This is a genomic window from Shimwellia blattae DSM 4481 = NBRC 105725, from assembly GCF_000262305.1.
GTDB classification, from domain to species: Bacteria; Pseudomonadota; Gammaproteobacteria; order Enterobacterales; family Enterobacteriaceae; genus Shimwellia; species Shimwellia blattae.
On the sequence record NC_017910.1, the window covers coordinates 2,992,406 to 3,050,076 of the forward strand.

The window sequence follows — 57,671 nt, forward strand, 5'->3', positions numbered from 1 at the left end:
AAAAAGGCCCCACCGCCGTGCGCTACCCGCGCGGTAATGTGTCCGGCGTGGCGTTGCAGCCGCTGGCCGCGTTACCCATCGGTAAAGGGGTGATTAAACGGGAAGGGAAAAAACTGGCGATCCTCAACTTCGGCACCCTGATTGATGAGGCCCGGAAAGTGGCCGATACGCTGGATGCCACCCTGGTTGATATGCGTTTTGTAAAACCCCTCGACGAGGCGCTGATCCTTGAGATGGCCGCCCGCCACGAGGCGCTGATAACCCTTGAAGAGAACGCCATTATGGGCGGTGCCGGTAGCGGCGTAAACGAAGTACTGATGGCTCACCGTCGCCCGGTGCCGGTGCTCAACCTGGGCCTGCCGGACCACTTCATTCCCCAGGGAACCCAGGACGAAGCCCGGGCCGATGCGGGCCTGCAAAGCGACGCCATCCTGAGCCGGATTAACAGCTGGCTTTCCTGAGACAGCTCCCCGCAGATGCCCGGCATCTGCGGGGGTTTTACCTTGTGCCGTCAGCCGTAATAGTGGCCTGCCAGAAAGATAATCCCGGCAGAGATGATCCCGGCTACAATATCATCCACCATAATGCCAAGCCCGCCGTGAACATTGCGGTCAAACCAGCGCACCGGCCAGGGTTTCCACATATCCAGCACGCGAAACACCACAAAGCCTGCCAGCACCCACTGCCAGTTATAGAGCGGCAAGGCTGCCAGGGTTATCCACATCCCGACAAACTCGTCCCAGACGATACTGCCGTGGTCGTGAACCCCCATATCCCGGGCGGTAACGTGGCACAGATAGATACCGATACCGGCCGCAACCAGCACCACCAGCCAGTACATCGGCCAGGGCAGCATAATCAGCAGGCACCAGAACGGGATAGACGCCAGCGAGCCCATGGTGCCCGGCACCACCGGGCTCAGGCCACTGCCGAAGCCGGTAGCCAGTAAATGCCAGGGGTTGGCTAAATTCAGGCGTTGTTTCGCCAGTTGTTTATCGCGCTGCGAAATGGTCATAACCTTTTTCATCCACAGTTACCGGCTCACCGTGACGGGTATAGACCAGCCCGTCCGATGGCGCACACATTTGCCCGATACAGGTAAACGCCACCCCAAGATGGCCCAGCGCCACATCCAGCGCCCCGCGGTTGAGCTCCGGTACGGTGAAGCACAACTCATAATCTTCCCCGCCGCTCAGCGCCCAGCCGAGTGCCTGGGCGGGCGGGACAGATTCACGCAGCGCCGCCGAGAGCGGCAGCGCCTCAAGATCAATGCGCGCGCCGCACTGGCTGGCCGTAAGAATATGGCCCAGATCAGAGGCCAGACCGTCCGAGAGGTCAATGGCGCTGCTGGCCAGATCCCGCAGCCCCTGCCCCTGCAAAATACGCGGTGTTGGCCGTAAATGGCGCTGCACCAGATAGTCGCGGGCCGCCTTATCATTTACCGTAAGCCGCTGCTGCAATACCGCAAGCCCGGCGGCGCTGTCCCCCAGGGTGCCGGTCACGTAGATCCAGTCACCGGGTTTTGCCCCGCTGCGGGTCAGCGCCCGCCCGGCCGGTATCAGCCCGTGGATCCCGAGCGTCATAGAAAGCGGGCCACGGGTGGTATCGCCACCAATAAGCTGCATATCGTAATAGTTGAGCAGTTCAAACAGGCTGTCGCTGAAGGCTTCCAGCCAGGGCTCATCGACCCCGGGCAGGGTCAGCGCCAGGGTCAGCCAGGCAGGATCGGCACCCATTGCCGCCAGATCGCTTAAGTTCACCGCCAGGGCTTTGTAGCCCAGGTCTGCCGGGTCAATATCGGCAAGAAAATGAATGCCGGAGACCAGCGTATCGGTACTGATAGCCAGCTGTTGCTTATCCGGGACGGTGAGCAGTGCGCAATCATCGCCAATGCCGGTATCGACATCTGCACGGGCACGGCGTACCCGGTCAAAATAACGGGCAATCAGGGAAAACTCGCCACAAGCCATGGGTTTTTCCTCGGGAAGAAAAGAAGGCCGGAAACCCGGCCTCAGGGATTACTTTCTGTGGGGGCGGATCTGCGGAGCGGCTTTATCCAGCACGCCATTGACGAATTTATGGCTGTCTTCGGCGCCGAAGGTTTTAGCCAGCTCAATCGCTTCGTTGATGGCCACTTTGTACGGCACATCCTCGCGTTTTGACAGCTCAAACAGCGCAATACGCAGAATGGCTTTTTCCACCTGTCCCAGCTCTTCCAGCTGACGGGACAGCCAGGGCTTCATCAGGCCATCCAGGTACGCGCTATTGGTTGCCACACCGGCCAGCAGTTCGCGGAAATACAACACGTCCACATCTTTTACGTCCTGTTCAGCCAGGAACTGATATTCAACATCAGCAATGTCGTTATGGGACAACTGCCAGGAGTAAAGCGCCTGTACGGCACACTCACGGGCGCGGTGACGAGCAGCAGGTTTCACAGAATTCCCCTTACTAAATTTCTCAAGCCTTGATGGCTTTCAATATATTAATCATTTCCAGCGCGGTCAGTGCCGCTTCGGCACCTTTGTTGCCGGCTTTAATCCCCGCGCGATCCATGGCCTGTTCAATGGTTTCGGTCGTCAGGACACCAAACGCCACCGGGATTTCACTTTCCTGAGCGACATGCGCCAGACCATTGCTGGCCCCACCGGCAACATATTCAAAATGCGCAGTACCACCACGAATGACCGTGCCTAACGCAACTATCGCGTCATATTTGCCGGACTTCGCCAGGGCACCTGTTGTCAGCGGCAGCTCATACGCACCCGGAACCCAGACCACGGTGATGTTTTCATCTTTCACCTGGCCAATACGTTTTAACGCATCAAGGGCACCCTGCAGCAGGCTGTCGTTGATAAAGTGGTTAAAACGGGCAATGGTGATGGCAACACGAGCATCTGGCGCAGATACGTTAGCTTCAATAATGTTCATATTCTTCCTTAACGGGTTCAGGTGCCCCTGAGGGGGGCGGATTTTATCATAATCTTTTCGTTGCTGCTTACGTTTTACATGGCAACTCAGGCCACGGACAAATGCAGACACAGATCCGGCCCGACACGGCGGATCTGGCTAAAACTGAACGCCGGGGCATCCGCCAGTGCGGTCAGCCCCGGTAACTGGCACAGCCCCCGGGCATCACTGCCCAGCAGTTTCGGCGCCACATATAAAATCAGCTCATCGACCACCCCGGCCTGCAACAGCGCCCCCGCCAGCTGCGGGCCTGCTTCAACCCAGACACTGTTAATCTGGCGCTTGCCCAGCTGCATCAGCAGCAGGACCAGATCAATATGCCCCTGGTGCTGCGGAATAATCAGCTGCTCCACAGACTCCGGCCAGCTGAGCGCATCTGCCTGCGGGCGCACCAGCCAGGTATTGCCCGGCTGCGTTACCAGCCGGTGGGCAGGTGTGACCCGGCTCTGGCCGTCGATCACCACCCGCACGGGCTGGCGGACATCTTCCCGGGGATAGATGGCCCGGGTCTCGTCGTCCAGCTCGTCCCAGCGGACCGTCAGTGACGGATCATCGGCCAGCACGGTGGCGCTACTGGTAAGAATAGCCGCACTGCGGGCTCTTAGCCGCTGCACATCCCGGCGGGACTGGGGGGAAGTAATCCACTGGCTCTCGCCTGAGGCCATGGCCGTGCGCCCGTCCAGCGAGGCCCCCAGCTTCACCTGTACCCAGGGGAAACCGGTGCGCATACGCTTAAAAAAACCGCGGTTCAGCGCTTCTGCTTCGTGCCTCATCAGCCCGTGGCTGACCTCAACACCGGCCTGCTTCAGGCGATGCAGCCCGCGCCCGGCCACTTGCGGGTTGGGATCCTGCATAGCGGCAACCACCCGGCTGACCCCCGCTTCGATAAGCGCATCGCAGCACGGGGGGGTGCGGCCGTGGTGACTACAGGGCTCAAGGGTGACATACGCGGTGGCGCCGCGGGCTTTCTCACCCGCCATACGCAGGGCGTGAACCTCCGCGTGGGGCTCACCGGCCCGGTAGTGAAACCCTTCACCGACAATCTCCCCGTCGCGCACGATAACGCAGCCCACATTGGGGTTGGGCGCGGTGGTAAAGCACCCACGGCCCGCAAGCTGTAGCGCCCGGGCCATGTAAAATTCATCACGCATGGCGTTAGTCCTGTAAACGGGCGATCTCTTCGCCAAACTCACGGATATCTTCAAAACTGCGGTATACCGAAGCAAAACGGATATACGCCACCTTGTCGAGTTTTTTCAGCTGTTCCATCACCAGATTGCCGATAAATTTGCTGGGGACTTCCCGCTCCCCGGTGCCGCGCAACTGGGATTTAATATGGTTTATGGCGTTTTCGACGTCATCGGCACTGACCGGCCGCTTTTCCAGCGCCCGCAGCATGCCGCTGCGTAATTTTTCTTCGTTAAAGGGTTCGCGCACGTCGTTGCTTTTTATCACCCGCGGCATGACCAGCTCGGCAACTTCAAAGGTGGTAAAACGTTCGTGGCAGACCAGACACTGGCGACGGCGGCGAACCGATGCCCCTTCCCCTACCAGGCGGGAATCGATCACTTTCGTGTCCACGGCAAAACAGAATGGGCAATGCATAGTGCTTCCTGAGTAACGATAATGGGGAAAATACCCCTTAGTTTACCCCGACTCCCCCCGGGACAAAAGCAAGAGCACGCTTTGGGACAAATACCACCTGATTTTCCCGTGCCAGACGACTACCATAAAGAGAGAGCAAATCACCGGGAAATGACCCATGAGACCAGGACGTTATCTTAAAATAGTGGCACCTGTACTGTGCCTGACCCTAACCGCCTGCGCCCCGCGCAGTGAAGTGCGGCAAATTCGCCAGGAAGTGACCAGTCTCAACAATCAAATGGATCAGCTAAGCGATCAGAGTATCGCCCTGAGCCGCCAGAACGCACTGAATGCTGCCTCTGAACAGGGGGCCTACTTACTGCCCGAGGCCAACGGCCCGGCTAAGCTCTACAGCCAGCTCGGCACACTGGTTATCACCCTCGATCCGGCCCAGAACATTAACGGCCGGATGCAGACCGTGATGCATATTCATACCCAGTCCGGCCGGGCCCTGCCCGCGTTCAGCGCCCAGGTGGTGTGGGGCCAGCTGACCGGCACCGTCGGCCACCCGGTAGAAACAGAAACCCGCCACAAAACCGTGCGCTTCCCGGCAGCCCTGGCCCGCACCCAAATTGATCAGTCCGTTGAACTGCCGGGCCTGATTAACGACGAGAACACGTTTATCCGCGTTCATAATATCCAGCCGCTGGCGCAGTAATCGCCGCCACAGATGCCGGGTGGCGCAGCACTTGCCCGGCATCCACACCACCGCTACCGCCCCCGTCCCGGGTAAATCGCCAGTCCCTGGCGTGCAATCCTTATAAATGTGAGAGCAATCGATTACGTATGCGGTATAATTGTGAAACAAAACATATTTTTGTGAGCAATGATTTTTATAATAGAGCCCGGAACAAGCCAGAGCAAAAACTGGTCATTCTGCACAGGCGCGACCCCCGTCCCGCAGGTCTCACCAACAAATTACAGTGGCAAAAAAATGAAAAACACGCTTTTAGCGGCCGGCACCGTGCTGGCACTTTCCGGCACATCCGGCGCCCTGGCAGCCGACAATCAGAATGAATACCTCTCAGACTGGTGGCACCAGAGCGTTAACGTGGTCAGCAGCTACCACACCCGCTTCGGGCCCCAGTTACGCAATGACACCTACCTCGAATACGAAGCCTTTGCCAAAAAGGACTGGTTTGATTTCTACGGGTATGTGGATGCCCCGCGTTTCTTCGGCGGCGACGGTAACTCAACCGGGATCTGGAACCACGGCTCACCGCTGTTTATGGAAATCGAACCGCGTTTTTCCATCGATAAGCTCACCGGGCTGGATCTGAGCTTCGGGCCGTTTAAAGAGTGGTATTTTGCCAACAACTATATTTACGACATGGGCCGCAATAAAGACGGCCGCCAGAGCACCTGGTATATGGGTCTCGGGACCGATATCGAAACCGGCCTGCCCATCGGGCTGTCGCTGAATATTTATGCCAAGTACCAGTGGCAAAACTACGGTGCCGCGAACGAAAACGAATGGGACGGCTACCGCTTTAAGGTGAAATATTTTGTGCCAATCACCAGCCTGTGGGGCGGTAATCTGACCTATATCGGGTTTACCAACATTGACTGGGATTCCGAGCTGGATAAAACCGGCGGCAGCGATCTGAACGGCGGGAAAATGCGCACCAGTAATTCTGTCGCCTCCAGCCATATTCTCGCCCTGAATTACGATCACTGGCACTATTCTGTGGTTGCCCGTTACTTCCATAATGGCGGCCAGTGGAATGACAATGCAGAGCTGAACTTCGGGAACGGTAATTTTAATGTGCGCTCAACCGGCTGGGGTGGTTACCTGGTGGTGGGTTACAACTTCTGATCCGGCAATATCCCCGCTTATCTGGCCGCTATCTGCGGCCTTTTTTATTCGGGATAATGACGCCACAGGCTAAATAACCACCGGTAATAATCCGGTCGCGGCGGATAATTATATTTCAGGCTGCCGGAAATGCGCCCGGCAAAAAAAAACTCCGGACCATCAGGCCCGGAGTTTTCAGACTGCGTATGCATCAGCATGCATCAGAAATCGTAGTATACGGTAAACCAGGTGGTATCCGGCTCGTTGTCTGACGTGCTCGCAATGGTGCGTTCCAGATAGAAGGAGAAGCCATAACCAATGGTGGTCCAGACACCCAGATAGGTGTGGTTCGCATGGTAATTTTCAGAGCCCTTCAGCTGTAACGTATCCTGAGCCACATACGGCATGATGGAGTCGAGATACGGCTGGTTGATTTTGAAGGTATACCCGGCAAAACCTTCCAGACCATAGCCATCACCGGCAAAGTAGTGGCTGGCATCGGCGGTGTCGCGTTTGCTCGGCACATAGTGATCGTAATAGGTCGCGGTGGTCACCAGATACCAGTTATCCGGCTGCCAGGTTAACGCCATACCGGAGAACTGCTGGCGGTATTTACGGCTCTGCCCGCCGGCATAATCGTCTTTCACGGTCGCGTTGGTCTGGTTCCAGGCGGCGCTGACAGTCAGATCGTCCTGGATTGCGTATTCAACACCCAGCCCCATACCGCTGTTACGGCGGTAGCGCATAGAGTCGGCAACGTAGGTTTCATCTTCCGGCAGCAGGTAGTCTGCGCGTACGGTCCACTTACCGAATGTATTGCTGTATTTGATGGTGTTTTTCGGGCGTTCGCCGCCGTCGTAGTCCCCACCAAAACCAATCCAGTTAGCGCTCGCGTGACCGTCGTTATCCCAGACGTCGCTCTTTACGCCGACTGTATCGTAATACACACCATACTGGTGACCGAAGGTCAGTGTACCCCAGGTGTCGTCTTTAATACCGCCATATAACTGGCGCTGAGTATTGCTCGGGCTGTCATGATCGTAATGGGCATCCCATTTCAGCACATGACCCAGGTCCACACCCCACTCGTAATAACCGATTAATGACGTGTGATCCGTCAGCGCATAATCACCCGTAAAGCGGAAACGCGTACCCGTATCATAACCATTTTTGTAGTACCCAGGTTCGTCGCCCGCATTCCAGGCAAATCCCGGACGGATACTACCACCAACCTGAATACTTAACGGATCGAGCAGAGAGTTACCATCTTTATGCTTATCAAGAATAGTGATCTCTGCATGCGCGGGCAGTGTCAGCATTGCCAGTGCCAGGCCACCTGTCGCGCTAAGAATACGAATTGAAGCTGCTTTAGAAAATTGCACTTCAGTCTCCGGTATAACAGTGAGGAAATATTATGGCGATAAGAAATATCAATACTGGAGCTTATTAGAATAAGTTGAATAATTTATCGCCTGCCACGAGTTTTCGGATTATACAGAAAGTTCCCGACAAATTAATTGCATTCCATTTTAAGTGCACAGAATGTTAATTTTTACAGTTGTAAAATTTTGTGTATCCGTTCCTGAAGTCAGCTATTTTTCCTAATGGATATATCATCATTGTCATTTCTGAATGACGATTTTGCTGATAAAAAAATGATTAATAGTAAAACCACATTAAATACAGGTAATTAGGAAAGGATTTAAGAATTAAAATATGTGCGCTAACGTCAGAAACTATAACTTAGCGTAACCACTCTGTCCAGGACAGGGGGTAAATAATCCCCCGCTATTATTTTCCCGTCACGGTCGGGAAATTACCGCTATAATTTCAGGTTCACCACAAAACCGGCATAGTTTATTACCGGTAATAACATCCATAATATTATCAGGGACGATAACCACCTGCCCGCCCGGGCAATTCACCGGCCAGCGCGCAAAAAAAAACCGCAGCCAATACTGGCTGCGGTGTTGTTCTGCCTGACGGGCAGTTACGGCAGAATGGACGGCTGATCCGCCCCTTCTTTTTCTACTTTCTGCTGCAGCATATGTTCACGCTTCATCCCCAGTTTCAGGGCCAGCGCAGAGGCAACATAAATAGAGGAAGCCGTACCGATAGACACCCCGATGAGCATGGTCAGCGCAAAGCCCTGCAACAGTGCCCCACCGAAGATATACAGCATCAGGATAACCATTAAGGTGGTCCCGGAGGTAATCAACGTACGGTGCAGTGTCTGGGTCAGCGAAACGTTAAAGATCTCATAGGGCGTGCCGCGGCGGATCTTACGGAAGTTTTCGCGAATACGGTCAGATACCACGATACTGTCGTTCAGCGAGTAGCCGATAACCGACATCAGAGACGCCACGATGGTCATATCAATTTCGATATGAAACAGCGAGAGGATCCCAAGGGTAATGACCACGTCGTGGGCCAGGGAGATAACCACCCCGGCCGCCAGACGCCACTCAAAACGGAAACCCACGTAAACCAGGATACTGATCAGCGCCACCAGCAGCGCCATCGCACCGGTTTGCGCCAGATCAGCCCCCACGCTCGGCCCGACAAACTCAATCCGCTTCACGGTAGCGTGCTGATCGGTAGACTGGTTCACCACGCTCAGCACTTTACTGCCCAGCTCCTGGTTGCCATTCTCGCCAGAGGCTGGCGGCATACGCACCATAATGTCGCGGCTGCTGCCAAAGTTCTGAACCAGAGGGTCTTTAAAACCCGCCTCTTCCAGAGAGGTACGCATGGTGTCGAGATCTGCCGGTTTTTCCAGCGTGATCTCAATAACCGTACCGCCGGTAAAATCCAGCCCCCAGTTAAAGCTCTTCATGCCAATGATTATCACCGAGGCGATAAGCAAGATGCCCGAGAGCGCAAAGGCCACATAGTCCCAGCGCATAAAGTCATAGACTTTACGCCCGTGGTTCAGTTGTTCAATCGTATATTCCTGTGCCACAACGCACTCCTCAAATAGACAGCTTGTTGATGCGTTTGCCGCCATACAACAGGTTTACGATGGCACGAGTACCAACGATTGCGGTAAACATTGACGTGGCAACACCAATACCGGTGGTAATAGCAAAGCCTTTAATTGCCCCGACACCCACTGCATACAGGATGATAACCTTAATCAGCGTGGTGATGTTGGCATCAAAGATTGAGCTAAATGCCCCTCTGTAGCCTTCGTCAATGGCCTGCTGCACTGTACGACCGTTACTAAGCTCTTCCTTAATACGCTCGTTAATCAGTACGTTCGCATCCACCGCCACCGCAAGGGTCAGCACGATACCGGCAATCCCCGGCATGGTGAGCGTGGCCCCTGGCAGCAGGGACATGATCCCGACAATCAGCACCAGGTTTGCTATCAGCGCGGTGGTCGCGATCAGACCAAATTTCTTATAGAAAAGAATCATAAACGCAATGGAGATCAGCAGGCCCCACAGGCAGGCTTCAAGCCCCTGCGTGATGTTCTGCATCCCGAGGGTTGGCCCGATGGTGCGCTCTTCGACAATCTGAATCGGCGCAATCAGCGCACCGGCACGCAGCAGCAAGGAGAGCTGGCGGGCTTCATTCGGGTTGTCTATCCCGGTAATACGGAAGCTATTGCCCAGGCGAGACTGAATATTCGCCACGTTAATCACTTCTTCGTCTTTTACCAGAACCGCACGGCCGGTGCTGTCCTTCTTACCGCTGTCTTTATACTCCACAAACAGCGTCGCCATCGGCTTACCGATATTGTCCTTGGTGAAGTTAGACATAATGTTACCGCCAGCGCTGTCCAGGGAGATATTAACCTGGGGCTGGTTGTACTCATCGGTGCTGGAGGTGGAGTCGGTAATATGGTCACCGGTCAGGATCACCCGCTTGTACAGCACAACCGGACGCCCGTCACGGGTCGGCTTCACTTCGGAATCGCCCGGTACACGGCCGGAAGCCGCTGCCGTCTGATCCACGTTGGTATTCACCAGGCGGAATTCGAGGGTGGCCGTTGCGCCCAGAATCTCTTTAGCGCGCGCCGTATCCTGAATCCCCGGCAGTTCAACCACAATACGGTCAGAACCCTGGCGCTGTACCAGCGGCTCGGCAACCCCTAACTGGTTAACGCGGTTACGCAGGATGTTGATGTTCTGCTGCACGGCATATTCGCGGGATTCACGCAGACGATCGTCGCTCATTACCGCACGCAGGCCGGTTGCGCCCTGTGAGCTGATCACCAGATCGCGGTGGCGCGGCTGCAGCCAGGAAATGGCGTTATCGCGGGACTGACCATCACGGAAGGTAATATCCAGACCATAGTTATCCGCTTTGCGAACGTTGGTCCAGGTGATGCCTTTTTCGCGCAGATCGCTGCGCAGGCTATCCATATTCTGTTCCTGGAGCTTGCTAAGTGCGGTATCCATGTCAACTTCCATCAGGAAGTGCACACCGCCGCGCAGGTCAAGACCCAGCTTCATTGGCTCCGCATTGATCATTCTTAACCACATCGGCGTTGCCGGTGCCAGGTTAAGGGCCACAACATACTGGTCGCCCATTACGCCCATCAGCGCTTCCCGGGCGCGCAACTGAGTATCGGTGGAATCAAAACGCGCAAGAATGGCACCGTTTTCCAGCGCCACAGACTTCGTCGAAATATTATCTTGTTTTAAGGTGTTCTGGACCTGGATCAGCGTTTTTTCACTGGCGGCGACGCCGCGCGCGCCAGTGATCTGAACAGCCGGATCCTCACCATACAGGTTGGGGAGCGCATACAGCAGGCCGACGATAATCACGACGACCAGCATAATGTACTTCCACAAAGGATAACGGTTTAACACGGCAGTTCCCTTTGGGAAATCAGAAGATTACAGCGCCTTCATAGTGCCTTTCGGCAGAACGGCTGCGACAAAATCACGCTTGATAACCACTTCGTTGGTTTCATTAAGCGCAATAGCGATATAACCATTGTCTGCCACTTTCGTGACGCGACCTACCAGGCCACCATTGGTCAGCACTTCGTCGCCTTTCGCGATGGAGTCCATCAGCTTCTTGTGTTCTTTGGTGCGTTTTTGCTGCGGACGCAGGATCATAAAGTAGAAAATCAGACCGAAAACCACCAGCATCAGAATCAGTGATACCGGGCTGCCCTGCGCTGGAGCACCCGTGGCGGCTACCGCATCAGAAATGAAAAAGCTCATGAAAATTCCCTCATTTATTAATTAACATTCAAAGGTGGAACCGGTTTACCTGTACGCGTGTAAAAATCCGCGACAAAGTGCTCTAATTTACCCTCTTCAATGGCCTTACGTAAACCAGCCATTAAACGCTGATAATAGCGCAGGTTATGGATAGTGTTCAGCCGGGCACCCAGTATTTCGTTGCAACGGTCCAGATGATGCAAGTAGGCGCGCGAATAATTGCGACACGTATAGCAATCACACGCCTCATCCAGGGCAGAGGTGTCGTCTTTATACTTCGCATTGCGGATTTTTACGACACCATCAGTAACGAACAAATGCCCGTTACGCGCGTTGCGGGTTGGCATGACGCAGTCAAACATATCGATACCGCGCCGTACCCCTTCGACCAGATCTTCCGGTTTCCCGACCCCCATCAGATAACGGGGTTTATCCGCCGGGATCTGCGGGCAAACATGCTCAAGGATACGGTGCATATCTGGCTTAGGCTCACCAACCGCCAGACCGCCGACAGCGTAGCCATCAAAGCCGATATTCACCAGACCTTTTACTGAGATATCGCGTAAATCTTCGTAAACACTGCCCTGAATAATGCCAAACAGGGCATTTTTATTGCCCAGTGAATCAAAGCGCTCGCGGCTGCGTTTTGCCCAGCGCAGGGACATTTCCATGGAGCGTTTGGCGTAATCCCAGTCGGCCGGGTACGGGGTGCACTCGTCGAAAATCATCACAATGTCGGAACCCAGGTCATACTGGATTTCCATGGATTTTTCCGGGCTCAGGAAGATAGGGTCGCCGTTAATCGGGTTGCGAAAGTGCACGCCCTCTTCGGTTATCTTGCGGATATCCCCAAGGCTAAACACCTGAAAACCGCCGGAATCCGTCAGGATCGGCCCTTTCCACTGCATAAAATCGTGCAGATCCCCGTGCAGCTTCATGATCTCCTGGCCCGGGCGCAGCCACAGGTGGAAAGTATTGCCGAGAATGATTTGCGCACCGGTGGCTTCCACTTCTTCCGGGGTCATCCCTTTTACCGTGCCGTAGGTGCCCACCGGCATAAATGCCGGGGTTTCTACCACACCGCGCTCAAAGATCAGGCGCCCGCGACGCGCGCGACCGTCTGTCGTATCCAGTTCAAATTTCACATTTCCTCCTGCATCAGAGAAACAGTCTGATGGTTAATCAATACTGCGGGCTACCCCCGCAGTCAGTGGTGATCCTGGCTGCCTGTATCAGAAGGCATCAGTTTGAAAATTGCCAGAAGCCCCGGCTCGGGGCATGGCCAGAACAGGCGCCGGGCGGTTAATCCTGCCCGGGGCGCTCATTAATGGCTTGCGGATTGTACGTGATATACATGGCATCGCCATAGCTGAAGAACCGATATTCGGCTTTTACCGCCTCATGATAGGCGTGCAGCGTGTGCTGATAACCGGCAAATGCCGAAACCAGCATAATCAGCGTGGATTCCGGCAGGTGGAAGTTGGTCACCAGGGCATCAATCACCTGGTACTGATAGCCCGGGTAGATAAAGATTTGGGTATCGCCAAAAAACGGCGCGATCAGGGCGTCTTTTGCCGCCTGCGCCGCGCTCTCCAGGGAGCGTACCGACGTGGTCCCCACGGCTATCACGCGATTGCCCCGGGCCTTACAGGCCAGCACCGCGTCAACCACCTCCTGGGGCACTTCCGCATATTCGGAGTGCATCACGTGCTCTTCAATGCTCTCAACCCGCACCGGCTGGAACGTACCGGCCCCCACATGCAGGGTCACGAACGCCAGCTCCACCCCTTTGGCGCGCAGCGCCGCCAGCAGCGGCTCGTCAAAGTGCAGCCCGGCGGTAGGGGCAGCCACGGCACCCGGGCGTTTACTGTATACTGTCTGGTACAGTTCGCGATCTGCGTCTTCATCCGGGCGGTCAATATAGGGCGGCAGCGGCATGTGGCCAATCTGGTTGAGGATATCCAGCACGCTGCGCTGATCATCAAAGCGCACTTCAAACAGGGCATCATGGCGCGCGACCATGGTCGCTTTGATGCTTTCGTCGTCCCCCAGCAGCAGCTCAGCGCCGGGTTTTGGCGACTTGGAAGCGCGGATATGGGCCAGAACCCGGTGGTCGTCCAGCATGCGTTCAACCAGCAGCTCGATTTTCCCGCCGCTGGCTTTGCGGCCAAACAGCCGGGCCGGAATAACCCGGGTATTGTTAAACACCAGCAGGTCGCCCGGGTTAAGTTTATCCAGCAGATCGGTAAACACACCATGCGTCAGTGCCCCGGTTGGCCCGTCCAGCGACAGTAAGCGGCAGGCACTACGCTGCGCCTGGGGATAATGGGCAATCAGGGACTCGGGTAATTCAAAAGAAAAATCGCTAAGGCGCATGGTGGTACACTCAGACAGAAAAAACAGGCGGCTTAGTCTAGTGCCGGGGCGCGCTCCCTGCAACCGATAAGCTATTTTTTGACCCCCGGCGGCGAATAAACAGGCGATCCACTGGCGATGAACTTTCTTGCACACCTGCACCTTGCGAGCCTTGCAAACAGCTCACTACTGGGAAACATTCTGGCGGACTTTGTGCGCGGCAACCCGGAAACCCACTGGCAGCCCGATGTGGTGTCCGGTATTTATCTGCACCGGCGCATTGACGTGCTGACCGACAACCTGCCCGAAGTGCGCACCGCCCGGGCGTTGTTTCGCCCGGATACCCGGCGAGTGGCCCCGATAACCCTGGATGTGATGTGGGACCATTTTATCTCCCGCCACTGGCAGCAGCTCTCAGCACAGCAGAGCCTGGCAGATTTTGTGCGCCAGGCCCGGGCTGAGATAGTCCCGGCCCTGCCCGGCACGCCCCCCTCTTTTATTCAGCTCAATAATGCCATGTGGTCTGAACACTGGCTGGAGCGCTACCGGGATATGGATTTTATTGCCCGGGCGCTGAACGGCATGGCCAGCCGCCGCCCGCGCCTGGCGGCGTTAAGTGACTCCTGGCAGGATCTGGATAACCACTACAGCGAGCTGGAGCATTTATTCTGGGATTTCTACCCGCAGATGATGGCCCGGGCCGGCAAACAGCAGCTGTAATCACCAGAGCGGCTGGCGGGGGCGGGCGTTCACCACTACCCTGAATAACGGACCCGGTGACACAACGCCACCGGGCGTCGCCAACTCCAGCCAGGGCCCCTTCTATGAGCGAAGTTAAGATCGTTGCCACACTGACCCCATTTCCGGAACATATCGACACTATCCGTACCGCCGCCCGGGCGATGGTCAACCCGACCCACCATGAGCCCGGATGCCTGCAATACGATCTCCATGAAAGCCGCGCAATTGCGGATGTGCGGGATCTGGCAAACACGGGGGCGGTCTCATTTGTGTTTATTGAGCGCTGGAAATCCGAAGAAGATTTGAAAAAACATGTGGCCATGCCCTACCACGACGATTTTCTCGCCATCCTTGAGGGCAAACTGGAAAGCCTGAGCGTGCAGCGCCTGACCGTTCTGGCCTGATCTGACACCGGCGGGCTCGCTGCCCGCCGGTTTCCTTCGCATTTTATCCGCTTACCTTTTTTGTTGAGGGTGCATTTGTCGTGGCCTGCGTATAACCGGCATTCCGCCACCAGACAGGAGCACGACCATGAAACCTTCATTACGGCTGGTTATACCGCTACTTGCCGGTTGTGTCGTTCAGGCACAGGCAGCCCCTCCTGAAGTGCATGCCACCACCCCTGAATCTTTCAGCGAGGTTTTTACCCGCACCATTAACAGCGGCAACATTGACGCGCTGCTGGGGCTCTACCACGATGACGCCGTCGTGGTGACCGACGGTGTCACCTGGCGCGGGAAAGCGAAAATTAAAGAAAATCTGCAGGGCTTTATGCAACTGGGTGGCAAGCTGACCACCGAAGATGTGTATGTGCTGCAATACAATGATACCGCGCTGGTCCGGGTGAAATGGCGGATCAACGACCGTAAAGACAGCGCCCGCATTCTGGCTCAGGGCGAAAGTACCGAGGTCCTGCAAAAACAGCCGCAAGGCCACTGGGTCTATATTATTGATCACCCCTTCGGGGCCAGTTGACGCCACCTGCCTTATCTTCACCAGGCCTGCCTGGCCTGGTGAAGATTACCCTCAAATTAAAACGAGAAGCACGAACAGCCCAGCGCCCCCCAGAAGGCATTATCATCCGACACCGGGATCCCGGCGCGGCGCGCAATCTCATGCTGATGCCCGTGAACATGGCAGCTACCGCAGCACTGGTGCACCCGGGCCTGCATCCCTGCTCTGGCGGCCGGGGGCGCCGGGCGATAGTGGCCGGGCACCTTCACCACCGGGGACCATTCCGGCACTACCGGGATCGGCGGCGGCGCCAGTGGGCTGAAATGACCGGCGGCATACACCACTTTGCCGTCCACCAGCGTCATAACCGACTCAATCCCCTTAATGGCCTCTTCCTCCACACTGAAATAGTCCTGAGACAGCACCACCAGATCCGCCAGTTGCCCGGCCTGGATACGGCCTTTTTTCCCCTGTTCGCTGGAGAACCAGGCACTGCCCGCACTCCACAACTCCAGCGCCACCTCCCGGGGCAGCCGGTTATCGTCGTCATACATTTTCAGCCCGCCCACGGTCCGGCCAGAGACCAGCCAGTAGAGGGCAGTCCACGGGTTGTAGCTGGCCACCCGGGTGGCATCGGTCCCCAGGCCTACCGGCACCTCCATGCTGAGCATTTTCGCCACCGGCGGCGTCTGTTTCACCGCATCGGCCCCGTAGCGATCGACAAAATACTCCCCCTGGAACGCCATGCGGTGCTGCACGGCTATCCCGCCGCCCAGCGCTTTCACCCGCTCAATATTGCGCTCGGTGATGGTCTCTGCGTGGTCGAAGAACCAGTGCAGCCCGTTAAACGTATGGGTAATGACCAGGGTTACTGGCCGTTTTTGTGCCGCGTCAGACATGCTGTGTATCCTGAATCAGAGAGGGCCAGACAGTGTGGTTCCCCACCCGGCAATATAGTTATCAGGCTTTATGTTGCGAAGGTCAGAGCGTTGAATCTCTTCCCGGCTTTTGCCAGCGCAACGGTATTATTTTCCGGCGTTTACCGAACAGTATTCGCCACGCAGAATGGCATCTGTGGCCGATGGTCGATAAATATCACAACAAAATTTTGTGGCTCAATCAGTTCCCGCACGGTCATATAACACCTTATTTATCAAATGGTTGTTAATATAAGAAACGGTGACATAGCAGCACTATTGATACTAGTTCGGCCATCACAAGCAGTATAGTTGGAAAATTTAAACAAGTTGTTTAACGGTATAGTTCAACAAATTAATAGACTAAACCAGTCAAAAATCTGAAATTAAATGGCAGTACACCTCTATGATAGGGTAGGTGACGTAAATCATGGATAATAGTCGTCTGATAATTATCTGGCATATCTATTGCTTATTTTAATAATTAGCGTCAACACCATGTATTAATAGGGAAAATTACTCAGGCAGGGTTGATATTATGCGCGTAAATCTTGATGTGTTGCTTATTCTTGATGCTCTTGATAAATACGGCAGCTTTGCTGCTGCTGCCGGTTCGCTATATAAAACGCCAGCAGCATTAAGCTATATGGTTCAAAAACTTGAGCATGAACTTGATATTTTAATTCTCGATCGTACAGGGCACCGGGCTAAATTTACCGACACCGGTAAAATGGTTCTTGAGCAGGGCCGCGCATTACTGAATGCAGCAAAAACACTGGAAAAGAATGCAATACAGATGTCATCCGGCTGGGAAAAAGAGCTGAATATTGCGCTGGATAGTTCATTTCCATTCACATTATTATTACCGATTATTAATGATTTTTACCAGTATGCCCCACAGACCCGTTTGCAATTCAGCCAGCAAACGCTGGCGGGTGCCTGGGAAGCACTGACCCAGGATAATGCCGATATTATTATCGGCGCAATTAACGAGCCCCCGGCCTCTGCCGCTTATGCATACCGGGAAATGGGGCGGATTGAAAATATCTTTGTGGTGGCCCCCGGGCATCCGCTGGCCGGGGAGACGGAGCCGCTCAGCAACGGGCTTATTACCCGGCACCGGGGGATTGTGGTCAGCGACAGCGCCCGCCACTCCCCGCGCCTGAATATTAACCTGCTGGAAGAGCAGCAGCGGGTGGTGGTAGACAGTTTTGCCTCTAAAATTCCGCTTCTGCTGGCCGGTACTGGCTGTGGTTTCCTGCCGCGCCACCTTGCCCGCCCTTATCTTGAAGCCGGCACCCTGGTGGAAAAACAGGTTGAGTCCTGGCGCCGCTATGACCATGTGTTTCTGGCCTGGCGCACCAGCAGTAACGGGCTGGCCAATCGCTGGTGGCGTGAGCGGCTACTGAGCGATCCGACCATCGCCCACGCCTGGGATTAACCCCCGGGCCACTATACGGGCCAAAAAAATGGCACCCTCCGGGGTGCCATTTTCACAACCATCACCTGAATCAGGCGGCCGCGCGGCGGCATTTAATCCGCCAGCCTATCAGCAGCAGCACTATCCAGCCGACCCCCACATACAGGGAGATACGGGTCTCCGGGTGGTAGCCAATCAGCGCGATAATAAAGCCCAGGAAAATCAGGCCGGTGATGGTAGTCACCACCCCGCCCGGGACCGGGAACTTCAGCGCTTTGACCTCGTCGCCGGAGAGGCGGCGGCGAAACGCTATCTGGGATAACAGGATCATTATCCACACCCACACGGTGGCAAAGGTCGCCAGAGAGGCAATCACCAGGAATACGCTTTCCGGCATAATGTAATTCAGGTACACCGCAAACAGCAGCGCGATAGTCATCACCACCACCGTTACCCAGGGCACGCCCCGGCGGGAGGTTTTGGCAAACACCTGCGGGGCATCCCCCTGCCCGGCCATGCCGTGCAGCATCCGCCCTACACCGAAAATATCGCTATTGATCGCCGACAGAGAGGCGGTCAGCACCACAAAGTTCAGGATACTGGCGGCAAAGGTGATCCCCATATGCTGGAAGGTCAGCACAAACGGGCTGCCGTTGGTTCCCACCATATTCCACGGGTAAATCGACATAATCACAAACAGCGTACCCACATAAAACACCAGAATACGCAGCGGCACGGAGTTGATAGCCCGGGGAATCGATTTTTCCGGATCCTGGGCCTCCCCGGCGGTGATACCGATAATTTCGATACCGCCGTAGGCAAACATCACCATCTGCAGGGACATCACCATGCCCAGCCAGCCATTACTGAAGAAGCCGCCATTGCTCCACAGATTATGAATGCCGGTAGGCTGCCCGCCGTTACCAATCCCCCAGATGATGATGCCAAACCCGGCAACGATCATCAGAATAATGGTGGCCACTTTGAAAAACGAAAACCAGAACTCCAGCTCGCCAAAGACTTTAACGCTCATCAGGTTAATGGCGCAGATAATCAGCACCACGCTCAGCACCCAGACCCAGTGCGGCACCGCCGGAAACCAGACCCCCATATAGATACCGAACGCGGTCACATCCGCGATTGCCACTATCAGGATCTCAAAGCAGTAGGTCCAGCCGGTGATATACCCGGCCAGCGGGCCGAGGTTTTCCTGAGCATAACGGGAGAATGAGCTGGCTGAAGGGTTATGAACCGACATCTCCCCCAGGGCGCGCATAATAATATAGGCGGCGACCCCGCCAATGATATAGGCCAGCAGCACGCTGGGCCCCGCCATTTTTATCGCATCCGCCGAACCATAAAAAAGCCCGGTGCCAATCGCAGATCCCAGCGCCATAAAGCGGATGTGCCGGGTGCTTAAACCACGTTTAAGCGCGTTTTTTTCCATCAGGTTTATCCATTCTTCACAACGAGACAAAATAAAAAAACCACGGGGAGGCCCCGTGGCTTAAAAAAGGAATCACCGCTTAGTGGGCGACAGATGTTACCGTACGACCGGCTACCTTGTCCCAGATAATTGAAATAATAAGCACGAGAACCGTCGGCGGTACCCAGGCCAGCCCCTGCTCTGCCAGCGGCAGATGGGTGCTCCAGGCCGGTAAAATATCACTGATTGCCGAGGCTTTAACCCCGTCGATCACCCCGAAGATAAAGCTCACCAGCATGGCCGGGGCAATAATCCGCGACGAGTTATTCCACAGCGGGCGGGTAAAACTCAGCACCACCAGCACGATACACGGCGGGTAGATGGCCGTCAGAATCGGTACCGAAATCTGGATAAGGTGGCTCAGCCCCAGGTTTGAGATAACCATCGAGAACAGGCCGAGAATGAAGACCAGCGTCCGGTAAGAGAGCGGCAGATACTGCTCAAAGAACTCCGCACAGGCACAGGTCAGCCCGACCGCCGTTACCATACAGGCCAGGAAGATAAGCGCCGCCAGCAGCATGCTGCCCGCACCGCCAAAGGTATGCTGAACATAAGCATGCAGAATGGCCGCGCCGTTGGCGTTCTGATCCACAAGTGAAGCGCTGTCAGAGCCGAGGCGGAACAGAGCCAGATACAGCAGCGCCAGGCCCACACCGGCAATCAGGCCCGCCCAGATGGTGTAGCGGGTCAGCAGGCGAGCCTCGGTCACCCCACGGGAGCGCGCCGCATTAACAATCACAATCCCGAATACCAGAGCGCCCAGGGTGTCCATGGTCAGGTAACCATTAACAAAACCGTTAGAAAACGCCGCATTCTGGTAGGCTTCAGTCGCGCTGCTGATCCCGCCAGCAGGCCAGATGATCGCCGCCACCGACAGAATAATCAGCGCGATAATTTTGATCGGCGCCAGGAAATGGCCCACCGTATCCAGCAGTTTACCGGGATACAGCGACACCCCGATAACCAGCGCGAAGTAGATAAGGCTGTAGATAAACAGCGGCATCGCCCCGTCGCCGGTCAGCGGGGCAATCCCCACTTCAAAAGAGACGGTAGCAGTACGCGGGGCGGCAAACAGCGGCCCCACAGCCAGATAGCACACGGTAGCCAGCAAAAGGCCCGCCGTGCGGCCAATCGGGGAGCTCAGCAAATCCATGCCGCCGCCCACCCGTGCCAGAGAGACAACGGTAAGCACCGGCAAACCCACTGCCGTAACCAGGAAACCAATAGCTGCCCACCAGACATGTTCACCGGCCTGCAGGCCAACCATGGGGGGGAAGATGATATTACCTGCACCAACAAACAGCGCAAAGGTCATAAAGCCCAGAGCGATGATGTCGCGCGATCTTAAGTGACGGGTCATAAATAATTACAGCCTGTGGATGTGTGGTGTTGAAAAATGTTAAGCAATTGTTCACAGAACACGGTAATAACATGGCAATGACGGAAATAATCAGCGGAAAATGCTTACTTTTCGTGGTCAGTAAAGAATAGTTATTCGAAATAGCAAACGATTCTGGTTAGTCCGGCATCGACATGGGGCTCATTAAAACGCTTATATCGTTTGAAGGCAATAACCGATCCAAAAACCAGAGCTATCCACTGGTTATTCAAACCATACCAGTTTAATTATCCATTTATAAGCAAATGTCATGGCTCATAATGTGGTTAAAAAAGCAACAAAACAAAAATCACACCTCCTGAAGAAATGTGATCTTTAGCAACTATTACTTAAAAAGCGTTTCCGGAAAGTTAAGTTTCCGCCCGGGGCAGCAACTCCCCCGGGGGGCCTCAGGGGGCGATAAAACGCGCCGCCAGAACGAAAGAGAAACGGCTCCCTTTACCGGGGGTGCTGGTGATCGAAAGCTGCGAATCGTGGTGACCAAGGGCGTGCTTCACAATCGCCAGCCCCAGGCCACTGCCGCCACTGGTGCGCGAGCGGGCTTTATCTACCCGGTAGAAACGCTCGGTCAGCCGGGGAATATGCTCCGGCAATATTCCCGGGCCATCATCAGTAACGGCGAATTCAGCCCCCTCTCCCAGGCGGTGCCAGAGCACCTGAATATGGCTGCCCGGGGGGGTATGGTTCACCGCGTTGTACACCAGGTTCGACATAGCGCTATGCAGCTGCTCTTCACTGCCCAGCAGGCGCAGCGAAGGATCTACCTCAAAGTGAAGGGTGTGCCTGCCCTGGCTCAGGGTGCGGGCCTCCCGCTCCAGCAGAAGCAGCATACCGGGCACATCCACCGGCTCGCTGAGCGCCACCTGCGGTGCGGCCTCAATGCGCGAAAGTGTCAGCAGCTGTTTTACCAGCCCCTCCATCCGCCGGGCCTGCTCCCCCATGGTATGGAGCGCTTTTTCCCGCACCGCACCGGTCAGGGTCTGCTCTTCCATCATCTCCAGATACCCCTGGAGCACCGTAAGCGGGGTGCGCAGCTCGTGGCTGACATTGGCAAAAAAGTTGCGCCGCGCCCCTTCAAGCTGGTGCATCTGGGTCACGTCGCGGGCCACCATCAGCAACTGGTGAGCGCTGTAGGGCATCATGCGGATTTCAATATGCCGCCCGTTATTGAGCACCAGATTCAGCGGCCGGGAAAAATCCCGCTCACCGAGGTACTGGCTGAAGGCCGGGTTACGCACTAAGTTGAGGATATTCTGGCCGTTATCGTCCGGCCAGCGCAGGTTCAGCAGGCGCTGGGCCAGGCCATTGCACCAGAAAATCACCCCCTCTTCGGTGGTCATCACCACCGCGTCAGGCAGGGATTCCGCTCCGCTGCGAAAGCGCCGGATCAGGCTTCCCAGCTCTTTGCGGCGCTTTTTATTACGCACCTGCATCAGGTGCAGGCCGTATAGCAGCGGCTCCCAGCTGCCGCGCCCCGGAGGGGGCGTCATGCTGCGATCCACCCACAGCCACCAGGACAGGCGCAGCAGATTATGAAAGTGCCAGATAAGCAAACCGGTGACCGACGCCAGCAAAAACCACGGCAGGTAACCAAAAATCGCGCCCAGCACCAGTGCCGGCAGGCAGCACAACACCAGTTCCAGTACCAGTCTTTTCCATGACAACCGTTCCAGCACGGGTCACACTCCTGTCAGAATCGGGCAGAAAAACGGTAGCCGGTGCCCCGTACTGTCTGCACCATACGATCGTGCCCGCTGTGCTCCAGCACTTTACGTAACCGGCGAATATGCACATCCACGGTGCGATCTTCCACGTACACATTGGTTCCCCAGACGTGATTAAGCAGCTGTTCCCGGCTGTAAACCCGCTCCGGGTGGGTCATAAAAAAGTGCAGTAATTTGAATTCGGTCGGCCCCATATCCAGCGGGCGATCGTCGCTCATCACCCGGTGCGAGGTGGGATCCAGGCTCAGCCCCTGCATCTCTATCACTCCCTCTTCCGCCATGGGCGAAATACGGCGCAGCACGGCTTTGATGCGCGCGATAAGCTCCTTGGGTGAAAAAGGTTTGGTCATGTAGTCATCCGCACCGGTTTCCAGCCCGCGCACCCGATCTTCCTCTTCGCCGCGGGCGGTCAGCATCACGACCGGGATCTCCCGGGTGAGCGGGTCGCGCTTAAGATGCTTAATAAACTGAATACCGGATCCTCCCGGCAGCATCCAGTCCAGCAACACCAGATCCGGCCAGGGTTCGTTCAGCAGGGCCACGGCGAGATCGTAATCCGCCGCTTCTACCGGCTGAAAACCGTTCTGTTCAAGGACCAGGCAGACCATTTCACGGATATGAGCCTCATCTTCTACCACCAGTATGCGTTTCGCCATGATTAGCCTTATCTGTGTGAGTCTAAAGTGCAATGGGCGGCCATTATGCGTCAGATTTATGACAGATTTATTAAAAAATGGCGTAAATATGACCTGCCAACAGGCACCCGCCTTCCCGCCCGCCCGGGGGCGAATCCCCCACCAGAGGTGCAGATTGCCGTATGGCGGGTATAATCGGGGCCATATTTTTATCACCGGAAGCGGTTATGCGCCTGATACACACCTCTGACTGGCACCTCGGCCAGAACTTTTATACCAAAAGCCGTGCCGCCGAGCACCACGCCTTTCTGGACTGGCTGCTGGAGACCGTAAAGCAACAGCGTGCCGATGCCATTATTGTCGCCGGGGATATTTTTGACACCCAGTTTCCCCCCAGCTATGCCCGCGAATGCTATAACCGCTTTGTGGTGAATCTACAGGCCACCGGCTGCCCGCTCTATATTCTGGGCGGCAACCACGACGGGGTCGCCACCCTGAATGAGTCGCGCGGGCTACTGGCCTGCCTTAATACCCAGGTCACCGCCAGCATTCCCCCGGAGGATGTGCCGCCACCGGTTACCCTGATCCCGCAGCGGGACGGCACCCCGGGGGCCATTTTGTGCCCGGTGCCGTTTCTGCGCCCGCGGGATCTGCTGCACAGCCAGGCCGGGCAGTCCGCCAGCGACAAGCAGCAGAATCTGCTGGAGGCCATTGCCGCATACTACCAGCGTAGCTACCAGGCTGCCCTGGCGCTGCGCGGTGACCGGCCGCTCCCGATAATCATGACCGGCCACCTGACCACGGTGGGGGCAGCCACCAGCGATGCGGTGCGCGATATCTATATCGGCACTCTGGACGCATTCCCCGCCAGCCGTTTCCCGGCGGCGGATTATATTGCTCTGGGCCACATTCACCGGGCACAGGCGGTGGGCGGCAGCCAGCATATCTGGTACAGCGGCTCCCCGATTGCCCTGAGCTTTGATGAATCCGGCCCGGTCAAAAGTGTGAATCTGGTGACCTTCGCTGAAGGGAAACTCGCCCGGGTCACCCCGTTACCGGTGCCGGTAACCCAGCCGCTGGCCACCTTAAAAGGCAGCCTCGACAGCCTCACCCGCCAGCTGAATGACTGGCAGAGCGACCCGGCGAGCCCCCCCTGCTGGCTGGACATTGAAATCAACAGCGACGATCTGCTGCACGATGCCCGCCAGCAGATCCGCGACATTACCGCCCCGCTACCGGTGGAGGTCTTACTGGTGCGACGCAGCCGGGAACAGCGCCAGCAGGTGATTGCCCGCCAGCACAGCGAAACCCTGAGCGAGCTGAGCGTGCAGGATGTGTTTGAGCGGCGCCTGGATGCCGCCGGTGCCGGTGAGGAACAGCGCACCCGGTTACGCCCGCTGTTCGCCCGCACCCTGGAAACGCTGAATAACCCGGAGGAACAGGCATGAAAATTCTCAGCCTGCGGTTAAAAAACCTCAACTCCCTGAAAGGGGAATGGAAAATCGATTTTACCCGGGAGCCTTTCGCCAGCTGCGGGCTGTTTGCCATAACCGGGCCCACCGGGGCCGGGAAAACCACCCTGCTGGATGCCATCTGTCTGGCGCTGTACCACAAAACGCCGCGCCTGGACACCATCTCCCATACCCGCAACGACATTATGACCCGGGACACGGCCGAGTGCCTGGCCGAGGTGGAATTTGAGGTTCAGGGCTGTGCCTACCGGGCATTCTGGAGCCAGAGCCGGGCGCGCAACAACCCCGGGGGAAAGCTACAGCCCCCCCGGGTTGAGCTGGCCCGCTGCGCGGACGGTAAAATACTGGCGGATAAAATCAAAGACAAGCTGGAGGCTATCGCCCGGCTGACCGGGCTGGATTACGGCCACTTTACCCGCTCGATGATGCTCTCTCAGGGGCAGTTTGCCGCCTTCCTCAACGCGGATGCCAACGATCGCGCCGCCCTGCTGGAAGAGCTCACCGGCACCGAAATCTATGGCCGCCTGTCTGCCGCCGTCTTCGACCAGTATAAAGAGGTGAAAAACCAGCTGGCCCAGGCCGAAGCGACCGCCGCAGGCGTCCACCTGCTGGACGAGGCGCAAAAACAGGCCCTGGCACAACGTTTGCAAGCACTTACTGAGCAGGAGAAAAGCCTGCAGGCCAGGCTTCAGACCCTGCAACAGGCCGCCCAGTGGCTGGCCCGCGAGCAGCAGCTCAGCGCCGCGCGGGAAACGGCCCGCCAGCAACACCAGGCCGCACATCAGGCCCTGGAGGATGCGGCCCCCCGTCTGGCCCGGCTGACTGCCAGCCAGCCGGCAGAAAAACTCCGCCCCCTGTGGCGCCAGCGTGAAGAGCAGCAGCACTCCCTGCTCGCCAGCCAGCAGCAGCTGGAGCAAGTAAATACCCACTTACAGGAAGCCACCATCCGCCGCCAGCAGATCCGCAACCTGGCCGCAGAGCGGCAGCAGCACCTCAGCCATGAGATTCAGCAGCTGGAAACCTGGCTTAAAGCCCATGAGCGCTACCGCGACTGGCAGAACGAGCTGACCGGCTGGCGGGCCACCTTCCGCCAGCGCCAGGAGCTGATCCTCAGCCAGCAGGAGCAGGCCCGCGAGCAGCAACTGCGCCAGCAAAAACAGGCGGCGCTGCCGCCTTCCGGGCTTGAGATCAGCGATGAAGAGACCACCCGGACACTGCAACACCTGGAAAGTGAGCGCCCGCTTCGCCAGCAACTCAGCACCCTGCTGGCCGGGTTCACCCCCCTTAACCAGCGCCGGGAGGCCCTTGCCGGGCAGACCCGCCAGCAGCAGGCACAGCTGGAGATTCTGACCCGCCAGACCGAAGAGAAGCGCCAGCAGTGGAGCCAGAAAAAACGCGAGTGTGATGACGTCAGAAAGATCTGCGAACTGGAGGCCACCATCGCCAGCCTGGCAGAGCACCGGGCGCGACTACAGCCTGGCGCCCCCTGCCCCCTGTGCGGCTCAGAACAGCACCCGGCAGTGGTGCGCTACCAGGCGCTGGCCCCCGGCGAAAACCGCCAGCGCTTACTGGCGCTGGAACAGGCGCTACAGCAACTGGGTGAAGCCGGTGCCACCCTGAAAGGCAGCCTGAGCCAGCTCACCCGGCAGCATCAGCACGCCTGCCAGGAGCAACAGCAGCTGGAGGCACAGCACCAGCAGGCCCGGGGCCAGTGGCAGGCGTTGTGTGCCCGGCTGGGGCAGCACTTCCCGCCGGGAAACCAGGCCACTGCCTGGCTTGCAGACCAGGAGACCCGCGAACAGCAACTGCGCCTGCACCAGCAGCATCTGGCGTTTGAGCAACAACAGCGCGACGCACAGCAACGCCTGAGCACCCTTCAGGCTGCCCAGGCACGCCTGGAGGCAGAATTAACCAGCCAGCTCACCCCGATGGGGCTGACCCCGCCACCGCCCGAGGCCAGCGAGCCCTGGCTTGCTGAACGCGAGGCAGAAGCCCGCCACTGGCAGCAACAGCAAACCCTGCTGGGCACATTACAGAGCCAGCTGGCGAAGCTCTTCCCCCTGCTGGAAGGGCTGGCGGATAGCGGTATCAGGGTGCCGCCCCTGGATGCCGCCAGTGCAGAAAGCGCCCTGGCCCAGTGGCAGCACACGGATCACCTTGCCGCCACACTGCTGGGTGAGCAACAGAGCCTGACGCGCCAGCTGGCGCGGGATACGGAGCGCCTGGCACAGGGACAACAGGCCTTTGACGAGGCCCTGAACGCCAGCCCCTTCCCGGACAGCGCGGCCTTTCTTGCCGCCCTGCTGGACGACACATTGCGCACCGAACTGGAGGCCCTGCGCGACAGGCTGAACAAAACGCTGATTGAATGCCAGACCCTTGATACCCAGGCACAGCAGGCGCTGGAGGCGCACCGCGCGGCCCGGCCCGGGCAGCTGGAGGCGCAGGAAACCCCGCAATCCCTCGCCCTGGCGCAGGAAAGCGCCCATCAGGCGCTGCGCGACTGCACCACCCAACAGGGGGAAATTCAGCACCAGCTCCGGGCCGATGCAGACAACCAGCTGCGGCTGCGGGATCTGCTGGATAACATTGCCCGCCAGCGCCAGCAGGCGGAGGACTGGGGCTGCCTTAATGAGCTTATCGGCTCAAAAGAGGGGGATAAATTCCGCCGCTTCGCCCAGGGGCTGACCCTGGACAATCTGGTCTGGCTGGCAAACCAGCAGCTACTGCGGTTACACGGGCGCTATTTTCTGCAGCGTAAAGAGAGCGAAGCGCTGGAGCTGGAAGTGGTCGACACCTGGCAGGCAGATGCGGTGCGCGATACCCGCACCCTCTCCGGCGGGGAGAGCTTCCTGGTGAGCCTGGCCCTGGCGCTGGCGCTCTCTGATCTGGTCAGCCACAAAACGCGGATCGACTCGCTCTTTCTTGATGAAGGCTTCGGCACACTGGATGCCCAGACACTGGACACAGCCCTGGATGCCCTCGACACCCTGAACGCCAGCGGTAAACATATTGGGGTTATCAGCCATGTTGAGGCCATGAAGGAGCGCATCCCGGTACAAATCAAGGTGCGCAAAGTGAACGGGCTGGGCTTTAGCCGGCTGGCAAAAACCTATGCGGTTGAGCACAACAGCCACGCGGAATAACCGGCACCGGGCGGCACCCACCGCCCGGTTCACGAAAGCCCGCGATTACAGCGGCCACAGCCAGGCCGCACCGCGCACCCCGCTGGAATCCCCGTGTTGTGCTTTGCGCACCGGGGTTGCGCATTCGCCACCAAATACCCAGGAGGCGATCAGCGCCGGGACCGTCTGGTAGAGACGATCCACATTGCTCATCCCGCCCCCTAAGACGATCACATCAGGATCCAGCATATTCACCACATGGGCGAGCGATTTCGCCAGGCGCACCTCGTAGCGGGCCAGCGCCTGCTCTGCCAGGGCATCCCCCCGGGAGGCCAGCGTGATGATCTCCGCCCCGGTGCGGGCCGTGCCGCTGAGCCGCTGATAGTCAGTGGCAAACCCGGTGCCGGAAATAAAAGTCTCAATGCAGCCCTGCCTGCCGCAGTAGCACGGCACCTGCTGGCGAAACAGCAGCTCTTCGTCGTCCATCCAGGGCAGCGGATTATGGCCCCACTCCCCGGCGTTACCGTTGGCGCCGTTCAGCGCCTGGCCGTTCAGGGCGATACCCGCCCCGCACCCGGTGCCGATAATCACGGCAAATACCGTGGCCGCCCCGGCACCGGCGCCGTCGGTCGCCTCGGATACGGCCAGGCAATTCGCATCATTGGCGATCCGCACCTCGCGGCCCAGGCGCTGTGCCAGATCCCGGTCAAAGGGCTGGCCGTTAAGCCAGGTGGAGTTGGCATTTTTTACTCTGCCGCTGACCGGGGACAGGGTTCCCGGAATGCCGATCCCGACACTGCCACGCTGGCCGGTTTCCGCTTCTGCCAGCGCCACCAGGCGGGCGATGGTCTCGATAGTCTGCCCGTAATCGTTGCGCGGTGTGGGCAGGCGATGGCGATACAACTGCGCCCCGTTATCCGCCAGCGCAATCACTTCGGTTTTTGTACCGCCTAAATCAATCCCAATTCGCACCTGTTATCTCCTCCACCCTGTTGAATTTTAAGAGTATACGCCGTTCGCTTCCGGTTTGTCCGGCAGTATACCACGCGGCTTTTTCCGCCCCCCGGGACAGAAGGCGGTGAAACCCGCCCCCCGATTCGCTATCATGCGCGCTGCGTTTCATGATAAGGCAGAACATCATCATGCTGTGGTTTAAAAATGTAATGGTTTACCGTTTAAGCCGTGACGTTACGTTGCGTCAGGACGAGATGGAAAAACAATTAGCGCCGCTGTCGTTCACACCCTGTGGCAGCCAGGATATGGCCAAAACAGGCTGGGTATCGCCGATGGGCGCCCGGAGTGATGCGTTAACCCACGCGGTTAACGGGCAGATAATGATCTGCGCCCGCAAAGAAGAGAAGATCCTACCCACGCCGGTTATCAAACAGGCGCTGGAGGCAAAAATTAACAAGCTGGAGGCCGACCAGGGCCGCAAGCTGAAAAAAACCGAAAAAGACGCCCTGAAAGACGAAGTGCTGCACTCGCTGCTGCCCCGCGCCTTCAGCCGCTTTAGCCAGACCATGATGTGGATAGACAGCGTCAATGGCCTGATAATGGTCGACTGCGCCAGTGCCAAAAAGGCCGAAGATACGCTGGCGCTGCTGCGCAAAAGCCTCGGCTCCCTGCCGGTGGTTCCGCTCACCATGGAGACCCCCATCGAGCTGACGCTGACCGAGTGGGTCCGCTCTGGCAGCGCGGCCCAGGGCTTCCAGCTGCTGGACGAAGCCGAGCTGAAAGCCATCCTTGATGACGGCGGCGTGATCCGCTGTAAAAAACAGGATCTGGTCAGCGATGAGATAGCCACCCATATTGAGGCGGGCAAAGTGGTCACCAAACTGGCCCTCGACTGGCAGCAGCGCATTCAGTTTATGCTGTGTGATGACGGCTCCCTCAAGCGCCTGAAATTCAGCGACGAGTTGCGCGATCAGAATGACGATATCGACAGGGAAGATTTTGCCCAACGTTTTGATGCGGACTTCACGCTGATGACCGGTGAGCTGGCAGCGCTTATCCAGGGGCTGACAGAAGGACTGGGCGGAGAGGCCCAGCGCTAAGACAAAACCCGGCTTGCGCCGGGTTTTTTAATGGTTCATCGCATTTAAGCGTGGCGGCTGAAGCCTTTTCCCAAAGGATGGTGTTGGCGAATAGCGATTCGCAGGCGCTTCAGGCATTGTGCCGAGATCTGGTCTATGTACGTTTAGTGGAAAGGTTCCGCTCCCCGGGCACCGGTATTTCTTTGTGGCAACCGAACCCGGTCGCGTCCTAAAGGGGAATGCCGTGCACTGAACCCCAAAACCTGGACACCGCCTGATTACTGTTTTTCTACCTGAGCCCGGTATTCTACCGGGCTTACTCCTCCAGTCTTAAGGCTGATACGTTCTTGATTGAAGTAATGAATGTATTTCGCTATATCCCGTCGCAGTTCTTCAGGATCCCGATACTCCTTGCGGTAATACATCTCCGTTTTCAGGTGGCTAAAGAAATTTTCCATCACAGCATTATCAAGACAGTTACCCTTACGTGACATACTCGGCCTGATCCCTGCATCAGCCAGCATACTGCGCCACATGAGTGTGTGGTAATGCCACCCCTGATCGCTGTGTAATATCAACTCTGGCCTATAATTTTTCCCTTTCAGGCTCTTATCCAGCGTCTTACAGACCAACCCCAGAGAGGGCCTCAGAGATGTATGCCAGGCAACAATTTCCTTATTAAACAAATCCTGTATAACGGAAAGGTAGAGCTTATGTGTTCCGGCGCGAAACTCTGTTATATCTGTGCACCATTTCAGCCCGCTGCTACAGGCCCTGAAATTACGGGCGAGAAGATTCTCTGCTGTTACGCTGCATCCTCCCATATAGGAGCGATACTTTTTACGTCGTAACTGACAGAGCAGGCCATGCTCCTTCATCAGCTTTCTGACAGTTTTGTGATTTAGTGTAAAACCCTCTTTTCGCAGGGCAAGTGTCATACGTCGGTAACCGTAACGACCAGCATGATGTTTATAGATTGCCTGTATAGCCAGCACGATATCAGCATATTTGTCCGTTGTGGTATCACTTCTGGCGCATTGATAGTAATACGTACTGCGTGGCAAAGCCGCAGCGCGAAGTAAATATTTCAGCTTATGATCTGGTAGCAGTGCGTTTATTGTTGCCGCTTTTTCTGCTGCTCCCTGAGTTCTTCCTCTCTCAGGGATTTTAACTTTTTTAGGTAGGCATTTTCAGCGCGTAGATATTCAAGTTCATCCTGAAGTTCAGCATGAGTCATCTCACTGAACTCCCGGGGATTTGGTGGGGATTTTGCTTTTTTCATAGCAACTCCAGAAGTGATAATTCGGGCAGTTTTGGCTGGTTTAAATGCTCTGCTGCCGTTGAGCTGATAACGTTTTAACCAGTTCAGCACGCAGGTTTCATTAGGGATAGCAAAGTGCGCGGAGGCATCCTCGCAACTACACCGGTTTCTGATGATGTAACGGACAACGCATAGCTTAAATTCGGCAGTATAGGGATGGCGAGAGCGGGGCTTCAGTCCCTCCATACCCTGGTGCCTGTATGCCCGAATCCAGCGATTTAGAGGGGATTTTCCAACCTTAAACTGGCGTGCTGTCTCTTTTAGTGTAGCTTTTCCGGCCAGGTAATGCTTAACGGCTGCCAGCCGGACTTCCACAGGATATTTCATGTTTATGATCTCCGGACTATGAATAGTTAGTCCAGGATCCTGGGTTCAGTGCAGCCGATTCCCCTTTAGGGATACCCCCGGCCCGCGGGGAAACTGTCGCTGGCGCGATACGCTCTGCTGCGCCTCAATCCTGCGGTCCGGTCGGGATTCGACATCCTGTCTCAGCCCTCCCTGTGGCGGCCATCCGGGCCGCCCCCCCTGGTCTTTTCAGCTTCGCGCCGCCAGTTTCTTTTACGCGGGACTGGAAAACCCCTGCGGTAAAACAAAACAGTTTCAGCGGCTGAAATGCCGCTGAATGTCAGTTAATGGCCGCGAGGGTGTTAAACCCCCGCATAAAGGCAATCGGCGAAAACGCAGGCGTGGCTCAAGGACTGGCTGCCAGGATGGCAGCCAGAAGGAAGGTTGAGGCATGGATGCCGAATCCTGACTGGTCCGCCAGAGCAAGCCGGAGTTGCAGCGAACCGCGCAGCGGCGATTGACCGCGGGCCGGCGAGGTCTCCAGGAGGGGACCGGCCCCCCCCTCCTGGAACGCGACCAGGTTCCGCACACAACATATGAGTGCCCATCGTCAGGGAGCGGAACCCGTTCATCGGGCGTTCATATGTCCGAACCTGAAGCGGGCGAGGATCGCTATTCTCACAAATCACCGTTTGGGAAATATCACGCTAACCCGCGATGAACCTTTTTAATGGGTGATACCTGTCAGGCCTCTTCCGGCCACTGGGGCATTTCGATAATAATAAAATGCGCGTGCTGCTCTGTGGCGCGAAAACTTAGGCTCGCCGGGCCGGTTATCTCCAGGGTGTCGCGCGCTTGCAGGGTGGGCAGCCCGGCAATGTCCACACTGCCTTCAATATTGCTGATATACGCCTGGCGCCCGGCCTCCAGGGTCCAGTTTACCCGGGCTTCTGCACGGGTCAGCTCGCTGACGTACATATTCACATCCTGGTTGAGCTGCAGCGGCGCGTCGTCGTTTGCGATACTGCCGACAATATGGGCAATCCGGTTTTCACGATCCTGTTCGCCAAAATGGTGGCTGTGGTAGCGCACCTCCAGCCCCTGGCGCGGCGGCAGGATCCAGATCTGCAGGAAGCGGCACCACTCATCGTGCTTATTCAGCTCCGAATGCCAGACCCCGCGCCCGGCGGTAATGGCCTGGGCATCTCCCCGCCCCAGCACTTCCTCAACCCCGGTGGCGCTGTCCCAGTGGGTCAGGTGGCCGTGGACCACATAGCTGACTATCTCCATATCTTTATGGGGATGCTTGTCAAACCCGCTGTGGGGTTTAACGTCGTCGTCATTGACCACCCGCAGCACCCCGTAGTGCATATTGTCCGGATCGTAGTAATTCGCGAAGGAGAAATGAAACCGGGTATTTGCCGGGTGATAATCGCTGGCCGGTAAATAGTGCAGCGAGTCCGCGCTTTTTAAACGATAATCTGTGGCCATGGTAATGTTCCTCAATAGATCCTGATGTGCCGATCCTATGCCCGTCAGCCACCTGGATAAACCGGCTATGCCGTAAGACTCCATTACGCAAAATGAAAGAATATGATTTGACCGCCCTGCGCAGCTTTGTTGCCGTGGTCGACAGCGGCAGCTTTTACAATGCGGCTATTCAGCTGGAGGCCAGCAGCGCCGCCATCAGCCGACGCATCTCCGCCCTGGAGGCCCGTCTTGGGGTGAAGCTGCTTAACCGCACCACCCGGCAACTGGATGTTACCCCGGCAGGCCAGCAGTTCTACCAGGATGTGACCGGGATCCTCAACGCCCTGGAGCAGGCCGAGGAGCGGCTCAGTTGTACCCAGGAGACATACAGCGGTACGGTGCGCCTGGGTGCCCCCCTGAGCTTCGGCATGAAAAAGCTCGCCCCCCTGCTGCCGCAATTTATGCGCCAGTATCCCCGGGTCACCCTGCAACTGCAGATGGACGACCGGGTCGCGGATATGGTGACTGAGGGGCTGGATCTCGCCCTGCGCATCGGTCATCTGGCTGATTCCACCCTCGTCAGCCGCCAGATAGCGCTGCTGCCCCGGGTGTTCTGCGCCGCACCGGATTATCTGGCCCGCCAGGGAACGCCGCACTCTCCGGCCCAGCTGCGCCACCACGCGCTGCTGCGCTACTCCCTGCTCTCCGCCCGGGACGAGTGGAGCCTGCCGGAAAGCAGCCATCCGGCGGAGTTTTATACACCGCTGGCGGTCAATAACGGGGATGTGCTGGCCTGCGCGGCCATCGCCGGAATGGGGATCGCAATGCTACCGGAATTTATGGTGGAAGAGGCGCTACAGACCGGCCGCCTGGTGCGCCTGCTTGAGGAGCACGCCCCGGCACCGCTGCCGCTCTCGCTGGTGAGGCCCTCACGGCAATTTACCCCGCTGCGGGTCACCGCGCTGATGCAGTTTCTGCACGCCTCACTGGGGGAAGAGCAGTAAAACAGCCGGTGTGTGCGCCACACCGGCCCGTATCATTACAGATAACGGCACAGATAAGAGGTCGGCTCGGCCACTTCAAGGGCAAATTCACTATTGCCCGGCACCTGAAAAGACTCACCGGCGCTGAAAACCCGCCATTCGGTGGCCCCCGGCAGCAGCACATTCAGCTCGCCGCTGATGACCGTCATCTCTTCCGGCTGGCCCGTGCCAAAGGTGTACTCGCCGCTCGCCATGACGCCAACACTGGCACGCCCGGTTGCGCTGCTGGAAAAACCAATCGACTTCACTTTCCCTTCAAAATACTCATTACTCTGGAGCATAACGACGCCTTTCTCTGTGAGCGAAAAAACCACTATAGTCGCGCCAGGCCAGGGGGATCAACTGGCCCGGGCGTAACGCAATGATTCAAGAATGGATTCCACCACCTGCTCCGGTGCCCTGTCGGCATCAATCACGTGGTGCGCCACCTGGCGGTAAAGTGCGTCGCGGGCGGCGAGCACCTCGGCCATTTCGTCGGTAATGGGCCGCCCGGTCAGGGTCGGGCGCTGATCCTCTTCCGGGAACGCCGCAAGACGGCTGGCTAAAATATGCGCCGGAGCCCGCAGGTAAATGACCTGGCCGTTGTCGCGCATAAACTGGCGGTTCTCTTCCGCCAGCACAATACCGCCGCCGGTTGCCACCACGGTGCCCGGCACCGTTACCGCGCGCAGCGCCTCGCTCTCACGGCGGCGAAACCCCGGCCAGCCGTCACGCTCAACCATCTCGGCGACCGTCATGTGCGTGGTTTCCAGTAACCAGAGATCCGTATCGGTAAAACGGAATCCCAGAGCGCGGGCCAGTGCATTTCCTGTGGTGGTTTTCCCGCATCCGCGGGCGCCGACTAAGAAAACAGGTTGAGTCATGAATGGTTAAATCCTCTTCATACCCGCCGCAATATCACGGCCGGCAGACAGTGCAAACAACAAAAGCGAATGATAGCAGCAATTAGATTGCGGTGAAATCTGTAAAAAATTCATTACAGCAAATAATCAATGTTTACTGAACTGAAAAACTGTAGCACAGCAAATAAAACACAACATGTAAAGTTATTGTTACAGTCAATTCTTGCCTAAAAACAACCGGTGACAGCCGATAACTTCTTAAAACTTCGTAAAGAAATCTGCGCAAAGTTTTACTTAACACCGTATTTACAACATCTTATTTTCGGTCAGACTATGCTGGTTTTTACGATAACTCTTTTTGAGGTAGTCACCATGCAATCTGAAGAACAGCGCCTGATTGATGATCTTTTTTCCCGCCTGCAGCAAGCGGAAAACCAGAGCGGAGCCCGGGAAGCCGGGGCCGAGGCGCTGATTGCTGAGCATATTAAGCAGCAACCCGGCGCACCTTACTATATGGCCCAGACCATTCTTATCCAGGAGGCGGCCATTAAGCAGTTAAGCAGCCGGGTTGAAGCCCTGGAAGCCGAAGCCACCCGCCTGCGCGAAACCGCGCGCCCGGCCAGCGGCGGCTTCCTGGCGGGCCTGTTTGGCGGCGGCCAGAAGGCACCCACCAGCGAACCAGGCTACCAGAGCGGCGGCTCGGCCCCGATCCCCGGCACCCGCCCGGGCAGCCACTATACCGGCAATAACATTCCCGGCAACGCCAGTTATGCCGCTCCGGCCCCGCAGGCCAGCCGCGGCGGCGGTTTTATGGCCGGTGCCCTGCAAACGGCCGCCGGGGTGGCCGGTGGGGTGATGCTGGGCAATATGCTGACCAGCATGTTCCACCAGTCCGCGCCGGAAGAGATAGTCAATATCATCAAAGAGCCGGAAAAAGACGCCACCACCAGCCAGACCAGCAACGTGGCTGATACCGATACCGCAAATAACGACAACAGCGACGACAGCCTGCTGCAAAATGCCAGCTGGCAGGATGACAACAGCGGCTATGGCGGTGACGACTTCGGTGGCGACGATTTCGGGGACGACGACAGCTGGATTTAACGCCGCTGGCTGGTCTGTAACCACTGCTCCAGCGCATTAGCAAATTGCTGGCGGTCCCGCTGATTAAGGGCAGAGGGGCCGCCAGTCTGCACTCCACTGGCGCGCAGGGTATCCATAAAGTCGCGCATTGTCAGCTTTTCACGGATGGTGGCCTCGCTGTAGCGCTCTCCGCGCGGATTCAGCGCTGCCGCCCCCTTTCCCAGCACCTCCGCCGCCAGCGGAATATCCGCCGTAATCACCAGATCCCCCGCTGCACAGCGGCGCACAATTTCGTTATCGGCCACATCAAAGCCCGGGGCCACCCGCAGCATCTGAATATAGGGCGACGGCGGGATACGCAGGCTCTGGTTAGCGACCAGGGTCACCGTGGTTTGCGTGCGCTGTGCGGCACGAAACAGGATCTCTTTAATTACCCCGGGGCACGCATCGGCATCTACCCAGATTGCCATCATTCTCTCTCCTGTTCTGGTACACTCAGGGGCGGATTGTTGCCTGCATCGCGTTATCAGGCAACAGACTTATTTCACTTTCGGATGGCTATGGAGCGTGACGCGTGAATAAGAATATCGGTTTTATTGGCTGCGGCAATATGGGTGAGGCAATCCTCGGCGGGCTGCTGGCCAGCGGTCAGGTGCAACCGGCAAATATCTGGGTCTACACCCCGTCACCGGACAAAGTGGCCGCACTGAGCGCAAAATATGGCGTTAACCCGGCCCAGAGCGCCCAGGAGGTTGCCCAGGTGGCCGATATTCTGTTCGGTGCCGTTAAACCCAATATTATGCTCAGGGTCATGAGCGAGATTAATAACAGCCTGAATAAAGAGACGCTGGTTATCTCTGTGGCGGCGGGTATTACCCTCGAACAGCTGGCGACCATTCTGGGCCACGATCGTAAAATTATCCGCGCCATGCCTAATACCCCGGCGCTGGTGAACGCGGGAATGACCTCCATTACCCCTAACCCGCTGGTCACCCAGGAAGATATTGCCGATGCGCTGAATATCTTCCGCTGTTTTGGTCAGGCTGAGGTGATTGACGAATATATGATTCACCCGGTCGTCGGAGTCAGCGGCTCCTCCCCGGCGTATGTATTTATGTTTATTGAAGCCATGGCTGATGCCGCGGTACTCGGCGGTATGCCCCGCGCCCAGGCCTATAAATTTGCCGCCCAGGCGGTTATGGGGGCGGCCAAAATGGTTCTGGAGACCGGTAAGCACCCGGGCGAGCTGAAAGATATGGTCTGCTCACCTGGCGGGACAACTATCGAGGCGGTAAAAGTGCTGGAAGCGAAAGGAATGCGCTCGGCCGTGATGGAAGCGATGGAAAGCTGTATGCAGAAATCTATTGCGTTAAGTAAAGCCTGAAAACAGCAGAGTGGCGGGTGCGTCACTCTGCCCTGCCCGGTTATTTCTTCAGGCATGTGCTCATAAAGGCTTTGCGCGGGCTGCCTTTCAGCGCCTGTTTGGTCGCTTCGCCGTTACACTCTTTCATTTTCACCTGCTGAGGCGTCAGCGCTTTGCCGTGGGCCGCCGCCGGGCTCTTCAGACAGCTACTCATGAAACTTTTACGCTCATCCCCTTTCAGGGTTTTAGCGCCTGCCTGCTGGCTGCAGCTCTGCATCCGCTGTTGCTGTTCGGTCAGCGGTTTATCCGCCGCCCGGGCGGCCATCGCCCCGCTTGCCATCGCCACCAGGAGCACCATCATCATGGTCTTTTTCATCATCAATCCTATCGCAAATATCGCTTTATCAGGGCCTGTCTCTTCGTCAGGAGGACAGGTTTTAAGTCTGGTATGAATTCCGGGAAATAGCACATAAATAAAGCCACTTTCTGCAGGCTGCCAACAGGGCGCGGCATACGCTAACAAATAGCAACCCGGCGGGCGCTATTTGTTTTATCAATGCATTACACTGATATTACATTTGCTTATTTATAATGCACACCGGAAGATTCATCCGCCGATATTTTACTGATTTTAAAATATAATAAATGCCCGGATGTGCTGGATAGAACAACCGGGTAATTAGTCGAGCAGGCGGTTCATTTGCTGCTGTAACAGGGCGGTATCGTAACTGACCGGTCCAGAGTCATTGTGGGCGACTTTATCCCGCACGCCATCAATCAGGCGCTGGCGCTCTTCGCTGCTCATTTTGTCCATCATCTGGCGGAAAAAAATCTCCATGACGGCAACCCGGTGCTCCAGGCGTACGGACTCTTCTTCCCTGGCGGCAATGTTGACCAGCAACTCTGAAATTAAATATCTCATGGCAGGCTCTCTGGCGATTATGTGTTAAAAATCTATCATCACCACTGGCGCTTTCCTAGCCCCGGATAACATTATTTTATGCTTTAATTTGGGTATATATTTACCCCACAGAATATGCTACGGCAACCCCTTTATATAGGGTCTGGCCCCCACTTCCGGCTATTTTCCCGGGCGCTAATACAACATTATCTGCCACCTTCAGGTTTACCCCCCATTAGCAGCAGCGCGTTTTTATTTACCGGCAAATAAATTATCCGCCAATATCCGGCCCGGCGTAACCTGCTCGGCAATTGGTCACTCAGGCTCCCGGGTTGCGCTGGGGCATGAAACCCGTGGTCAGGCGTGCTATTTTGTTTGCTTTCGTGAGCGTAAGCTAAACCGCAGGTGTGACATGGCAAAATTACGTGTAGGGATCGTGTTTGGCGGCAAGTCGGCTGAGCATGAAGTCTCTCTTCAGTCGGCTAAAAATATCGTCGACGCAATTGATAAAACCAAATTTGATGTGGTGCTGCTGGGCATTGATAAACAGGGCCAGTGGCACATTAATGATGAGCACAACTACCTGCTCAACGCCGCAGATCCGGCCCGTATCGCCCTGAACCATTCCGGGGTCAACCTGGCCGTGACCCCGGGCCAGCAGCACGGGCAACTGATCGACGCCCGGGCCGCCAGCCCGCTCCCACAGCTGGATGTGGTGTTCCCCATCGTACACGGCACCCTCGGGGAAGATGGCTCCCTGCAGGGCATGCTGCGCATGGCGAATTTACCTTTTGTCGGTTCCGGCGTGCTGGGCTCCGCTGTCAGCATGGACAAAGACGTGGCCAAACGCCTGCTGCGTGATGCGGGCCTGAATGTTGCCCCCTTCGTGACGCTGACCCGCAGCAACCGCGATAAATACCACTTTGCCGAACTGGCTGAGACGCTCGGCGTGCCGCTGTTTGTCAAGCCAGCCAACCAGGGCTCGTCTGTCGGCGTCAGCAAAGTGACCACTGCCGCCCAGTACCAGGAGGCGGTGGCCCTGGCGTTCCGCTTTGACACCAAAGTGGTGGTGGAAAAAGGGATCACCGGCCGGGAGATCGAGTGCGCCATCCTCGGGAATGACGATCCGCAGGCCAGTACCTGTGGTGAAATTGTCATTAACAGTGATTTTTACTCTTACGATACAAAATATATCGATGATAAAGGCGCCCAGGTGGTGGTTCCGGCCGATTTGCCCCGCGAGATCAACGACAAGATCCGCGCGATCGCCATCCGCGCCTATCAGGCGCTGGAGTGCAGCGGCATGTCCCGGGTGGATGTGTTCCTGACCCCGGAAAATGAAGTTATCATCAATGAAATCAACACACTGCCCGGGTTTACCAATATCAGCATGTACCCGAAACTGTGGCAGGCCAGCGGTATTGGCTACCAGGCGCTGATTACCCGCCTGATTGAGCTGGCCATTGAGCGCCACCAGCAGGAAAGCGCGCTGCTGAGCAGTATCAGCGAATAACGCCCCCCGGCGCCCGGGCTACCGGGCGCCCTGTTTCCCTGCCGCAGGTTACAAACCGGAAATCACCTGGTAACAACCCCTTCCCGGGCGCAAAAAAAACTTTTCAGGAATTTTCCGTCCCGGATTTACCAGAAATCTGATATTGCATTTTCAGCCCGCATACCACACTGGGATAACGTCAGCACAACCGTGGGGGTTGGCTGGTCTGCATGGTATCGGGAGGGGTTATGGCTGGCATTCTATCGCCGAAATCTTTTGTATCCGACATCCGGCGGGAGTTTTCGTCCTCCGGCAATGTGTCCTGGGCGCTTTTTGTGGTGCTGTGTCTGTGGGGGGGATCTGAGATTCTTCGCCTGCTGGTACACGCCCCGGGGCTGATTGAGCACATCATGCAAACCCACAGCAGCGCCAGACCGGCCATTGAGATGAGCCCCAGTGTCGGCCTGCTGTTCGGGGTGGTGCCGGTTATCGCCGGGCTGGTGATTCTGGGCGCAGTGGTGCTCTGTATCCGCCTGCGCCGCCGGTCAGATTAGCGCTTCATACAGGCTGCGCGCCGCTCATCTACCCGTTTGGCAAACCAGGCTGTGGTCAGGTTACGGGTGATTTTCGGGCTTTCGAGGGTGATCCCCGGCAGCATCTCCCTGGGCAGCGCTTTGCCTGCCCGGGCTTCTGCCAGGCGGTAGACCCCGTGGTAAAGATCCGTCTCTTCAAAGGCCAGAGTGTCGCCCTTTTTCAGTGCCCGGTGGATCTCGCTGTCGCTCATGGCCAGTTTCCCCGCCAGGCGGCGCACCGCCAGCTCCGTTTTGCCCGGTTCATCCGTGTCGTAGCGCACCACGTCGCCATCCAGCACCAGCTTCACGCCGCTCGCTTTACTGACCGCATTCTGGAACGCCGCGTTGCGGCTGGCATACCAGCCAGCGTTAAAGTCCGCAAAGCGGTACAGCGGCTGGGTGTAATTCACCGGATAGTTCAGCAGATGATAGGTTCCGAACCAGATCCCGCCCCGGCGGCTGAACACCTCCTGGCGCACGGTGCCGCTCATCTCCCAGGGGTAGCCCCGGGTATGCTGCTCAGCAAAAGCGATGCTCACCTGCATCGGCCCGCCGGTGTGCACCGGGTTCAGATTGCCGAAGAGTTTCTGGCCCAGCGGCACCATGCCGATAAAATCGTCAAAAATCGCGCTGAGCTGCTTTTCGGTTTTGACCTTGTCCAGCCGCTCACTGTAGCTCTGCCCGTTGGGGGACTTAATCAGCAGCGCGGTGTGAACCAGGAAGGCGGGAATGTGCATCTTCCCGGCCCGGCGGTCTATCTCCTGCCAGGCAATTTTACCAAGCCCGGGCACCTGGGGATCAGACTGATAGTTAGACTCCTGGGCGGCTACCGCCAGCACCGAGCAGACGTTCTCTTCTGTGGGCTCCAGCTTCTGGCTGGCAAACGCACTGGCGATATCGCGGGCCCAGCCATTGCGATCTTTGACGCTGGCGGGCATTTTCTGTTTCACCACCGTGGCCACATCCACCGGTTTGCTGCCGCTGCTGCTTACCGGCGCGCTGGTTTTCGTTGTACATCCGGCGAGGATCATAACCCCCAGTAGCGCCAGGCCACGGGAGTAAAAATGCTGCGATTTCACACAGTTTCCTTCTGATAGCAAGAGTTGCCCCACCCTACCATTTTTGACGCCCCCGGCGGAATAGGAATCCGGCGGGGGCGGGGCCGTTAACTGATGGCCGACTGCTGCTCCTGTTGCAGGCTGTCATTGAGCTGGCGCTCAAAGCTGCGCAGACGTTTATAAATCGACATCAGCTCTACCAGGGTGGTCCAGGAGCTTATCAGATACTGAAACGCGCTGCGCACCTGGCCGAACACGTTGGTTATCTGGGTCATCAGCCCGAGCGTTATCCCGGCAGAGACGACCGACGGCAGCAGCAGGAAGATCCCGAACACCGAATCGAGCTGCAAATATAAAATGCGCGCGATATTAAAATAGGTGTAGTGAAAATAGAGCCGGAAGTAGTTACGCCGCACATTGCTGAACAGCTCCTTCACTGTGGGTGGCCGGGCGCGATCCGGATCATCTTCCCCGTAGACCAGCTCCTTACGGTAGGCGGCCTCCACGCGCTGGTTTTTGAACTCAAGCCCCGGCAGCTTAATTCCCACCACCGCCAGCAACCCGGTTCCCAGCAGGGACCAGACAATAGCCGCAATCACCAGACCATAGGGAATATGGCCGACAATCGGCAGCTCCGGCACATGGGGCGACAGGGCAACCAGCACCGGCAGAAACGCAATCAGGGTCATAATGGCATTAATAAAGCTCACCCCCATATCCTCAACGGTAGAGGCAAAACGCATGGTGTCTTCCTGCACACGCTGGGCCGCCCCCTCGATATGGCGCAGGTGCTGCCAGTTAGCCATATAGTATTCGTTCATGGCGGTACGCCAGCGGAACACATAGTGGCTGATAAAGAAGTACGTCATCACCCCGACGGTTACCGCAATTAACGCAATCCCCAGGAAGATGCCTATCTCATGGTAGAACTGGCCGATAGTCACGCTGTGCGCAGAGCCCAGCGCCTTTTGAATCAGATCATAAAACGGCGCATACCAGGCGTTTATCGCTACGCTGACTTCCACCTGAAACCAGGTCACGAAGATAATCAGTGCCGAGCCGAGAATGGACCACTTCTGCCAGCGGTGCGGGCTGTAGATAAACCAGAACCCGGCAAACAACGCCACGCACAGGCCGTAGTAGGCGTAAAACACCAGGTTTCCCCGGGTCCAGAAACGCGCGGCGCTTACCGGCATCTCTTTGGTGGCACCCACGGCACGCTCCAGCAGGGCGCCGCCGCCAGCCTGCCAGAAAATCACGGCGATCATCGCCCAGATAAACGCCGACACAAAAAACGCGGTCGGCCGGGGGAAAAAAGACTTAAACATCCGCTAACTCCTGTCTGTTTTTGTTGTGCTGCCCGCCTGCTATCCCCCAACAGATGCAGAACGGAAAACATCCCGGCGCGGCCCACAGCCGCCCGGCGTCGCTACCTTAGCGCGAAGCATAAAGCCGGATCGGGAAATCTTGTTTCAAAGCGTGACGATAAAGGATAATGCCTTCACCACGGTAAAACCGGAAAAGGTTTTCACCCGGCGCCCTGACTGCCCGGGCACCGGCCAGAATAGTGACACTGATTACATCAATTAACCAACATCCCTTTGCACTGGGGCGCAGAGTAGTATAAATACGGTTATCATAAATCTCTTTGTGCAGTGGGTTCCTTCTTGAAACGTCATATCTTCAGACTCGTTGCGCTGGCACTATCCGTATTACCAGCCATAAGCCATGCCCAGAGTACGCCGGATCCGGTGTTCTCTTCAGATATTGTTGATCGCTACGCCAGCCATATTTATTACGGCAGCGGCGCGACCGGAATGGCCATCGTGGTGATTGACGGCAACCAGCGCGTCTTTCGCAGCTTCGGGGAAACCCGTCCGGGCAACAATGTACGCCCGCAGATGGATTCCGTTATCCGTATCGCCTCTCTGACCAAGCTGATGACCAGTGAAATCCTGGTGAAGCTCCTGGATAAAGGGGCGGTGAATCTCGACGATCCCCTGAGTAAATATGCCCCGCCCGGCACGCGAGTGCCCAGTTTTGATGGCCGCCAGATAAGCCTGGTGAATCTGGCCACGCATACCAGCGCCCTGCCCCGGGAGCAACCCGGCGGCGCAGCGGTCCGCCCGGTCTTTGTCTGGCCGACCCAGGACCAGCGCTGGCGCTGGCTCTCCGGCGCGAAACTCACCGCCGCCCCCGGAAGCGTAGTGGGCTATTCTAATGTCGCCTTCGATCTTCTGGCCGATGCCCTGGGCCGGGCGGCGGGCAAGCCTTACGCGCAGCTGTTTGCCGAGCAGATAACCCAGCCGCTGGGCATGAAAGACACCACCTTCACCCCGTCGCCGGACCAGTGCGCCCGCCTGATGGTGGCGGAAAAAGGCGCCAGCCCCTGTAATAACACCCTCGCCGCCCAGGGGAGCGGCGGTGTGTACTCCACCCCGGATGACATGATGCGCTGGATGCAGCAGTTCCTGTCGTCTGATTTCCACACCCGCAGCCAGCAGGCAGACCGGATGCAGACCCTGCTCTACCCGCGCAGCCAGTTCCGCCGGGTGGTGGGCATGGATGTGCCCGGGCGGGCAGACGCGCTGGGCCTGGGCTGGGTCTATATGGCTCCGAAAGCCGGGCACCCGGGAATTATCCAGAAGACAGGCGGCGGCGGTGGCTTTATCACCTATATGGCGATGGTGCCCCAGAGCAATGTCGGGGCGTTTGTGGTGATCACCCGCTCCCCGCTGACCCGGTTTAAAAATATGAGCGACGGCATCAATGACCTGGTGGCAGAGCTGAGTACCCCGCGCAGTCAGGCGGCCCCCACCTCCGGTATCTGATACCCAAAACGGCAGCGTTAACAGGCTGCCGTTACTTTTTAGCAACAATCGCACTTGTTGCCACTTTGCCTGACGCGATTTTTGCTTTATAACATTAGCTATCACTTTTCGCTTTTAGCGAGCTTGATTTACAAAAAAGCAGATAACTACACGAATCACAGGACAACATCACTGACGAAAGCAAATATTCAAGCATAATGGACGAAGTACGATACACATACCTATGAGGAATAACGGGATGAAAAGGGACTCTTTCACCAACGGCGTTATCGATCAGACTTTACACTGGATTGATGAAAACATTCATGAGCGTGTCACGCTGGATGATCTGGCACGTAAGACTGGCTACTCCAAATGGCATTTCCAGCGCCTGTTTTATGCGCGGATGTCTATCACCGCAGCAAGCTATATCCGCAACGCCAAATTAATGCGTTCGGTCATCGATTTAAAATTCAGCGATCGGAATATCATCTCCATTGCTGAAAAATATGGCTTCAGCTCGCAGCAATCCTATACCCGCACCTTTAAACACGTAATGAAATGCACCCCGTCACTGTGCCGCACCCGTTGCGACAGTTCGCTGACGGATATGGCGCCAGGCGATGTCTGCAAAGCGTGTCGCCAGATGTTCAGCCATGATGAATAATTACAGCTGAAATCATCTGCTACCGGGGTCAGTTACGGCCCCGGTTACCGCCCCTACCCCGAAATCGCCCAGAAATGCCCTCCCCATCCCTGCCGGATAGCAGTAAGATAGTCTTCACTTTCCTTCAAAAAAGAAGCAATGCTATGTCAGATTTTTCACTTATTAATCGTCCACGTCGCCTGCGTAAATCTGCCGCTATGCGCGCGCTCTTTGAAGAAACCAACCTGACCCTTAACGATCTGGCGCTGCCCATTTTCGTTGAAGAAGGGCTGGATGAGTACAAACCCGTCGAGGCCATGCCAGGCGTGATGCGTATTCCGGAAAAACACCTTGCCCGGGAAATTGAACGTATCGCCCGGGCCGGGGTGCGTGCCGTGATGACCTTCGGTATCTCTCACCATCTGGATGCCACCGGCAGCGACACCTGGAACGAGAACGGCCTGGTGGCCCGCATGTCCCGCATCTGCAAAGAGACCGTACCGGAAATGATAGTCATGTCCGATACCTGTTTTTGCGAGTACACCAGCCACGGCCACTGTGGTGTGCTGTGCGACCACGGGGTAGATAACGACCGCACGCTGGAAAACCTTGGTAAGCAGGCGGTGGTCGCCGCCCGCGCCGGGGCCGATTTTATTGCCCCGTCAGCGGCAATGGACGGCCAGGTCCAGGCTATCCGCCAGGCGCTGGATGCGGCCGGTTTTACCGATACCGCTATCATGTCCTACTCCACTAAGTTTGCCTCCTCTTATTATGGTCCGTTCCGCGAAGCCGCCGGGACCGCCCTGAAGGGAGATCGTAAAACCTACCAGATGAACCCGATGAACCGCCGTGAGGCGATCCGCGAATCCCTGCTGGATGAAGCCCAGGGCGCAGACTGCCTGATGGTGAAACCGGCGGGCGCGTATCTGGATGTGCTGCGTGAGCTGCGCGGACGCACCGAGCTGCCCCTGGCGGCTTATCAGGTCAGTGGTGAATACGCGATGATCAAATTCGCGGCCCTGGCGGGCGCCATTAACGAAGAGAACGTGGTGCTGGAAAGCCTGGGATCGATTAAGCGGGCAGGGGCTGATCTTATCTTCAGTTACTTCGCGCTTGATTTAGCGGAGAAAAATATCCTCTCCTGATATCCGAAGCCCGCCTGACGCCGGCGGGCTTTTTCATCCGGGCCACACTATTCGCTGTGTGTCGCCTCCTCCTGGTTAACCACCCACGCCAGCGCCTGGCGGTAGATATCTTTCATAATCGGATTGCTCTCCCGGGCGATAAGCGCCTGAAGCTCACCGGCAATTTGCGCTGTGGTCGCCGCCACGCCGCGCCGCTGTAAATCGCGCTTAATGGTGGCGAGAATACTTGAATCGGCAATAAACTGAGGGGGTACAGAGTGTTGCCCAGACGGTGTATTGAATTTATTCATGGAACCTCCCCTAAAAAGCAGAACGCCAGGGAAAAATGACTGACATCCGTTTCGCCAGACACAACCCATATGTTTAGCCACTACGACAAAAAGATTACCATCCCCAAATTCAACTGTAGTTCAGCACCCGGCAGTAAAACAAATAACTTTTTAGCAAAACATAAAATATCACCCGTTCACTAATACATTCCCGTGAAGAGTAACGTGATATATTTATGATATTCATTTGGCGAAATAATGATTATTACGGTACGAAAAAATGAAAAACCCATAATATTTATTTCGTATAACTGAGTAAATACCATCATTAATTCTGGCGGGCGATTATCGGCATACTAAAAACGCCCGCAAATGCGGGCGTTTATCAGGCAGGATGCGTCAGCTTTGCTGACGGCGGAACAGACGGAACAGCAAAAACAAGAACAGCACCCAGCACGGCAGCAATATCGCCGACACCCGGGTATCCGGCATAATCAGCATCAGCACCAGAATCATGCACAGAAACGCCAGGCACAGGTAGTTGCCAAACGGATACCACAGGGCTTTAAAGCGGGTATCGCGCCCCAGGCGCCGCATACCGGCCTTAAATTTCAGGTGGGCGATACAGATCATTATCCAGTTAAGCAGCAGTGTTGCCACCACCAGCGCCATCAGCATTCCGAAGGCTTTTTGCGGCATCAGGTAGTTGATAAGGATAACCAGAGAGGTGATCACTGCCGAGAGCGCCAGCGAGTTAACCGGCACCCCACGGCGGCTGATACGCGTCAGAAACTGGGGCGCATTCCCCTGGCGGGAGAGGCCAAACAGCATCCGGCTGTTGGAGTAGACCCCGCTGTTATATACCGACAGCGACGCCACCAGAATCACAATATTCAGTACCGAAGCCACCAGATTGCTGTCCAGCTCGTGGAAGATCATCACAAACGGGCTGCTGTCGGAACGGATATCCACCCAGGGGTAGAGCGCCAGCAGTACCACCAGAGAGCCGATATAAAACAGCAAAATACGGTACACCACCTGGTTGGTGGCTTTGGGGATTGAGATATGCGGATCGCGTGCTTCCGCCGCAGTAATACCAATCAGCTCCAGGCCGCCAAACGAGAACATAATCACCGCCAGCGACATCACCAGCCCTTTCCAGCCCATCGCCAGAAAGCCGCCATACTCCCAGAGATTGCCAATACCGGCCCGGGCACCGCCCTGGCCTGAAACCAGCAGCCAGATGCCGAAGGCTATCATCCCGAGGATGGCGATAACTTTGATCAGCGCAAACCAGAATTCGGTTTCCCCGTACATCCGCACGTTGACCAGGTTCATCCCGTTAATGATCAGGAAAAACAGCGCCGCCCAGACCCAGGTATCTACATGCGGAAACCAGTATTGCATATAGATACCTGCGGCTGTCAGCTCCGCCATCCCCACCAGAATAAACATCACCCAGTAGTTCCAGCCAGACAAAAATCCGGCAAACGGCCCCCAGTATTTCCAGGCAAAGTGCGAGAACGAACCGGATACCGGCTCCTCAACAACCATCTCCCCTAACTGACGCATGATCAGAAAGGCAATAATCCCGGCAATAGCATAGCCAATCAGCACGGCCGGGCCCGCCATCTGAATCGCCGGGCCAATACCTAAAAAGAGCCCGGTGCCGATAGCGCCACCGAGGGCGATTAGCTGGATATGGCGATTTTGCAACCCGCGCTGCAGCGTACTGGCACTGTCGTCGGGCTGCTGTTGCGATGACGTCTGTTTCACGTCTATCCCCTGTATGGTTTGAAAGGGGCACGTTGTAACACTTTCGCCATTGCGGGACAACCTCCACAGGCCGCTTTGCGGCACAATACGCAGGCTGGCCGCCCCCCGCGCCGGGCGAATGATAAGTCATGCTGGTGAATACCCGCCTGCATATCAAAAAGCGCTGACTCCGGCGGGCAAACTCTTCGCCGCCACCGGTTGTCGGAAAACAGACCGCAGATAATCTATTTTTAACCTGATGATAAATATTAATAAAAAATAAATGTCTGCGGCCTGCCGCGGTAAACACCCATATTTTATAAGGGTGGTTTTCTGCTTTTTAACTTATTAATGCAAAAATAGTTATTTCTCATCCCCCCGCCTGAAACCGTAAAACTAGCCCATCACCTGAATAACAACGCCTGGAGTTAAGATGCGCATTTTACTGATTAGCGGCAGCCCTGTGGCTGTCTCCCGTTCCCGGATTTTAACCGAAGCCGCCCGCCAGTGGCTGAACCAGCAGGGGGCCGAAACCCGGCTGATAAACGTGAGCGATATTAATGCCCAGGCCCTGATTCAGGCCCAGTTTTCCCACCCGGAAATCCGCCAGGTTATCGACCAGGTGGCCAGTGCAGACGGTATTATTGTTGCGTCGCCGGTGTATAAAGCCGCCTGCACTGGTGTCCTGAAAACACTGCTCGATTTACTGCCCGAGCGGGCGCTGGAAAATAAAGTGGTGCTGCCGCTGATGACCGCCGGTAGCCACGCCCACCTACTGGCGCTGGACTACTCTCTGAAGCCGGTACTCGGGGCACTCAAAGCCGAAGAGATCATGAGCGGCGTTTATGCCTGCGACAGCCATATCCAGTACGCCACCAGCAGCCACCCCAGCGTGATTGCCGACGATATCCTCAACCGCCTGGAGCAAAACCTGGAAACCTTCTGGCAGGCCCTGCAACGCCGTCCGGCTCGCGCCCGGCGCCCCCTGGCGGAGGCCGCACAATGACCCGGCACAGCCTGAGCCGTCGCCTGCTGCCCTGGCTGGTGCCGGTGGCGCTGGTGGGTGTCTGGCAGCTCGCCAGCAGCCAGGGCTGGATCTCAAACCGGGTTCTGCCGGAGCCGGAGCGGGTACTGGCCGCGGGCTGGAGCCTCAGCCAGAGTGGCGAGCTGTGGCACAGCCTTGCCGTCAGCACCTGGCGCGCCCTGTATGGTTTTGCCATTGGCGGGGCTATCGGCCTTGCACTGGGGTTTGTTACCGGGCTGTCGAAAACCGGCGAGCGCCTGCTGGACAGCACCATCCAGATGCTGCGAAACATCCCCCACCTGGCGCTGATCCCGCTGGTAATTCTGTGGTTCGGCATTGATGAGCGGGCGCGAGTCTTCCTGGTGGCGCTGGGGACGTTCTTTCCCGTCTATCTGAACACGGCCCACGGGTTGCGCCATCTGGACCGGGGGTTAATTGAAATGGCGCGCAATTATGGCCTCAGCAGCTGGCGCCTGTTCTGGCAGGTTCTGTTGCCCGGCGCCATGCCCTCGATTCTGGTCGGGATCCGTTTCTCCCTCGGCTTAATGTGGCTCACGCTGATTGTGGCCGAAACCATTTCCGCCGATGCCGGTATCGGCTATCTGGCCATGAACGCCCGGGAGTTTTTACAAACCGACGTGGTGGTGCTGGCCATTATTTTGTACGCCCTGCTGGGCAAACTGGCGGATATGACCGCCTGGGGTATGGAGCGCTGGCTGCTGCGCTGGCACCCGCTCTGGCATCGCGAGGGGGCGAAATAATGCATCACTTATCACTGGTTAACCCGGGCCTGCACCTGACGGTGGCGCGCATCGGTAAAGATTTCGCCGGTAAGGCGGTACTCAACAATCTGCAACTGACCATCCCTGGTGGTCAGTTTGTGGCGATAGTCGGGCGCAGCGGATGCGGGAAAAGCACCCTGCTGCGCCTGCTGGCCGGGCTGGATAGCGCCACCCGTGGTGAGATTCAGGCCGACGATCAGCCACTGAGCCAGCACGACAGCGATATCCGCATGATGTTTCAGGACGCGCGCCTGCTGCCCTGGAAGACGGTTATCGGCAATGTGGGGCTCGGGCTGAAAGGCCCGTGGCGCGCGCGGGCACTGGAGGTACTCACCGCCGTCGGTCTGGCGGAAAAAGCCGATAGCTGGCCATCCACCCTCTCTGGCGGCCAGAAGCAGCGTGTCGCCCTGGCCCGGGCGCTGATCCACCGCCCGCGCCTGCTACTGCTGGATGAACCTTTCGGCGCCCTCGACGCGCTGACCCGGCTTGAGATGCAGCAGTTGCTGACCCGCCTGTGGCAGCAATTCGGATTTACCGTGGTGCTGGTCACCCATGATGTCCACGAAGCGGTATTTCTTGCCGACCGGGTGCTGATGATCCACCAGGGGGAAACGGGGCTGGATCTGGCGGTGAATATTGCCCGCCCCCGCCACCTGGCCACCCCGGCGCTGGCGAATCTGGAAGCGACCGTACTGGAAACCATCATGACACCGGATGCCCCACGGGAGACATCCGCGACAGAAAAACAGATTGCCGCCCGCTAACCGGGTGGCCGGAGAAAGGACAATACCCATGACCACGACATCACAACAACCGCCAAAATTATTCTGGTTTCTGCCAACCCACGGCGAGGGGCGCTACCTGGGCACCACCAAAGGGGGGCGCGCCGTCGATCTTCCCTATCTGCAACAGGTGGCGTTAGCCGCAGACAGCCTGGGCTACTACGGGGTGCTGATCCCCACCGGAAAAAGCTGTGAAGACTCATGGCTGGTGGCCTCTGCCCTGGTTTCTATTACCCGCAACCTGCGCTTTCTGGTCGCGGTACGCCCGGGGCTGCAACCCCCTACCCTGGCCGCGCGGATGGCCTCAACCCTGGATCGGTTATCTGACGGGCGGCTGCTGATCAACGTGGTGACCGGCGGCGATCCGGTAGAGAACAAAGGCGACGGGATCTTTTTGGATCACACACAGCGCTACGGGGTTACCCGCGAATTCCTGACTATCTATACCCGGCTGCTGGCCGGTGAAAAAGTGGATTTCCAGGGGGAGCATCTGCATGTGGAAGGGGCTGAACTGCTGTTCCCGCCGGTGCAGGAAAATGGCTCGCCGCTCTATTTTGGCGGCTCTTCTGAGCCCGCCATTGATGTGGCGGCACAGCAGGTCGATACCTATCTTACCTGGGGTGAGCCCCCGGCACAGGTGGCGGAAAAGCTGGCGGTTGTCCGGGCGCGGGCAGCAGCCCGGGGGCGCCGCCTGGAGTACGGTATCCGCCTGCATGTGATTGTCCGGGAAACCGAAGACGAAGCCTGGGAGGCGGCCAACCGTCTGATTGCCCACGTTGATGATGAGACCATCGCCCGGGCGCAGGATGTCTTTTCCCGGATGGATTCCGCAGGCCAGGCGCGGATGCGGGCGCTGCATAATGGCTCCCGGGATAATCTGGAAATCGCCCCCAATCTGTGGGCCGGTGTCGGGCTGGTGCGCGGCGGTGCCGGTACCGCACTGGTGGGCAACCCGGAGCAGGTAGCCACCCGGATCCGCGAATACCAGGCGCTGGGGATCGAGAATTTTATCTTCTCCGGTTATCCGCACCTGGATGAAGCGCACCGTTTTGCCGAGCTGGTTATGCCGTTACTTAATGCCGGGCAGCGGCGGATCCGCTCAGTGAATACCGGGCCGTTCGGTGAGACCATTGGGGGTGACCAGCGACCGGTGGCCGAGGCCAGTGCCAGTTAATCTCCTTGTCGTTACGTTCAGGCACCTTTCGGGGTGCTTTTTTTATGCTGAAACCACCATAAAAAATGCCGCCAGTGACGGCGGCAAACATACCCGGCAATACCACTATTTTCCCGCAGCCTGATCCTGCGTCCAGGTGGCGCTGCGCACATCCACCTTGACCGGTATTAAACCAATACGGGTGAACGTATCGGCCAGCGCCTGCTGCTGGGCGAAAATCTCCGGCGTCATGCGCTGTGCGCCATATTCGGTACGGGATACCGCCTTGCGCCAGATAGCCGGGTCCAGCCCGGTAGATTTGGACAACAGCCCGGCGGCCTCGTCCCGGTTCTGGTTTGCCCACTGGCTCACCGCCGCCAGCTCACTGACCACGCTCAGCGCCGTGTCCGGATAGGTATCGGCAAATTTACGGCTGGCAAGATAAAAACTGTAGTGCGGCACCAGGCCGGTCGCGTCGCTTATCTGGCGGGCACCGGCGCGGGTTTCCACCTCTGAGAGGAACGGATCCCAGATAACCCAGACGTCGATAGCCCCCCGCTGGAAGGCGGCCCGGGCATCTGCCGGCGGGAGATAGACCGGTTTAATATCTTTGTAGCTCAGGCCGGCTTTCTCCAGCGCCGCCACCAGCAGATAATTGACATCTGACCCTTTATTCAGCCCGACCCGCTTGCCTTTAAGATCCGCCACGCTGTGGATGGGCGAATCCTGCGCCACCACGATGGCTTCTGACTTCGGGCTGGCCGGTGAGTGCGCCAGATAGACCAGATCCGCCCGGGCGGCCTGGGCAAAGACCGGCGGCGCATCCCCGGTTGCGGCCAGATCGATACTGCCCACATTCAGCCCTTCCAGCATCTGTGGCCCGGCGGGAAACTCCACCCAGCGCACGGCAATGCCCTGCTTTTTAAAGCTCTCATCAAGGGTTCCCCGGCTCTTGACCAGCGCCAGCACATTCGCCTTCTGATAGCCAATCGTCACCTGGTCCGGTTTTTCCGCCAGCGCGGCGCCAGAAAGGCTCAGTAACACGGCAACAGCACTGCTACGCAATAAAAATCGCATTGGTGGTTCTCCTTATGTTTGGTCACAAAAAGATAACCAGGCCGATGGTGTTTTCTTAAACAACATTATTGCATTTGCTTAGCCGTATAGCGGCAATAGCACAAGCCATATACCCCATTGCAAGTGGGGCGAAATAATCGGTCAAATAAACCTGCGGCTAAATAACGGCAATATATAAGCGCCACCACAGATCCTTCCCGGTGGCCCTGTTTATAATTCGCACAACACCTGTCCGGGATCTGATTTTTCGCAAATAGACACTGGTATAACATATTCATTCTACTGAATAAAATATCACCAGAAAACTGCCTGAACAGGCCAATTAATCAACAACACTAACCGTAAACTCGTTGATTCTATTATACAAGTTACTTGTAAATAACATTTTCATCAATTTTACAGCACAATCGAACACCAGAAATTTCTTGCGCCGGAAGTGGAAAAGCCTATATTTTCGCTGAAGCGATTAATTAGATGAGATAATAAATTATGGCAACATTTTATATCCCGACAATCAATATGATGGGCAATGGCAGCCTGGACGAAGCGGCTGAAGCAATTAAGAGCCATGGCTTTAAAACCGCGCTGATTATTACCGATGCGATGCTGAATAAAATCGGCGTGGTTGCGAAAATCCAGTCGCTGCTGGGCACTGTCGGGGTAAAAAGCGTGGTCTATGATGGCACCAACCCGAACCCGACCACCCGCAATGTCAGCGAAGGTCTGGCGCTACTGAAACAGCACAATTGCGATTGCGTTATCTCTCTTGGCGGCGGCTCCCCTCACGACTGCGCCAAAGGCGTTGCCCTGCTGGCAACGAACGGCGGTGATATCCGCGATTATGAAGGGGTGGATCGCTCAGCCAAACCTCAGCTGCCGCTGATCAGTATTAATACCACTGCCGGTACCGCCTCTGAGATGACCCGCTTCTGCATTATTACCGATCCGGACCGCCACATTAAAATGGCGATTGTCGATAAAAACGTCACCCCGCTGATGTCAGTAAACGATCCGGCGCTGATGATGGGCATGCCCAAAGGGCTCACCGCCGCCACCGGTATGGATGCGCTCACCCACGCCATTGAGGCATATGTTTCCAGTGCCGCCACGCCGATTACCGACGCCTGTGCCCTGAAAGCGGTCACCATGATCAGCGAAAACCTGCGCACGGCCGTTAACCAGGGGGATAATGTCGCCGCCCGCGAGGCGATGGCTTATGCAGAATTTATGGCCGGTATGGCGTTTAATAACGCTTCTCTTGGCTATGTACACGCCATGGCGCACCAGCTGGGTGGGTTCTATAACCTGCCTCACGGGGTGTGCAACGCGGTATTGCTGCCACACGTACAGCAATATAACGCCCGGGCCTGTGCAGGCCGCCTGAAAGATATCGCCGCGGCCATGGGGGTTGATGTCAGCGCCATGGACGACCAGCAAGGCGCCAGCGCCTGTATCGCCGCCATTGTTGAGCTGGCCCGCGATGTGGCTATCCCGGCAGGCCTGAGTGAGCTGGGAGTTAAGGCAGAGGACTTCGATACACTGGCGACCAACGCGCTGAAAGACGCCTGCAGTATCACGAACCCGGTACAGGGCAGCCACGCCGATATCGTCGCGATCTTTACCCGCGCCATGTAATACGCAAAAACACCGGCCAGGCCGGTGTTTTTTGTTTCTGCGGCAGGCTCAGTCTCAGTGATGAATACTCGCCAGCTCAGCCGCAGACAAGCCGGTCATCTCCATTACGATATCCGGGGAAAAACCGTTACGCAGCATCTTACGGGCCACGGCGAGTTTCGCCTCCGTGCGCCCTTTCTCAATGCCTTTTTCTATGCCTTGCTCAATGCCCTGCGCGATCCCCTGTTCGATACCGCGCGCTATCCCTTCCTGTTTGAGCTGTTGTGCTATCGTCATCAGTTTATCCTCATGTTGTGGCACGCGCTGCGCCAGTTCCTGAACAAACCTGCGGGCGTCTGATGTCTCCCCGGCCTGTAACATATAGTTTATCAGGGCGACCAGTTGTTGTTCGCTCAGTGGTTCTGCCAGCAGGATCACCACCAGCCTATCCAGCAGCTCTGCCAGTTCCCGGCGGTGAATATGCTTTTGCAGTAGCGTCAGGGCGGCCATACTGCGGTGACCCATGATGGTATCATCAGGAATAATTGTCACATCCACCAGCGGGAAGCCTTCCGTATACAGCTTCTTCGCCAGCCCCGGCAGCGCGATATTATCAAGCCAGCGGGTGGAATACGGGTACGGCCTGCGCTTTCCCGCATAGAATAAAACCGGAATAACCAGCGGTAATTGCTTATGCCCGGCATCAAGGTGGCGCTGCATTGCCGCCACGGCATACCGCAGCAGCCGAAATGCCATATTGGTGTCCGGGCTGCTCTGGTGCTCGATTAAGACATGAAGATACCCGTCACCGGCGCTCGTTTTCAGACTGTACAGTACATCACTAAAATAGGGCCGCAACTGTTCTTCCACAAAACTGCCGGATTCCAGCGTCATCGTGTCAAAATCGCATACCGCCTGCAATTCCGGGGGCAGGTGCAACTGCATAAAATCCTTCGCCGTTGCGGGATCCGCCAGAAATAACCGGAAAGCCAGATCATGGGGGGTTGGGGTGGTATTTTTGCGCCCCGCCCGGCGCTGACGTGTCGCCATAGTTTGCCCTCCTGGCCATGCCATTAGCACGGTGCTAATGGCATCTGCCGTCACTTTCCGGCTCAGAATTCGACAGTGACACCCATCTGCCAGGTACGCCCGGGCATCACCGCCAGGGCTCTTTGCCAGGCATCCTGCCGGGTGCTTTCAGTAATATTGCGGCTGGATAAATAGTCCCGGTATTTGCGGTCCGTCAGGTTATAGACCCCGGCGCGCAGCGTCACCTGCTTAGCCGCCTGCCAGTAGCCGCTCCCGTCCAGCACTCCATATCCTGAAATCCGCATATAGCGCTCACCTGCCCCGCCAAGCGGCGCCCCGGTATTGGCATAAGACTCACGGCGGGTAGCCTGAGCCCGCTTCCCCTGAACAAAGGTTCCCGTCAGCGCCAGGCCGTAGCGCTTCTCCGGCCCGTCCCACCCGATACCCGCCACCGCTTTCAGCGGCGGTACACTGTCCAGCGCCCGGTAGCTGTCCCCCGGATAGCGGGATTTGGATTTACCCGCCGCGTAGCCCAGCGCCAGTGTCGTGTTCAGCCCGCTCAGGGTTTCAGACCAGACCCCGTAGTCCAGCCGGGCGCTCATCTCCGCCCCGTAGAGGTATGCCCTGTCGCGGTTCTCTGCCTGGTAGATAATATGAATATTGCCCGGCACCCGGCGAAACCGGGCCGGATCGGCACGGCGCTGGTAGCGGGTAGAGGCGATAAAATCCCGGTACTGGCTGTAATAGAGCGAGCCGCGCAGCACCAGACCCGGGGCCGCCTCCCCACGGAGCCCCCATTCCAGGTTGTTGCCGGTTTCCGTTTTCAGCCCTGATTACCGATCAGCGCATACTGGCGCGGGCCCGCATAGCCGGAGCCCAGGTTCCAGGAGCCATACAACTGGCTGGCCCCCGGGAACTGCGCGCTGCGGCGATACTGCAGCCAGGTCAGCAAACCGGGCGACAGCGCGTACTCCAGCGTTAAGGCGGGCAATAACCGGGTATCCCGGACATCACCATACAGCCGTTCAATATCGCTACCGTTAATCAGCGCACTCCCCCGGGCCAGGACCGCCGCGTTACGCGGCGACGTCTGCTGATACGCCACCCGCACCCCAGGGATCAGCGCGGCCCCCGGCACATGCGGCGCCAGGTCTATCCGGTCTTCGGCAAAAGCGCCCAGCATCAGGCTGCGGCTGTCGGCCTCCGGCTGCATCAGATGGTCAAAAACCGACAGCGCCGGGGACTGGGTAAACGGGCGGGCGGTCTTTACCATACTGGCATTGATTCCGGCGCGAAGAGTGTGGCGCCCGAGCTGCATGGCCAGCGTGCTTTGCCCGCCCACGGTGTCGGTATTGTAGTCAGAAAATACGGTCTGCTCGCCGCCAAAGATCCCCGGCAGGCGGGTATTGTCGTGGGATTCAGTATGCTGATAAAACACCTTTGAAATCAGGCTATCCACCGGTCCGCTCCGGGGGTGCCACTCATCCCGCAGGCTTAACCCCCAGCGCCGGGTCTGGCTGTTCTGGCGGGCTGTGCCGTTCATCACATCCTGGCGCAGCGGGCTCCAGGTATCGTAGCGGGTATGTCTGGCCCGGTGATAATAATCCACCCCGGCCGTGATGCGGTGGGCGGCGTTGGCCTGCCAGCTTCCGGAGAGCAGCAGCGCATCGGAGTGCCAGTTCGCCGGGTAGGCGGCAAGGGTATCCCGGTGGCTACGCGCCTGCTGGCCGTCACGGCGGCTGTATACCAGGATCCCGCTGAGTTCCTCACGACCAGCCGCCGCAGTCACCCCGTTATGCCAGCTACGATCGGTGCTATCAAACCCACTAATCCCGGAAAAATAGTCCGTTTTCCCGGGGTAGAGGTAGTCATCGGCGCTTTTGGGCCGGAAAGAGACCGCGCCCCCCAGGGCGAGGTTTGTCGTATCAACCGACACCGCCCCCGACTGAATATCCACCCGGCCATACAGCCAGGGATCAATATAATCCCGGCCGATCCCGAAGGTGTTCAGCCCGGCGCGCCCTGCGTAGCTACGCCCGGTGGCGGCGGGCTGGGGAATATCATCAATATCAATGCCCACCCGGTTACTTTCCAGGCCGCGAATGTTGTAGCCGGTATAGCCACCGCGATCAAAGCCGCTTCTGCCGTTACTGGAGCCACCCGGCACACCGGTTGCGCTGATCAGCGGCTGATAGCGCATGACCGAGCCGAAATCCTGGCTGCCATTGCGGGTCATATCACCGGCGCTGATGCTAAAGCGGTTGTCGGGTTTATCCCGCCGGGGCGGGGCATATACGGTTATCTC

53 protein-coding genes and 3 pseudogenes (2 of these 56 running past the window's edge) are annotated in these 57,671 nt (G+C 57.2%); 23 read left to right on the forward strand and 33 right to left on the reverse strand.

All coding sequences use genetic code 11. From position 1 onward, the window contains the following. Positions 1–461, forward strand: partial view of a 1-deoxy-D-xylulose-5-phosphate synthase gene (gene dxs, locus EBL_RS14040; protein WP_002444695.1) — the end only. 1,402 nt of this gene lie to the left of the window's left edge; the window shows 461 of its 1,863 coding nt (coding positions 1,403–1,863); its start codon lies off the left edge, out of view; the stop codon is at positions 459–461. 50 nt (positions 462–511) lie between these two features. Here the strand turns inward: dxs and pgpA are convergent, their stop codons facing one another. The 6 genes from pgpA to nrdR form a co-directional block, all read right to left on the reverse strand. After that, the gene (gene pgpA, locus EBL_RS14045; protein WP_002444698.1) at positions 512–1,015 is read right to left on the reverse strand and encodes a phosphatidylglycerophosphatase A; all 504 of its coding nucleotides are present in this window, start codon (positions 1,013–1,015) and stop codon (positions 512–514) included. After that, on the reverse strand, positions 993–1,970 hold the full coding sequence (gene thiL, locus EBL_RS14050; RefSeq protein WP_002444700.1) for a thiamine-phosphate kinase: 978 nt from the start codon (positions 1,968–1,970) through the stop codon (positions 993–995). The genes pgpA and thiL overlap by 23 nt, the downstream gene beginning before the upstream one ends. 48 nt (positions 1,971–2,018) lie before the next feature. Continuing rightward, positions 2,019–2,438 carry a transcription antitermination factor NusB gene (gene nusB / locus EBL_RS14055; RefSeq protein ID WP_002444701.1) on the reverse strand — a complete coding sequence of 140 codons (420 nt, stop codon included), beginning with the start codon at positions 2,436–2,438 and terminating at the stop codon, positions 2,019–2,021. 22 nt (positions 2,439–2,460) lie between these two features. Continuing rightward, complete coding sequence (gene ribH, locus EBL_RS14060; RefSeq protein ID WP_002444703.1) at positions 2,461–2,931, reverse strand: 6,7-dimethyl-8-ribityllumazine synthase; 471 nt, start codon at positions 2,929–2,931, stop codon at positions 2,461–2,463. An 86-nt stretch (positions 2,932–3,017) separates the two neighbouring features. Continuing rightward, positions 3,018–4,121, reverse strand: a complete 1,104-nt coding sequence (gene ribD / locus EBL_RS14065) for a bifunctional diaminohydroxyphosphoribosylaminopyrimidine deaminase/5-amino-6-(5-phosphoribosylamino)uracil reductase RibD (RefSeq protein WP_002444704.1) — start codon at positions 4,119–4,121, stop codon at positions 3,018–3,020. 4 nt (positions 4,122–4,125) lie between these two features. Further along, positions 4,126–4,575: a transcriptional regulator NrdR gene (gene nrdR, locus EBL_RS14070; protein WP_002444707.1), complete on the reverse strand. Its 450-nt coding sequence runs from the start codon at positions 4,573–4,575 to the stop codon at positions 4,126–4,128. Between the two features lie 157 nt (positions 4,576–4,732). Here nrdR and EBL_RS14075 point away from each other — a divergent pair, with 157 nt between their 5' ends. Further along, positions 4,733–5,272 carry a DUF3251 domain-containing protein gene (locus tag EBL_RS14075; RefSeq protein WP_002444710.1) on the forward strand — a complete coding sequence of 180 codons (540 nt, stop codon included), beginning with the start codon at positions 4,733–4,735 and terminating at the stop codon, positions 5,270–5,272. Between the two features lie 276 nt (positions 5,273–5,548). Beyond that, positions 5,549–6,430 carry a nucleoside-specific channel-forming protein Tsx gene (locus EBL_RS14080; protein WP_002444712.1) on the forward strand — a complete coding sequence of 294 codons (882 nt, stop codon included), beginning with the start codon at positions 5,549–5,551 and terminating at the stop codon, positions 6,428–6,430. 200 nt (positions 6,431–6,630) lie between these two features. Here the strand turns inward: EBL_RS14080 and EBL_RS14085 are convergent, their stop codons facing one another. From EBL_RS14085 to queA, 6 genes are all read right to left on the reverse strand, one after another. Then, positions 6,631–7,791 (reverse strand): porin, encoded by a 1,161-nt coding sequence (locus EBL_RS14085; RefSeq protein WP_002444714.1) that lies wholly within the window; start codon positions 7,789–7,791, stop codon positions 6,631–6,633. 608 nt (positions 7,792–8,399) lie between these two features. Then, positions 8,400–9,371: a protein translocase subunit SecF gene (gene secF / locus EBL_RS14090; protein WP_002444716.1), complete on the reverse strand. Its 972-nt coding sequence runs from the start codon at positions 9,369–9,371 to the stop codon at positions 8,400–8,402. Positions 9,372–9,381: 10 nt separating this feature from the next. Then, positions 9,382–11,229: a protein translocase subunit SecD gene (secD, locus tag EBL_RS14095; RefSeq protein ID WP_014716131.1), complete on the reverse strand. Its 1,848-nt coding sequence runs from the start codon at positions 11,227–11,229 to the stop codon at positions 9,382–9,384. 27 nt (positions 11,230–11,256) lie between these two features. After that, a complete protein-coding gene (yajC, locus tag EBL_RS14100; RefSeq protein ID WP_002444718.1) occupies positions 11,257–11,589 on the reverse strand; it encodes a preprotein translocase subunit YajC in 333 nt (110 codons plus the stop codon). Positions 11,590–11,606: 17 nt separating this feature from the next. After that, a complete protein-coding gene (gene tgt, locus EBL_RS14105; RefSeq protein ID WP_002444720.1) occupies positions 11,607–12,734 on the reverse strand; it encodes a tRNA guanosine(34) transglycosylase Tgt in 1,128 nt (375 codons plus the stop codon). 157 nt (positions 12,735–12,891) lie between these two features. Next, positions 12,892–13,965, reverse strand: a complete 1,074-nt coding sequence (gene queA, locus EBL_RS14110; protein ID WP_002444722.1) for a tRNA preQ1(34) S-adenosylmethionine ribosyltransferase-isomerase QueA — start codon at positions 13,963–13,965, stop codon at positions 12,892–12,894. Positions 13,966–14,082: 117 nt separating this feature from the next. On the opposite strand from queA, the gene EBL_RS14115 reads away from it, so the two are divergent. The 3 genes from EBL_RS14115 (at position 14,083) to EBL_RS14125 (ending at position 15,660) form a co-directional block, all read left to right on the forward strand. Beyond that, positions 14,083–14,664, forward strand: coding sequence for an ACP phosphodiesterase (locus EBL_RS14115; protein ID WP_002444724.1), 582 nt, complete (start codon positions 14,083–14,085; stop codon positions 14,662–14,664). A gap of 104 nt (positions 14,665–14,768) precedes the next feature. After that, positions 14,769–15,089, forward strand: coding sequence for a putative quinol monooxygenase (locus EBL_RS14120; protein WP_002444726.1), 321 nt, complete (start codon positions 14,769–14,771; stop codon positions 15,087–15,089). A 127-nt stretch (positions 15,090–15,216) separates the two neighbouring features. Further along, positions 15,217–15,660, forward strand: a complete 444-nt coding sequence (locus tag EBL_RS14125) for a YybH family protein (protein ID WP_002444728.1) — start codon at positions 15,217–15,219, stop codon at positions 15,658–15,660. 56 nt (positions 15,661–15,716) lie between these two features. Here the strand turns inward: EBL_RS14125 and EBL_RS14130 are convergent. Both EBL_RS14130 and EBL_RS20870 read right to left on the reverse strand, forming a co-directional pair. Next, positions 15,717–16,487: pseudogene (locus tag EBL_RS14130) on the reverse strand (amidohydrolase family protein); the annotation flags it as partial. A gap of 194 nt (positions 16,488–16,681) precedes the next feature. After that, positions 16,682–16,777 (reverse strand): annotated as a pseudogene (locus EBL_RS20870) (hydrolase); the annotation flags it as partial. A 317-nt stretch (positions 16,778–17,094) separates the two neighbouring features. Between EBL_RS20870 and EBL_RS14135 the strand changes: the two are divergent. Next, a complete protein-coding gene (locus tag EBL_RS14135; protein WP_002444732.1) occupies positions 17,095–17,997 on the forward strand; it encodes a LysR substrate-binding domain-containing protein in 903 nt (300 codons plus the stop codon). 70 nt (positions 17,998–18,067) lie between these two features. On the opposite strand, the gene proY is transcribed toward EBL_RS14135, so the two are convergent. The 4 genes from proY to phoB all read right to left on the reverse strand — a co-directional run bounded on the left by proY (position 18,068) and on the right by phoB (position 23,241). Further along, a complete protein-coding gene (proY, locus tag EBL_RS14140) occupies positions 18,068–19,423 on the reverse strand; it encodes a proline-specific permease ProY (protein ID WP_002444734.1) in 1,356 nt (451 codons plus the stop codon). Between the two features lie 79 nt (positions 19,424–19,502). After that, positions 19,503–20,822: a branched-chain amino acid transporter carrier protein BrnQ gene (brnQ, locus tag EBL_RS14145; RefSeq protein WP_002444737.1), complete on the reverse strand. Its 1,320-nt coding sequence runs from the start codon at positions 20,820–20,822 to the stop codon at positions 19,503–19,505. Between the two features lie 428 nt (positions 20,823–21,250). Then, positions 21,251–22,537 carry a phosphate regulon sensor histidine kinase PhoR gene (phoR, locus tag EBL_RS14150; RefSeq protein ID WP_002444739.1) on the reverse strand — a complete coding sequence of 429 codons (1,287 nt, stop codon included), beginning with the start codon at positions 22,535–22,537 and terminating at the stop codon, positions 21,251–21,253. Positions 22,538–22,551: 14 nt separating this feature from the next. Beyond that, the gene (gene phoB, locus EBL_RS14155) at positions 22,552–23,241 is read right to left on the reverse strand and encodes a phosphate response regulator transcription factor PhoB (RefSeq protein WP_002444741.1); all 690 of its coding nucleotides are present in this window, start codon (positions 23,239–23,241) and stop codon (positions 22,552–22,554) included. A gap of 206 nt (positions 23,242–23,447) precedes the next feature. Between phoB and sbcD the strand changes: the two genes are divergently transcribed. Continuing rightward, complete coding sequence (sbcD, locus tag EBL_RS14160; RefSeq protein WP_002444743.1) at positions 23,448–24,668, forward strand: exonuclease subunit SbcD; 1,221 nt, start codon at positions 23,448–23,450, stop codon at positions 24,666–24,668. After that, entirely contained in the window at positions 24,665–27,838 is a 3,174-nt protein-coding gene (gene sbcC, locus EBL_RS14165) for an exonuclease subunit SbcC (RefSeq protein ID WP_002444745.1), read from the forward strand. The genes sbcD and sbcC overlap by 4 nt, the downstream gene beginning before the upstream one ends. A 45-nt stretch (positions 27,839–27,883) precedes the next feature. Here sbcC and mak read toward each other — a convergent pair whose 3' ends face one another. Further along, positions 27,884–28,789, reverse strand: a complete 906-nt coding sequence (gene mak, locus EBL_RS14170; protein WP_002444748.1) for a fructokinase — start codon at positions 28,787–28,789, stop codon at positions 27,884–27,886. 170 nt (positions 28,790–28,959) lie between these two features. Between mak and rdgC the strand changes: the two genes are divergently transcribed. Then, complete coding sequence (gene rdgC / locus EBL_RS14180; protein WP_002444749.1) at positions 28,960–29,871, forward strand: recombination-associated protein RdgC; 912 nt, start codon at positions 28,960–28,962, stop codon at positions 29,869–29,871. Between the two features lie 257 nt (positions 29,872–30,128). Here rdgC and EBL_RS20640 read toward each other — a convergent pair. Together EBL_RS20640 and EBL_RS14195 are read right to left on the reverse strand one after the other, a co-directional pair. Then, a protein-coding gene (locus EBL_RS20640; protein ID WP_126298230.1) for an IS3 family transposase occupies positions 30,129–31,498 on the reverse strand; the annotation gives its coding sequence in 2 pieces (ribosomal slippage) (positions 30,129–31,015 and positions 31,015–31,498; 1,371 coding nt in all). A gap of 702 nt (positions 31,499–32,200) precedes the next feature. After that, positions 32,201–32,947 carry a pirin family protein gene (locus EBL_RS14195; protein ID WP_002443050.1) on the reverse strand — a complete coding sequence of 249 codons (747 nt, stop codon included), beginning with the start codon at positions 32,945–32,947 and terminating at the stop codon, positions 32,201–32,203. Between the two features lie 92 nt (positions 32,948–33,039). On the opposite strand from EBL_RS14195, the gene EBL_RS14200 reads away from it, so the two are divergent. Further along, entirely contained in the window at positions 33,040–33,930 is an 891-nt protein-coding gene (locus EBL_RS14200) for a LysR family transcriptional regulator (RefSeq protein ID WP_014716134.1), read from the forward strand. A 35-nt stretch (positions 33,931–33,965) separates the two neighbouring features. Here the strand turns inward: EBL_RS14200 and ppnP are convergent, their stop codons facing one another. Together ppnP and aroL are read right to left on the reverse strand one after the other, a co-directional pair. Then, positions 33,966–34,250 (reverse strand): pyrimidine/purine nucleoside phosphorylase, encoded by a 285-nt coding sequence (ppnP, locus tag EBL_RS14205; RefSeq protein ID WP_002443047.1) that lies wholly within the window; start codon positions 34,248–34,250, stop codon positions 33,966–33,968. A 57-nt stretch (positions 34,251–34,307) separates the two neighbouring features. Beyond that, on the reverse strand, positions 34,308–34,832 hold the full coding sequence (aroL, locus tag EBL_RS14210; protein ID WP_002443045.1) for a shikimate kinase AroL: 525 nt from the start codon (positions 34,830–34,832) through the stop codon (positions 34,308–34,310). 351 nt (positions 34,833–35,183) lie between these two features. On the opposite strand from aroL, the gene EBL_RS14215 reads away from it, so the two are divergent. Further along, positions 35,184–35,915: a DUF2076 domain-containing protein gene (locus EBL_RS14215; protein WP_002443044.1), complete on the forward strand. Its 732-nt coding sequence runs from the start codon at positions 35,184–35,186 to the stop codon at positions 35,913–35,915. Here the strand turns inward: EBL_RS14215 and EBL_RS14220 are convergent. Then, positions 35,912–36,364: a YaiI/YqxD family protein gene (locus tag EBL_RS14220; RefSeq protein ID WP_169315011.1), complete on the reverse strand. Its 453-nt coding sequence runs from the start codon at positions 36,362–36,364 to the stop codon at positions 35,912–35,914. The two genes, EBL_RS14215 and EBL_RS14220, sit on opposite strands and share 4 nt — an antisense overlap. Positions 36,365–36,468: 104 nt before the next feature. Here EBL_RS14220 and proC point away from each other — a divergent pair, with 104 nt between their 5' ends. Continuing rightward, the gene (gene proC, locus EBL_RS14225; protein WP_002443040.1) at positions 36,469–37,278 is read left to right on the forward strand and encodes a pyrroline-5-carboxylate reductase; all 810 of its coding nucleotides are present in this window, start codon (positions 36,469–36,471) and stop codon (positions 37,276–37,278) included. A 40-nt stretch (positions 37,279–37,318) separates the two neighbouring features. On the opposite strand, the gene EBL_RS14230 is transcribed toward proC, so the two are convergent. Together EBL_RS14230 and EBL_RS14235 are read right to left on the reverse strand one after the other, a co-directional pair. Then, on the reverse strand, positions 37,319–37,633 hold the full coding sequence (locus tag EBL_RS14230) for a PsiF family protein (RefSeq protein ID WP_002443038.1): 315 nt from the start codon (positions 37,631–37,633) through the stop codon (positions 37,319–37,321). Positions 37,634–37,936: 303 nt separating this feature from the next. After that, entirely contained in the window at positions 37,937–38,179 is a 243-nt protein-coding gene (locus EBL_RS14235; RefSeq protein WP_002443036.1) for an anti-adapter protein IraP, read from the reverse strand. A 391-nt stretch (positions 38,180–38,570) separates the two neighbouring features. On the opposite strand from EBL_RS14235, the gene ddlA reads away from it, so the two are divergent. Both ddlA and EBL_RS14245 read left to right on the forward strand, forming a co-directional pair. Next, positions 38,571–39,671, forward strand: a complete 1,101-nt coding sequence (gene ddlA / locus EBL_RS14240; RefSeq protein ID WP_002443034.1) for a D-alanine--D-alanine ligase — start codon at positions 38,571–38,573, stop codon at positions 39,669–39,671. Positions 39,672–39,898: 227 nt separating this feature from the next. After that, positions 39,899–40,204 carry a DUF2755 family protein gene (locus EBL_RS14245; RefSeq protein ID WP_002443032.1) on the forward strand — a complete coding sequence of 102 codons (306 nt, stop codon included), beginning with the start codon at positions 39,899–39,901 and terminating at the stop codon, positions 40,202–40,204. Here EBL_RS14245 and EBL_RS14250 read toward each other — a convergent pair. Then, positions 40,201–41,253, reverse strand: coding sequence for a DUF1615 domain-containing protein (locus tag EBL_RS14250; protein WP_126298301.1), 1,053 nt, complete (start codon positions 41,251–41,253; stop codon positions 40,201–40,203). The two genes, EBL_RS14245 and EBL_RS14250, sit on opposite strands and share 4 nt — an antisense overlap. A 134-nt stretch (positions 41,254–41,387) precedes the next feature. Then, positions 41,388–42,608: a peptide antibiotic transporter SbmA gene (gene sbmA / locus EBL_RS14255; protein ID WP_002443029.1), complete on the reverse strand. Its 1,221-nt coding sequence runs from the start codon at positions 42,606–42,608 to the stop codon at positions 41,388–41,390. A gap of 351 nt (positions 42,609–42,959) precedes the next feature. On the opposite strand from sbmA, the gene ampH reads away from it, so the two are divergent. The 3 genes from ampH to hemB all read left to right on the forward strand — a co-directional run bounded on the left by ampH (position 42,960) and on the right by hemB (position 45,881). Then, positions 42,960–44,111: a D-alanyl-D-alanine-carboxypeptidase/endopeptidase AmpH gene (gene ampH, locus EBL_RS14260; RefSeq protein ID WP_042340672.1), complete on the forward strand. Its 1,152-nt coding sequence runs from the start codon at positions 42,960–42,962 to the stop codon at positions 44,109–44,111. Between the two features lie 238 nt (positions 44,112–44,349). Then, positions 44,350–44,757 carry a helix-turn-helix domain-containing protein gene (locus EBL_RS14265; protein WP_002443024.1) on the forward strand — a complete coding sequence of 136 codons (408 nt, stop codon included), beginning with the start codon at positions 44,350–44,352 and terminating at the stop codon, positions 44,755–44,757. Between the two features lie 143 nt (positions 44,758–44,900). Beyond that, on the forward strand, positions 44,901–45,881 hold the full coding sequence (gene hemB, locus EBL_RS14270; protein WP_002443022.1) for a porphobilinogen synthase: 981 nt from the start codon (positions 44,901–44,903) through the stop codon (positions 45,879–45,881). A gap of 47 nt (positions 45,882–45,928) precedes the next feature. Here the strand turns inward: hemB and EBL_RS14275 are convergent, their stop codons facing one another. Beyond that, positions 45,929–46,171: a hypothetical protein gene (locus EBL_RS14275; RefSeq protein ID WP_002443019.1), complete on the reverse strand. Its 243-nt coding sequence runs from the start codon at positions 46,169–46,171 to the stop codon at positions 45,929–45,931. Between the two features lie 378 nt (positions 46,172–46,549). Further along, positions 46,550–47,926 (reverse strand): phenylalanine transporter, encoded by a 1,377-nt coding sequence (gene pheP, locus EBL_RS14280; RefSeq protein ID WP_002443017.1) that lies wholly within the window; start codon positions 47,924–47,926, stop codon positions 46,550–46,552. 412 nt (positions 47,927–48,338) lie between these two features. Here pheP and ssuE point away from each other — a divergent pair, with 412 nt between their 5' ends. Genes ssuE through ssuD form a run of 4 tightly spaced genes read left to right on the forward strand, consistent with a single transcriptional unit; the run spans position 48,339 to position 51,667 of the window. Continuing rightward, positions 48,339–48,911: an NADPH-dependent FMN reductase gene (ssuE, locus tag EBL_RS14285; RefSeq protein ID WP_002443015.1), complete on the forward strand. Its 573-nt coding sequence runs from the start codon at positions 48,339–48,341 to the stop codon at positions 48,909–48,911. Continuing rightward, entirely contained in the window at positions 48,908–49,690 is a 783-nt protein-coding gene (gene ssuC / locus EBL_RS14290) for an aliphatic sulfonate ABC transporter permease SsuC (RefSeq protein WP_002443012.1), read from the forward strand. The genes ssuE and ssuC overlap by 4 nt, the downstream gene beginning before the upstream one ends. Continuing rightward, entirely contained in the window at positions 49,690–50,475 is a 786-nt protein-coding gene (locus EBL_RS14295) for an ATP-binding cassette domain-containing protein (RefSeq protein WP_002443010.1), read from the forward strand. The genes ssuC and EBL_RS14295 overlap by 1 nt, the downstream gene beginning before the upstream one ends. Before the next feature lie 28 nt (positions 50,476–50,503). After that, complete coding sequence (gene ssuD, locus EBL_RS14300) at positions 50,504–51,667, forward strand: FMNH2-dependent alkanesulfonate monooxygenase (protein ID WP_002443008.1); 1,164 nt, start codon at positions 50,504–50,506, stop codon at positions 51,665–51,667. A gap of 105 nt (positions 51,668–51,772) precedes the next feature. Here ssuD and EBL_RS14305 read toward each other — a convergent pair whose 3' ends face one another. After that, a complete protein-coding gene (locus EBL_RS14305; RefSeq protein ID WP_002443006.1) occupies positions 51,773–52,723 on the reverse strand; it encodes a sulfonate ABC transporter substrate-binding protein in 951 nt (316 codons plus the stop codon). Positions 52,724–53,212: 489 nt separating this feature from the next. On the opposite strand from EBL_RS14305, the gene yiaY reads away from it, so the two are divergent. Continuing rightward, positions 53,213–54,358 (forward strand): L-threonine dehydrogenase, encoded by a 1,146-nt coding sequence (gene yiaY / locus EBL_RS14310; protein WP_002443004.1) that lies wholly within the window; start codon positions 53,213–53,215, stop codon positions 54,356–54,358. A gap of 54 nt (positions 54,359–54,412) precedes the next feature. Here the strand turns inward: yiaY and EBL_RS14315 are convergent, their stop codons facing one another. Both EBL_RS14315 and EBL_RS20095 read right to left on the reverse strand, forming a co-directional pair. Beyond that, positions 54,413–55,387, reverse strand: a complete 975-nt coding sequence (locus EBL_RS14315; protein WP_002443001.1) for an Rpn family recombination-promoting nuclease/putative transposase — start codon at positions 55,385–55,387, stop codon at positions 54,413–54,415. A 62-nt stretch (positions 55,388–55,449) separates the two neighbouring features. Further along, positions 55,450–57,671, reverse strand: a pseudogene (locus tag EBL_RS20095) (TonB-dependent receptor domain-containing protein) (it continues 126 nt past the right edge of the window).

Excerpts from the sequence above, each read along its gene's own strand:
- pgpA (WP_002444698.1), bottom strand. The coding sequence starts at position 1,015 with ATGACCATTTCGCAGCGCGATAAACAACTGGCGAAACAACGCCTGAAT.
- thiL (WP_002444700.1), bottom strand. The coding sequence starts at position 1,970 with ATGGCTTGTGGCGAGTTTTCCCTGATTGCCCGTTATTTTGACCGGGTA.
- ribH (WP_002444703.1), bottom strand. The coding sequence starts at position 2,931 with ATGAACATTATTGAAGCTAACGTATCTGCGCCAGATGCTCGTGTTGCC.
- ribD (WP_002444704.1), bottom strand. The coding sequence starts at position 4,121 with ATGCGTGATGAATTTTACATGGCCCGGGCGCTACAGCTTGCGGGCCGT.
- nrdR (WP_002444707.1), bottom strand. The coding sequence starts at position 4,575 with ATGCATTGCCCATTCTGTTTTGCCGTGGACACGAAAGTGATCGATTCC.
- EBL_RS14075 (WP_002444710.1), top strand. The coding sequence starts at position 4,733 with ATGAGACCAGGACGTTATCTTAAAATAGTGGCACCTGTACTGTGCCTG.
- EBL_RS14080 (WP_002444712.1), top strand. The coding sequence starts at position 5,549 with ATGAAAAACACGCTTTTAGCGGCCGGCACCGTGCTGGCACTTTCCGGC.
- yajC (WP_002444718.1), bottom strand. The coding sequence starts at position 11,589 with ATGAGCTTTTTCATTTCTGATGCGGTAGCCGCCACGGGTGCTCCAGCG.
- queA (WP_002444722.1), bottom strand. The coding sequence starts at position 13,965 with ATGCGCCTTAGCGATTTTTCTTTTGAATTACCCGAGTCCCTGATTGCC.
- EBL_RS14115 (WP_002444724.1), top strand. The coding sequence starts at position 14,083 with ATGAACTTTCTTGCACACCTGCACCTTGCGAGCCTTGCAAACAGCTCA.
- EBL_RS14120 (WP_002444726.1), top strand. The coding sequence starts at position 14,769 with ATGAGCGAAGTTAAGATCGTTGCCACACTGACCCCATTTCCGGAACAT.
- EBL_RS14125 (WP_002444728.1), top strand. The coding sequence starts at position 15,217 with ATGAAACCTTCATTACGGCTGGTTATACCGCTACTTGCCGGTTGTGTC.
- EBL_RS14135 (WP_002444732.1), top strand. The coding sequence starts at position 17,095 with ATGCGCGTAAATCTTGATGTGTTGCTTATTCTTGATGCTCTTGATAAA.
- proY (WP_002444734.1), bottom strand. The coding sequence starts at position 19,423 with ATGGAAAAAAACGCGCTTAAACGTGGTTTAAGCACCCGGCACATCCGC.
- brnQ (WP_002444737.1), bottom strand. The coding sequence starts at position 20,822 with ATGACCCGTCACTTAAGATCGCGCGACATCATCGCTCTGGGCTTTATG.
- phoB (WP_002444741.1), bottom strand. The coding sequence starts at position 23,241 with ATGGCGAAACGCATACTGGTGGTAGAAGATGAGGCTCATATCCGTGAA.
- sbcD (WP_002444743.1), top strand. The coding sequence starts at position 23,448 with ATGCGCCTGATACACACCTCTGACTGGCACCTCGGCCAGAACTTTTAT.
- sbcC (WP_002444745.1), top strand. The coding sequence starts at position 24,665 with ATGAAAATTCTCAGCCTGCGGTTAAAAAACCTCAACTCCCTGAAAGGG.
- rdgC (WP_002444749.1), top strand. The coding sequence starts at position 28,960 with ATGCTGTGGTTTAAAAATGTAATGGTTTACCGTTTAAGCCGTGACGTT.
- EBL_RS14195 (WP_002443050.1), bottom strand. The coding sequence starts at position 32,947 with ATGGCCACAGATTATCGTTTAAAAAGCGCGGACTCGCTGCACTATTTA.
- EBL_RS14200 (WP_014716134.1), top strand. The coding sequence starts at position 33,040 with ATGAAAGAATATGATTTGACCGCCCTGCGCAGCTTTGTTGCCGTGGTC.
- ppnP (WP_002443047.1), bottom strand. The coding sequence starts at position 34,250 with ATGCTCCAGAGTAATGAGTATTTTGAAGGGAAAGTGAAGTCGATTGGT.
- aroL (WP_002443045.1), bottom strand. The coding sequence starts at position 34,832 with ATGACTCAACCTGTTTTCTTAGTCGGCGCCCGCGGATGCGGGAAAACC.
- EBL_RS14215 (WP_002443044.1), top strand. The coding sequence starts at position 35,184 with ATGCAATCTGAAGAACAGCGCCTGATTGATGATCTTTTTTCCCGCCTG.
- EBL_RS14220 (WP_169315011.1), bottom strand. The coding sequence starts at position 36,364 with ATGGCAATCTGGGTAGATGCCGATGCGTGCCCCGGGGTAATTAAAGAG.
- EBL_RS14230 (WP_002443038.1), bottom strand. The coding sequence starts at position 37,633 with ATGAAAAAGACCATGATGATGGTGCTCCTGGTGGCGATGGCAAGCGGG.
- EBL_RS14235 (WP_002443036.1), bottom strand. The coding sequence starts at position 38,179 with ATGAGATATTTAATTTCAGAGTTGCTGGTCAACATTGCCGCCAGGGAA.
- ddlA (WP_002443034.1), top strand. The coding sequence starts at position 38,571 with ATGGCAAAATTACGTGTAGGGATCGTGTTTGGCGGCAAGTCGGCTGAG.
- EBL_RS14245 (WP_002443032.1), top strand. The coding sequence starts at position 39,899 with ATGGCTGGCATTCTATCGCCGAAATCTTTTGTATCCGACATCCGGCGG.
- EBL_RS14250 (WP_126298301.1), bottom strand. The coding sequence starts at position 41,253 with ATGATCCTCGCCGGATGTACAACGAAAACCAGCGCGCCGGTAAGCAGC.
- sbmA (WP_002443029.1), bottom strand. The coding sequence starts at position 42,608 with ATGTTTAAGTCTTTTTTCCCCCGGCCGACCGCGTTTTTTGTGTCGGCG.
- EBL_RS14265 (WP_002443024.1), top strand. The coding sequence starts at position 44,350 with ATGAAAAGGGACTCTTTCACCAACGGCGTTATCGATCAGACTTTACAC.
- hemB (WP_002443022.1), top strand. The coding sequence starts at position 44,901 with ATGTCAGATTTTTCACTTATTAATCGTCCACGTCGCCTGCGTAAATCT.
- EBL_RS14275 (WP_002443019.1), bottom strand. The coding sequence starts at position 46,171 with ATGAATAAATTCAATACACCGTCTGGGCAACACTCTGTACCCCCTCAG.
- ssuE (WP_002443015.1), top strand. The coding sequence starts at position 48,339 with ATGCGCATTTTACTGATTAGCGGCAGCCCTGTGGCTGTCTCCCGTTCC.
- ssuC (WP_002443012.1), top strand. The coding sequence starts at position 48,908 with ATGACCCGGCACAGCCTGAGCCGTCGCCTGCTGCCCTGGCTGGTGCCG.
- EBL_RS14295 (WP_002443010.1), top strand. The coding sequence starts at position 49,690 with ATGCATCACTTATCACTGGTTAACCCGGGCCTGCACCTGACGGTGGCG.
- ssuD (WP_002443008.1), top strand. The coding sequence starts at position 50,504 with ATGACCACGACATCACAACAACCGCCAAAATTATTCTGGTTTCTGCCA.
- EBL_RS14305 (WP_002443006.1), bottom strand. The coding sequence starts at position 52,723 with ATGCGATTTTTATTGCGTAGCAGTGCTGTTGCCGTGTTACTGAGCCTT.
- yiaY (WP_002443004.1), top strand. The coding sequence starts at position 53,213 with ATGGCAACATTTTATATCCCGACAATCAATATGATGGGCAATGGCAGC.
- EBL_RS14315 (WP_002443001.1), bottom strand. The coding sequence starts at position 55,387 with ATGGCGACACGTCAGCGCCGGGCGGGGCGCAAAAATACCACCCCAACC.